Annotated in this window: 50 protein-coding genes (2 of these 50 only partly in view); 19 read left to right on the forward strand and 31 right to left on the reverse strand. The window is 49.7% G+C overall.

Annotated elements, in window-relative coordinates; translation table 11 throughout:
- Both L1278_RS12685 and L1278_RS12690 read left to right on the forward strand, forming a co-directional pair.
- Window positions 1–1,219: the 3' portion of an ABC transporter permease gene (locus L1278_RS12685; protein ID WP_253404897.1), read on the forward strand. Its footprint begins 29 nt before the window's first position; only the last 1,219 of its 1,248 coding nucleotides appear in the window; its start codon lies off the left edge, out of view; its stop codon occupies window positions 1,217–1,219.
- Between the two features lie 3 nt (window positions 1,220–1,222).
- The gene (locus L1278_RS12690; protein WP_253404899.1) at window positions 1,223–1,609 is read left to right on the forward strand and encodes a DUF6678 family protein; all 387 of its coding nucleotides are present in this window, start codon (window positions 1,223–1,225) and stop codon (window positions 1,607–1,609) included.
- Between the two features lie 64 nt (window positions 1,610–1,673).
- Here the strand turns inward: L1278_RS12690 and L1278_RS12695 are convergent, their stop codons facing one another.
- The 3 genes from L1278_RS12695 to L1278_RS19670 form a co-directional block, all read right to left on the reverse strand.
- Window positions 1,674–2,315 carry an OmpH family outer membrane protein gene (locus L1278_RS12695; RefSeq protein ID WP_253404901.1) on the reverse strand — a complete coding sequence of 214 codons (642 nt, stop codon included), beginning with the start codon at window positions 2,313–2,315 and terminating at the stop codon, window positions 1,674–1,676.
- 73 nt (window positions 2,316–2,388) lie between these two features.
- A complete protein-coding gene (gene mtaB, locus L1278_RS12700; protein WP_253404903.1) occupies window positions 2,389–3,708 on the reverse strand; it encodes a tRNA (N(6)-L-threonylcarbamoyladenosine(37)-C(2))-methylthiotransferase MtaB in 1,320 nt (439 codons plus the stop codon).
- Window positions 3,709–3,848: 140 nt separating this feature from the next.
- Window positions 3,849–5,687, reverse strand: coding sequence for a sulfatase-like hydrolase/transferase (locus tag L1278_RS19670; RefSeq protein WP_253404905.1), 1,839 nt, complete (start codon window positions 5,685–5,687; stop codon window positions 3,849–3,851).
- Window positions 5,688–5,952: 265 nt separating this feature from the next.
- On the opposite strand from L1278_RS19670, the gene L1278_RS12710 reads away from it, so the two are divergent.
- Window positions 5,953–8,145: a glutamine synthetase III gene (locus L1278_RS12710; RefSeq protein WP_253404913.1), complete on the forward strand. Its 2,193-nt coding sequence runs from the start codon at window positions 5,953–5,955 to the stop codon at window positions 8,143–8,145.
- Window positions 8,146–8,195: 50 nt separating this feature from the next.
- Here the strand turns inward: L1278_RS12710 and L1278_RS12715 are convergent, their stop codons facing one another.
- Complete coding sequence (locus L1278_RS12715; protein ID WP_253404915.1) at window positions 8,196–8,558, reverse strand: hypothetical protein; 363 nt, start codon at window positions 8,556–8,558, stop codon at window positions 8,196–8,198.
- A gap of 302 nt (window positions 8,559–8,860) precedes the next feature.
- On the opposite strand from L1278_RS12715, the gene ispG reads away from it, so the two are divergent.
- The 4 genes from ispG (at window position 8,861) to L1278_RS12735 (ending at window position 12,238) form a co-directional block, all read left to right on the forward strand.
- Window positions 8,861–10,834, forward strand: coding sequence for a (E)-4-hydroxy-3-methylbut-2-enyl-diphosphate synthase (gene ispG, locus L1278_RS12720; protein ID WP_253404917.1), 1,974 nt, complete (start codon window positions 8,861–8,863; stop codon window positions 10,832–10,834).
- Window positions 10,835–10,940: 106 nt separating this feature from the next.
- Window positions 10,941–11,105 (forward strand): DUF6728 family protein, encoded by a 165-nt coding sequence (locus L1278_RS12725; protein ID WP_018477848.1) that lies wholly within the window; start codon window positions 10,941–10,943, stop codon window positions 11,103–11,105.
- A gap of 13 nt (window positions 11,106–11,118) precedes the next feature.
- On the forward strand, window positions 11,119–11,463 hold the full coding sequence (locus L1278_RS12730; RefSeq protein WP_253404925.1) for an MmcQ/YjbR family DNA-binding protein: 345 nt from the start codon (window positions 11,119–11,121) through the stop codon (window positions 11,461–11,463).
- Between the two features lie 268 nt (window positions 11,464–11,731).
- Window positions 11,732–12,238 (forward strand): MarR family winged helix-turn-helix transcriptional regulator, encoded by a 507-nt coding sequence (locus L1278_RS12735; protein ID WP_253404927.1) that lies wholly within the window; start codon window positions 11,732–11,734, stop codon window positions 12,236–12,238.
- A gap of 128 nt (window positions 12,239–12,366) precedes the next feature.
- Here the strand turns inward: L1278_RS12735 and L1278_RS12740 are convergent, their stop codons facing one another.
- Window positions 12,367–15,300, reverse strand: a complete 2,934-nt coding sequence (locus L1278_RS12740; protein WP_253404929.1) for a leucine--tRNA ligase — start codon at window positions 15,298–15,300, stop codon at window positions 12,367–12,369.
- A 371-nt stretch (window positions 15,301–15,671) separates the two neighbouring features.
- Between L1278_RS12740 and L1278_RS12745 the strand changes: the two genes are divergently transcribed.
- Both L1278_RS12745 and L1278_RS12750 read left to right on the forward strand, forming a co-directional pair.
- The gene (locus L1278_RS12745; RefSeq protein ID WP_253404931.1) at window positions 15,672–16,322 is read left to right on the forward strand and encodes a DsbA family protein; all 651 of its coding nucleotides are present in this window, start codon (window positions 15,672–15,674) and stop codon (window positions 16,320–16,322) included.
- Window positions 16,319–17,014, forward strand: a complete 696-nt coding sequence (locus L1278_RS12750; RefSeq protein WP_253404933.1) for a DUF1003 domain-containing protein — start codon at window positions 16,319–16,321, stop codon at window positions 17,012–17,014. Before L1278_RS12745 ends, L1278_RS12750 begins: the two co-directional genes overlap by 4 nt.
- Before the next feature lie 2 nt (window positions 17,015–17,016).
- Here the strand turns inward: L1278_RS12750 and L1278_RS12755 are convergent, their stop codons facing one another.
- Both L1278_RS12755 and L1278_RS12760 read right to left on the reverse strand, forming a co-directional pair.
- Window positions 17,017–17,757, reverse strand: coding sequence for a spheroidene monooxygenase (locus tag L1278_RS12755; RefSeq protein WP_253404935.1), 741 nt, complete (start codon window positions 17,755–17,757; stop codon window positions 17,017–17,019).
- 116 nt (window positions 17,758–17,873) lie between these two features.
- The gene (locus L1278_RS12760; protein ID WP_253404937.1) at window positions 17,874–18,368 is read right to left on the reverse strand and encodes a pyridoxamine 5'-phosphate oxidase family protein; all 495 of its coding nucleotides are present in this window, start codon (window positions 18,366–18,368) and stop codon (window positions 17,874–17,876) included.
- Window positions 18,369–18,503: 135 nt separating this feature from the next.
- Here L1278_RS12760 and L1278_RS12765 point away from each other — a divergent pair, with 135 nt between their 5' ends.
- On the forward strand, window positions 18,504–19,091 hold the full coding sequence (locus L1278_RS12765; RefSeq protein WP_253404939.1) for an ACP phosphodiesterase: 588 nt from the start codon (window positions 18,504–18,506) through the stop codon (window positions 19,089–19,091).
- A 238-nt stretch (window positions 19,092–19,329) separates the two neighbouring features.
- On the opposite strand, the gene L1278_RS12770 is transcribed toward L1278_RS12765, so the two are convergent.
- From L1278_RS12770 to L1278_RS12780, 3 genes are all read right to left on the reverse strand, one after another.
- Window positions 19,330–19,845 carry a peptidylprolyl isomerase gene (locus L1278_RS12770; protein ID WP_253404941.1) on the reverse strand — a complete coding sequence of 172 codons (516 nt, stop codon included), beginning with the start codon at window positions 19,843–19,845 and terminating at the stop codon, window positions 19,330–19,332.
- 123 nt (window positions 19,846–19,968) lie between these two features.
- Window positions 19,969–21,909: an AAA domain-containing protein gene (locus L1278_RS12775; protein ID WP_253404944.1), complete on the reverse strand. Its 1,941-nt coding sequence runs from the start codon at window positions 21,907–21,909 to the stop codon at window positions 19,969–19,971.
- Between the two features lie 162 nt (window positions 21,910–22,071).
- Window positions 22,072–22,656 carry a hypothetical protein gene (locus tag L1278_RS12780; protein WP_253404946.1) on the reverse strand — a complete coding sequence of 195 codons (585 nt, stop codon included), beginning with the start codon at window positions 22,654–22,656 and terminating at the stop codon, window positions 22,072–22,074.
- A gap of 307 nt (window positions 22,657–22,963) precedes the next feature.
- Here L1278_RS12780 and L1278_RS12785 point away from each other — a divergent pair, with 307 nt between their 5' ends.
- Window positions 22,964–23,230 carry a hypothetical protein gene (locus L1278_RS12785; protein WP_253404948.1) on the forward strand — a complete coding sequence of 89 codons (267 nt, stop codon included), beginning with the start codon at window positions 22,964–22,966 and terminating at the stop codon, window positions 23,228–23,230.
- 263 nt (window positions 23,231–23,493) lie between these two features.
- Here the strand turns inward: L1278_RS12785 and L1278_RS12790 are convergent, their stop codons facing one another.
- Window positions 23,494–24,873, reverse strand: coding sequence for a DEAD/DEAH box helicase (locus tag L1278_RS12790; RefSeq protein ID WP_253404955.1), 1,380 nt, complete (start codon window positions 24,871–24,873; stop codon window positions 23,494–23,496).
- Window positions 24,874–25,549: 676 nt separating this feature from the next.
- Here L1278_RS12790 and L1278_RS12795 point away from each other — a divergent pair.
- Entirely contained in the window at window positions 25,550–26,119 is a 570-nt protein-coding gene (locus L1278_RS12795) for a DUF2062 domain-containing protein (RefSeq protein WP_253404979.1), read from the forward strand.
- Window positions 26,120–26,204: 85 nt separating this feature from the next.
- Here the strand turns inward: L1278_RS12795 and L1278_RS12800 are convergent, their stop codons facing one another.
- The 3 genes from L1278_RS12800 to L1278_RS12810 all read right to left on the reverse strand — a co-directional run bounded on the left by L1278_RS12800 (window position 26,205) and on the right by L1278_RS12810 (window position 28,624).
- Window positions 26,205–27,062 carry an OmpA family protein gene (locus L1278_RS12800; RefSeq protein WP_253404987.1) on the reverse strand — a complete coding sequence of 286 codons (858 nt, stop codon included), beginning with the start codon at window positions 27,060–27,062 and terminating at the stop codon, window positions 26,205–26,207.
- A gap of 43 nt (window positions 27,063–27,105) precedes the next feature.
- Window positions 27,106–27,825 carry a tetratricopeptide repeat protein gene (locus tag L1278_RS12805; protein ID WP_253404989.1) on the reverse strand — a complete coding sequence of 240 codons (720 nt, stop codon included), beginning with the start codon at window positions 27,823–27,825 and terminating at the stop codon, window positions 27,106–27,108.
- Between the two features lie 85 nt (window positions 27,826–27,910).
- Window positions 27,911–28,624, reverse strand: coding sequence for a hypothetical protein (locus tag L1278_RS12810; RefSeq protein WP_253404991.1), 714 nt, complete (start codon window positions 28,622–28,624; stop codon window positions 27,911–27,913).
- A gap of 234 nt (window positions 28,625–28,858) precedes the next feature.
- Between L1278_RS12810 and L1278_RS12815 the strand changes: the two genes are divergently transcribed.
- Window positions 28,859–29,287, forward strand: coding sequence for an antitoxin Xre/MbcA/ParS toxin-binding domain-containing protein (locus L1278_RS12815; protein ID WP_253404993.1), 429 nt, complete (start codon window positions 28,859–28,861; stop codon window positions 29,285–29,287).
- The gene (locus tag L1278_RS12820; protein WP_253404995.1) at window positions 29,284–29,745 is read left to right on the forward strand and encodes an RES family NAD+ phosphorylase; all 462 of its coding nucleotides are present in this window, start codon (window positions 29,284–29,286) and stop codon (window positions 29,743–29,745) included. Before L1278_RS12815 ends, L1278_RS12820 begins: the two co-directional genes overlap by 4 nt.
- Window positions 29,746–29,751: 6 nt before the next feature.
- Here the strand turns inward: L1278_RS12820 and L1278_RS12825 are convergent, their stop codons facing one another.
- On the reverse strand, window positions 29,752–31,131 hold the full coding sequence (locus L1278_RS12825) for an MBL fold metallo-hydrolase RNA specificity domain-containing protein (protein WP_253405002.1): 1,380 nt from the start codon (window positions 31,129–31,131) through the stop codon (window positions 29,752–29,754).
- Between the two features lie 170 nt (window positions 31,132–31,301).
- Here L1278_RS12825 and L1278_RS12830 point away from each other — a divergent pair, with 170 nt between their 5' ends.
- Complete coding sequence (locus L1278_RS12830) at window positions 31,302–32,561, forward strand: ectonucleotide pyrophosphatase/phosphodiesterase (protein WP_253405004.1); 1,260 nt, start codon at window positions 31,302–31,304, stop codon at window positions 32,559–32,561.
- A gap of 71 nt (window positions 32,562–32,632) precedes the next feature.
- On the opposite strand, the gene L1278_RS12835 is transcribed toward L1278_RS12830, so the two are convergent.
- From L1278_RS12835 to L1278_RS12870, 8 genes are all read right to left on the reverse strand, one after another.
- Window positions 32,633–33,238: a hypothetical protein gene (locus L1278_RS12835; protein WP_253405006.1), complete on the reverse strand. Its 606-nt coding sequence runs from the start codon at window positions 33,236–33,238 to the stop codon at window positions 32,633–32,635.
- 392 nt (window positions 33,239–33,630) lie between these two features.
- A complete protein-coding gene (locus L1278_RS12840; protein ID WP_371927356.1) occupies window positions 33,631–34,716 on the reverse strand; it encodes an N-acetylmuramoyl-L-alanine amidase in 1,086 nt (361 codons plus the stop codon).
- A gap of 177 nt (window positions 34,717–34,893) precedes the next feature.
- The gene (locus L1278_RS12845; RefSeq protein WP_253405010.1) at window positions 34,894–35,511 is read right to left on the reverse strand and encodes a hypothetical protein; all 618 of its coding nucleotides are present in this window, start codon (window positions 35,509–35,511) and stop codon (window positions 34,894–34,896) included.
- 89 nt (window positions 35,512–35,600) lie between these two features.
- The gene (locus L1278_RS19675; RefSeq protein WP_253405011.1) at window positions 35,601–38,501 is read right to left on the reverse strand and encodes a PD-(D/E)XK nuclease family protein; all 2,901 of its coding nucleotides are present in this window, start codon (window positions 38,499–38,501) and stop codon (window positions 35,601–35,603) included.
- A gap of 286 nt (window positions 38,502–38,787) precedes the next feature.
- The gene (locus L1278_RS12855; protein ID WP_253405013.1) at window positions 38,788–39,210 is read right to left on the reverse strand and encodes a VOC family protein; all 423 of its coding nucleotides are present in this window, start codon (window positions 39,208–39,210) and stop codon (window positions 38,788–38,790) included.
- Window positions 39,211–39,279: 69 nt separating this feature from the next.
- A complete protein-coding gene (locus tag L1278_RS12860) occupies window positions 39,280–39,834 on the reverse strand; it encodes a DUF4287 domain-containing protein (RefSeq protein WP_253405015.1) in 555 nt (184 codons plus the stop codon).
- A 31-nt stretch (window positions 39,835–39,865) separates the two neighbouring features.
- Window positions 39,866–43,264: an exodeoxyribonuclease V subunit beta gene (locus L1278_RS12865; protein WP_253405016.1), complete on the reverse strand. Its 3,399-nt coding sequence runs from the start codon at window positions 43,262–43,264 to the stop codon at window positions 39,866–39,868.
- Between the two features lie 174 nt (window positions 43,265–43,438).
- Window positions 43,439–43,975, reverse strand: coding sequence for a hypothetical protein (locus L1278_RS12870; protein ID WP_253405018.1), 537 nt, complete (start codon window positions 43,973–43,975; stop codon window positions 43,439–43,441).
- Window positions 43,976–44,634: 659 nt separating this feature from the next.
- On the opposite strand from L1278_RS12870, the gene L1278_RS12875 reads away from it, so the two are divergent.
- Entirely contained in the window at window positions 44,635–46,506 is a 1,872-nt protein-coding gene (locus tag L1278_RS12875; RefSeq protein ID WP_253405019.1) for a DEAD/DEAH box helicase, read from the forward strand.
- A 347-nt stretch (window positions 46,507–46,853) separates the two neighbouring features.
- On the opposite strand, the gene L1278_RS12880 is transcribed toward L1278_RS12875, so the two are convergent.
- From L1278_RS12880 to L1278_RS12890, 3 genes are all read right to left on the reverse strand, one after another.
- Window positions 46,854–47,297, reverse strand: a complete 444-nt coding sequence (locus tag L1278_RS12880) for a PA2169 family four-helix-bundle protein (RefSeq protein WP_253405021.1) — start codon at window positions 47,295–47,297, stop codon at window positions 46,854–46,856.
- 80 nt (window positions 47,298–47,377) lie between these two features.
- Window positions 47,378–48,607: an NAD(P)/FAD-dependent oxidoreductase gene (locus L1278_RS12885; RefSeq protein ID WP_253405023.1), complete on the reverse strand. Its 1,230-nt coding sequence runs from the start codon at window positions 48,605–48,607 to the stop codon at window positions 47,378–47,380.
- A gap of 28 nt (window positions 48,608–48,635) precedes the next feature.
- Window positions 48,636–49,463, reverse strand: coding sequence for an SDR family oxidoreductase (locus L1278_RS12890; RefSeq protein WP_253405030.1), 828 nt, complete (start codon window positions 49,461–49,463; stop codon window positions 48,636–48,638).
- A gap of 81 nt (window positions 49,464–49,544) precedes the next feature.
- On the opposite strand from L1278_RS12890, the gene L1278_RS12895 reads away from it, so the two are divergent.
- Window positions 49,545–50,999 carry an NAD(P)/FAD-dependent oxidoreductase gene (locus L1278_RS12895; protein WP_253405032.1) on the forward strand — a complete coding sequence of 485 codons (1,455 nt, stop codon included), beginning with the start codon at window positions 49,545–49,547 and terminating at the stop codon, window positions 50,997–50,999.
- A 311-nt stretch (window positions 51,000–51,310) separates the two neighbouring features.
- Window positions 51,311–52,039 (forward strand): DNA/RNA non-specific endonuclease, encoded by a 729-nt coding sequence (locus tag L1278_RS12900; protein WP_253405034.1) that lies wholly within the window; start codon window positions 51,311–51,313, stop codon window positions 52,037–52,039.
- 67 nt (window positions 52,040–52,106) lie between these two features.
- Here L1278_RS12900 and L1278_RS12905 read toward each other — a convergent pair whose 3' ends face one another.
- Window positions 52,107–52,511 carry a nuclease A inhibitor family protein gene (locus tag L1278_RS12905; protein WP_253405036.1) on the reverse strand — a complete coding sequence of 135 codons (405 nt, stop codon included), beginning with the start codon at window positions 52,509–52,511 and terminating at the stop codon, window positions 52,107–52,109.
- Window positions 52,512–52,634: 123 nt separating this feature from the next.
- Between L1278_RS12905 and L1278_RS12910 the strand changes: the two genes are divergently transcribed.
- Window positions 52,635–53,504, forward strand: a complete 870-nt coding sequence (locus tag L1278_RS12910) for an SDR family oxidoreductase (RefSeq protein WP_253405038.1) — start codon at window positions 52,635–52,637, stop codon at window positions 53,502–53,504.
- Window positions 53,505–54,065: 561 nt separating this feature from the next.
- Here the strand turns inward: L1278_RS12910 and L1278_RS12915 are convergent.
- From L1278_RS12915 to gnd, 4 genes are all read right to left on the reverse strand, one after another.
- The gene (locus L1278_RS12915) at window positions 54,066–54,725 is read right to left on the reverse strand and encodes an SCO family protein (RefSeq protein WP_253405040.1); all 660 of its coding nucleotides are present in this window, start codon (window positions 54,723–54,725) and stop codon (window positions 54,066–54,068) included.
- A 10-nt stretch (window positions 54,726–54,735) separates the two neighbouring features.
- Window positions 54,736–55,539: a formylglycine-generating enzyme family protein gene (locus L1278_RS12920; RefSeq protein ID WP_253405042.1), complete on the reverse strand. Its 804-nt coding sequence runs from the start codon at window positions 55,537–55,539 to the stop codon at window positions 54,736–54,738.
- Window positions 55,540–55,558: 19 nt separating this feature from the next.
- Window positions 55,559–57,037 carry a copper-containing nitrite reductase gene (nirK, locus tag L1278_RS12925; RefSeq protein ID WP_253405044.1) on the reverse strand — a complete coding sequence of 493 codons (1,479 nt, stop codon included), beginning with the start codon at window positions 57,035–57,037 and terminating at the stop codon, window positions 55,559–55,561.
- Between the two features lie 150 nt (window positions 57,038–57,187).
- On the reverse strand, window positions 57,188–57,671 hold the end of the coding sequence (gnd, locus tag L1278_RS12930; RefSeq protein WP_253405046.1) for a decarboxylating NADP(+)-dependent phosphogluconate dehydrogenase. It continues 1,412 nt past the right edge of the window; the window shows 484 of its 1,896 coding nt (coding positions 1,413–1,896); its start codon lies off the right edge, out of view; its stop codon occupies window positions 57,188–57,190.

Raw genomic sequence — 57,671 nt, forward strand, 5'->3', positions numbered from 1 at the left:
TATTCGAGCCATCAAAAACAATCTGCTCCGCACCATCCTGACGGGCTTGATCATTTCGATCGGCATTATGTCGCTGGTAGGTATACTCACGGCAGTAGATGGCATGAAGCACTCACTGAACCAGACCTTTTCGAGCCTGGGGGCCAACTCCTTTGATATCCGGAAAAAGTTCAACAGCGGCAATGGAAACAGCGGACAGAGCAGAACGGAAAAGGTATATCCGAATATCACATACGATCAGGCTATTAAGTATAAAGAACTAATGGGAGAGAAGGCGCAGGTAAGCCTTTCAGCGAATGTCTCGGGTGCTACCGTTGTGAAAAGTGCTACTGACAAGACGAACCCGAATATTAACGTGATAGCCGGAGACGAATTCTACCTGGCAGGTCAGAACCTGAACCTCGAGCGCGGACGTTCATTTTCGACTTATGAATTGGAGCTAGGAACAAACGTTGCCATTATCGGTAAAGAGATTTCTGCCAAGCTCTTCCCGAAAACAGACCCTATCAACCAATACATCACCTTTCTGGGACGCCGTTTCAAAATTGTGGGTGAACTGGAGAAACGCGGCAGCAGCATGGGAGGCAGCGGCGGGGACCGCATGATCCTGATTCCGCTCGAAACTGGCCGCCAGATTCCGCAGGCAGGTACAGGCACTCTGACCTATAATATTAAGACCTCCATCTCCAGACCCGAAGAACTCACCTATGTGATGGGCGAAGCGACAGGGGTGATGCGCAATGTGCGTCAGGACCGGTTAGGTCAGGAAGAGTCCTTTGAGATCAGAAGAAGCGACTCCCTGATCCAGAGTCTGAACGAGATTTCCGGGTACCTGAAAGTAGGAGGATTTGTTATCGGGTTCATCACCTTGCTGGGTGCCTCTGTCGGGCTGATGAACATCATGATGGTGTCAGTAAACGAGCGTACGCGTGAGATTGGTGTTCGCAAGGCGCTGGGAGCAACCGCTAAACAGATACAGCAGCAATTTCTGATAGAAGCCATAGTGATCTGTATCCTGGGTGGTATAGTTGGTATTTTCCTGGGTATACTGATGGGCAATGGCATTGCTTCTCTGATTGGAGAGGGCGGCTTTATAGTTCCGTGGATTTGGGTGTTTGTTGGTCTTTCAATCTGTGTGCTGGTGGGGGTGCTTTCAGGATTTTACCCAGCACGTCGTGCTTCCAAACTCGACCCGATTGAATCGCTCCGCTACGAATAACCTATGGCCGAACCAGTAGATGTATTGTCCCGTCTCTTAGAAGAGAAACGCTTGGTGCCAATTCTGAATCAAACGAAGTGGCGTGAGCAGATCGGAGCAATGTGCGAGCTGTCACTGATCGATCTGAATGTCCGCATGAAGTATTTGCAGGACGATAAGGAGCCAGTTGGGTATGCACCCATTTGGTGGAATCAGCTGGAGCAGACGGGTCTGAACAACATTGAGTGGCTGGAGATAAAAGCTTTGAAAGAAATTGGTGCGGGGCTGCTAGCGCCTACACTGCAGGAAGACTATACGGATCTGGTTCAAAAGGTGCTGGACAGGTATAGCATCCCCTATATAGTGGAGGGAGAAGTATTCCGGATAACGGGGTATCAGCAATTGCAGTAACTGACTAAAATAAAAAAGGCGGGTATAAAACCCGCCTTTTCTTTTGCTATACCTGTCTGTCAGGTTATTTCTTTTTGGTAGCAGCCGTGTCGGTAGTCTTTGCCGCTGCCTTCTCCTGGTCGTACTCGTTGTTCAAGCCAGTCAGTACTTCTTCTGTTATATCCAGGGAGTTATCGCCGTACAAAATAGCGCTCTGGCCTCTGGAGTAGGTCAGTACCATTTTGTAACCTCTTTCCTGGCTCAGCTTCTGCAGGTACGCCTCAACGCGGTCGTAGATTTTTTTCATTTCTTCTGCCTCTTCCGTAGCAAGCTGGTTGCCGGTAGTCTGGCTCTGCTGTTGCAACTGCTGCTGGCGCTGTGCCAGTTTCTGCTCTGTAGAAGCACGCTGCTCCACGGTCATGCCGCCGCCGTTACGCTGGTAGTTCTGCACGTCTTTCTCGAAAGCAGATGCCTTGGACTGTAAATCTTTCTCGGCCTTCTGCGTTTTGGACTGGAAACGCGTACGAGCGTCTTTGAAATACTCATACTTGGTCAGCAGCGAGTCTGAGTTGATGTACACAATGTCAGTTGTGCCAGTAGTAGCCAGGCTGTCTGTGCTGGTTGCCGAAGTAGTGGCAGTGCCCGTTGCCTGAGGTTTTTGATCTGTGTTACAAGCAGTTACTAGAGCGCCCAAAGCAACTCCCAAAACGATTCTAGATAGGTTCACAAGTAGTTAATTAAACTGTTATTGATTGTTTCAGACTGAAAATATAGGGCTAATTTTTAAAAATTCAGAATTTTTAATGTTTCAGTACCTCTATATATGTTTCTTCGGCCTCCATTAGGCCCTGCTCGTTGATACCGGTCAGCCGTACGTGCTTTGTTTCGTTGACCAGCACAGGATCGTATTTGGCCGCTACACGCACATAGTTTTCAGTCCAACCCTCCATAACGCCGTCTTTCACATCGTCCTCAAACAGCACTGTAAACTCACGGCCAACATTCTGCTCATAGAAATAGCGCTTTTTCTTTTCGGAAAGGATGCGCAGCATATCAGCCCGGCGGTTGCGGTCTTTGATACTCACTTTGCCCGGCATATCGGGTGCCATGGTGTTTTCGCGCTCCGAGTAAGGGAACACGTGCAGGTAACTCACATCAAGCCCATTGATGAAGTTATAGGTCTCCAGGAAATCTTCTTCTGTCTCGCCAGGAAAACCTACGATCACATCTACACCAATGCAGCAGTGCGGCATCAGGTTTTTAATGGTAGCGACACGGTCCGTGTATAATTCGCGCAGGTAGCGGCGGCGCATCAGCTTCAGTATCTTATTGGAACCTGACTGTAGCGGTATATGGAAGTGCGGCATAAAGCGCTTGCTCTGGCTCACAAATTCAATGATCTCATCCTTGAGTAAGTTTGGCTCGATCGAAGATATCCTGAAACGGTCTATACCTTCCACCTTATCCAGTTCCTGTACCAGTCCGAAGAAAGACTCCAAGCGCTCACCATTCTGCAAACCAAAGTCGCCGGTGTTCACGCCTGTCAGCACAATCTCTTTCACGCCTGACTCGGCTATTTCATTAGCAGAGCGCACCACGTTAGCGATGCTGTCGGAGCGGCTATTGCCACGCGCCAGGGGAATGGTACAGAATGTACATGAGTAGTCGCAGCCATCCTGCACCTTCAGGAAAGTGCGGGTGCGGTCGCCGAAGGAGTAGGAGTTATGGAACGTGTTGGCCTCGCTGATAGCGCTGGCGTATACCTGCGGCTGTTCTTTCTTTTCGAAGGTCTCCAGGATGTCTACCAACTGAAACTTCTCAGCGGCACCTAGCACGGCATCAACACCCGGAATCTCGCTGATCTCTTTTGGTTTGAGCTGGGCATAGCAGCCCACAATGGTTATAAATGCGTTAGGGGAGTACTTTTGCGCCTCCTTTACGATCTTGCGACATTTCTTATCTGCATTGTCGGTGACAGAGCAGGTATTGATCACGTAAATATCGGGCGTATCGGTAAACTCCACCTTTTCAAAACCACGCTCCTGGAATATTCTACCGATGGTGCTAGTTTCAGAGTAGTTGAGCTTACAACCCAGTGTATAAAATGCTACCTTTTTCATAATAAGGGTGCAAAGATAAGAATTAAAACTTTCAAAGCGTGAACGCGCCGCGATGTAATTAAGCTATTGTCAGCCAATACTATACCTTATACCTGGCCGCACGCTTTTAACGCCCTATACCTGATATCGCTGCCTGCCATCTACTTTCTTACAAAATCCTCGAAGGAGTATTGCATATAGGCTTTTCCCAACTCAACCTGCTCGGGTGTTACCCCCTTGCCTTTGATGATTGGTTTTTCGGACACGTTGTCGAAGGAGAGCACATTACCCGGCGTGATGAAAGTGAAGCCATCCCGGAAAACATAAAACGCAAAAGGGTAGGAGGTTGGTGCCAACAGGTTGCGACTCCACTTAAAGTCCTGGTAAGGCAAGCCCAACTGGTAGAGCAGAGTAGTGGCAACGTCGGTCTGACTGCCAATGGTAGAAATCGTTTGACCTTTTGTAGCCACTGCGCCACCGGTTAATATAAAAGGGATGCGGAATTTGGTGCTGCGGTAATTCGGGTCGTCGTATGGCAATGGGTGACCGTGGTCTGCTACCAGCACAATCAGCGTAGAATCCCACCACGTTTGTTGACGCGCCAGCTCGATAAACTGACCCAGTGCCCAATCGGTATAGTATATCGAATTTTTGAACTTGTCGCTTACTTTATCTCCCTTGAATTTGGCAGGTATAGGAATCTCGAATGGCTCGTGGCTGCTTAAGGTATAGACGGTGCTGAAGAATGGTTCTTTTTCGCTGGCAAGGTCCTTTAGTACACGCTCAAACAGCACATGGTCATGTGCTCCCCATTTGGAGTTATAGCTCTTGGCCGGAAAATCATGCTTGTCGATCAGGCGGTCGTACTTACCGTTTTGCAGGTATGAGCGGATGTTAGCAAACTCCAGTTCACCTCCATAATAAAAGGACGTACCATACCCGGCCTGCTTAAATACCTGGCTGAGGTAGGGGAGTTTCTCCGTTTTCTTCGGATTTTTGATGATGGAGGTGGTGGTCTGCACCGGATAGCCGCTCAAAAGCGCCACCATACCTTTTTCGCTGCGGTCGCCGCTCGAGTAGAGCTTAGTGAAGCTGATCCCTTCTTTGGCCAGCTTGTCCAGATTGGGCGTCACGCCCTGCATTCCGCCCAGATGCTCCACATACTTGGCCGTATAGCTTTCCAGAATGATAAAGAGCACATTCGGTCGTTCTACGCGAAGGATTTTCTCAGAAAAGTCCGCAGTGGCGGCATATAGTGCAGCCACTTTTGCAGCGGCGGCCTCATGGTCCATGTACTGATAGGGGTTGCGCGTCTCCTCGTTATACTTCAGCATGGTATCCATCAGGTTCCAGGGCATGTTGAGGCCCGCATGGTTGGCATAAGGGTTCTCAGAGAAATACACCACACTCTGGTTGATGGGAATTTGCTGCCAGCCTCCCCGCATAGGCAAAATCAGCAGCGCGGTGAACAACAGGGCTATACCTGCATACCGTAGCTTCGAGAAGTTGAGGTGGTAATTCCTGTAATCGAAGGTGAAACGGAAAAGCAGGGCAAACACCAGACTGGTGGCCAGCGCAATGATGCTCAGCAGCAGGATGGGTGCCGCCGCTGCAGAGGCCGCCATCTCACCCGGCGTGTTCAGGTATAGCATGGGAGTGGAGTCGAGCCGGAAACCCCAGTAGGTATAGAGCTCCAGGTCTACGGCCATCAACACCGACAGCAACACTAATATAGTATAGGTATAGTAGCGGATAAACTTACGCACCCGCAGTCCGGGGAACAAGGCAGCGGCCAGGATAGTCAGAAAAGGGATGGCACTCACATAAGAACTGAAGGAAAGATCGAGTCGCAATCCCTTTGCAAAGATGGTCCAAAGGTCAGATTGCGACAATTCCTGTGTGCGGTTATCATGGTAAAGCAGGAATATGGCCCTTGCTGCAACAAAGTAGAGCACCCAGAATAGAAAATAGAGTGGCTGATATAAAAGGCTTCGTTTCACGGCTGCAAATATACAACTTATGCGTCCTCTCTTAAACGCAGCTTCTTCAATTATAATTCAGGACGATAATATTGTAGCTACCTATACCTCTATTTGTGTTTTTAGGTGATATTTTTAATAACACCCCTGAATTAAATAGGGGGCTCTGGAAACATTCTGCTAAAAAACTTGGTTGACCCCCTAAAAAAACACACCCTATCAGATACAACTTATTAATCTGGTTTTTACCTTTGGTCAGATTTTATACCCTAACCTCTTTCTCCCCATGGCAATTCTTCGTTTCAAGGCGCTCGAACTGGTAAGTCAGCGCAAACCGGCAGAGTTAGTGCTGCCTTCCAGTAAAATTTCAGAGTATTATGGAGAAAACGTGCTCGGCTATTCGGCTCTCCGTGCCACCATGTCTACCGAGAATTTCAGACGCCTATGTGCTGCCATTGATGCCGGTGAAAAAGTGGATCGTGTTCTGGCCGATGCTGTGGCTGCTGCCATGAAGACATGGGCCATGAGCAAGGGGGCCACACACTATACGCACTGGTTCCAGCCGCTAACTGGCTCCACAGCCGAAAAGCACGATTCTTTCTTCGACCTGACCAGTGAGGGCGATCCGATCGAGAGCTTCAAGGGAAGTGCCCTGGTGCAGCAGGAGCCAGACGCTTCCTCGTTCCCGAGTGGCGGTATACGCAATACCTTTGAGGCACGTGGCTACACTGCCTGGGACCCGTCCTCGCCAGCCTTCCTTATCGAGAACCATGGCACCCGCACACTGTGTATTCCTACAATTTTCGTTTCCTACACCGGTGAGGCGCTGGACTATAAAACCCCACTGCTAAAATCGTTAAACCTGCTCAACCAGGCCGCTGTGCCGGTTTGTCAGTATTTCGATAAGGAGGTAATGAAAGTGAACACTACACTGGGTATAGAGCAGGAGTATTTCCTGGTGGACCGCGCCTTGTACGAAGCGCGCCCTGACCTGGCGATGACGGGCCGTACCTTGTTTGGTCATGCGCCGGCAAAAGGCCAGCAGCTCGAAGACCATTATTTTGGTTCTATACCTAGCCGCGTACACTCGTTCATGGTAGATTTCGAGAAGTCGGCTCTGAAGTTGGGTATACCATTGCGCACCCGCCACAATGAGGTGGCACCAAACCAGTTTGAGTGTGCCCCAACCTTTGAGGACGCCAACCTGGCCGTTGATCACAACCAGCTGTTGATGGACATTATGGACCGTGTAGCCGAGCGTCATGGGTTTAAAGTATTACTTCACGAAAAGCCTTATAAAGGTGTAAACGGCAGTGGAAAACACAATAACTGGGCAATGAGCACCGACACAGGTGTGAACCTGCTTTCACCTGGCAAAAAGCCAAAGGAAAACCTGCAGTTCCTGACGTTCTTTGTGAACACGGTGATGGCCGTGCACAAGCACGCCGACCTGCTGCGTGCCAGCATCGCCTCTGCCAGCAACGACCACCGTCTGGGTGCCAACGAAGCGCCCCCGGCTATCATGTCGGTATTTGTGGGCCAGCAATTGACAGCAGTGTTAGAGGAACTGGAGCGTACTGCCAAAGTTCCGATGGAGAAGGGCGACAATATGTACCTGAAACTAGGTATAGACAAGATACCGGAGATCCTGCGCGATAACACAGACCGTAACCGTACGTCGCCTTTTGCCTTCACGGGAAATAAGTTTGAGTTCCGTGCCGTAGGCTCTTCTGCCAACAGTTCTTCCTCTATAACTGTGCTGAACACCATCGTAGCCGATCAGCTGATCGACTTCCGGATAGCGGTGGACGATCTGATCGATAACAAGGGCATGAAGAAGGAGCTGGCCATCATTCAGGTGCTGCGCGAGTATGTGGCAGCTTCGAAAGCGATTCGTTTTGAGGGCAACGGCTACTCTAAAGAATGGGAGGATGAAGCTGCCAAACGTGGTTTGTCCAACATCAAATCCACGCCTCGTGCATTGGATGTATACAGCAGTGAAGAAGTGCAGGACCTGTTCGCGCGCCACAACATCCTTTCCAGAAAAGAGCTGCACGCCCGCCACGAGATCCTGCTGGAAGATTACATCAAGAAAATCCAGATTGAGTCACGCGTTATGGGCGACCTCGCCTTCAACCACGTAATTCCGACGGCTGTTGCCTATCAGAACAAGCTGATCCAGAACATTCGCGGCCTGAAGGACCTGGGGCTGGAAGATGAATTCACCGAATCCACGCTAGACTCAATCAAGCGTATATCCCGCCATATCAAAACGATCCAGACCAATGCCGTTGATATGATCCAGCATCGTAAGGTGGCTAATAAGATTGAAAATGTACGCGAGAAGGCGATTTTCTACAACGAGGAAGTAATGCCTTATTTTGAGGCCATCCGTACGAGTGTAGATAAACTAGAGCTGATGGTGGACGACGAGGATTGGCCACTGGTAAAATACCGCGAGCTGATGTTCAGACGCTAAACCAATATCCTGTAAATAAAAAGAGCGCCTGCATTAGGCGCTCTTTTTATTTAGCTTCTGTTCCTGATCCAGCCGACGACTTCACCTGTTACTTTGGCCAGTATGATAGGCAAAAGTACTATTACAAGGGCAGTAGCAATGACCGGCCTGAGCCCCATCCGCATGATCAGTTTCCTGACGGCCTTGCTGCGTAGTTCGTCTAATACATACCTGCCGGCCCGGGTCATCGGTTTCCCTTTCAGCACTTCTAGTACACCACGCCAGTTGCCATGTTCAATTTGTCGTTTCAAAAAGCCCAGTACGGTATCTTTGGTGATCAGGAAGGCTTCACCCAGCTGCTCCTGCCGCAGTTTGCCCCAATGCAGGAGGGAACGGAACTTGACATCTGCGTTTTTAGGTATATAGGCACTCATATGTATCATTTTGTTTTACCTCTTAAGTTGATTATCCTGTTCAGGTTCACTATGTTATAAATAGCTTAAACGTTAGATTAGGCGTTTTATACAACAATATACTGATAATTTCTATACCCGGCTATACCTGAGCAGAGGTTAGAGACTGACAGGTTATGCGAAACTGCCACAAAACTTGCGATGCTTACCTCTCTTTAAAATAATGATGCTAAATTTACGCTGCATGCCTGTTGAACAAAGCAGGTCTGAAATAAGTTAAGAGAACGAAGCTTTAGCGAAGGCCTGGAAGGCCTCATGTATATATGAACAAGATCTATTGTCCCAGCCTGACAGAGTATAAACGCAGAGAAACCATCGAAGTACAGATTGGCGAGGTGCCGATGGGCGCCCATCACCCGATCAGGGTGCAATCCATGACGACCGTGGACACCATGGACACACTGGGTTCCGTGGAGCAGTGTATCCGGATGATCGAGGCGGGCTGTGAATACATCCGCATTACGGCGCCAAGCATCAAGGAGGCCGAAAACTTGCGTCTCATCAAAGCCGAATTGCGCCGCCGTGGGTATAATACCCCCTTGGTAGCCGACATTCACTTTACACCAAATGCCGCTGAGGTGGCTGCCCGTATCGTGGAGAAGGTGCGCATCAACCCGGGCAACTATGCCGATAAGAAGAAGTTTGAGGTAATTGAGTACAACGACCAAACCTATCAGGCTGAGTTGGACCGCATACGCGAGCGCTTTGTGCCGCTGGTGCGCATTTGCAAAGAACACGGCACGGCTATGCGCATCGGTACAAACCATGGCTCTCTTTCCGACCGCATCCTAAGCCGCTATGGCGATACGCCACTAGGTATGGTGGAGAGCGCACTGGAGTTTTTGCGCATCTGTGAAGACGAGCAGTATTATAATATCGTCATCTCGATGAAAGCTTCGAACACGCAGGTGATGGTGCAGGCCTACCGCCTGCTGGTGCAGAAGCTGGAAGAGGAGGGACTGAAGCCCTACCCATTGCACCTGGGTGTAACAGAAGCCGGAGAGGCTGAAGATGGCCGAATTAAGTCGGCAGTAGGTATAGGCACCTTGCTGGAGGACGGACTGGGTGACACCGTGCGCGTGTCCCTGACAGAAGCGCCGGAAGCCGAGGCCCCGGTGGCCAAAGCACTCATCGACCGCTATACCTACCGGGCTGAAAAAGCTAAGCCGATCAAGCCACTCTGCAATATCCCGATCGACCCGTTTCAATACCATCGCCGGGAAACGGCGGAAGTAGAGAATGTGGGACATCAGAATGTGCCGCGTGTGCTGGCTGACCTAAGCCAGTTGCGCGATGTACAATACGCTGACCTGAAAAGTGTCGGGCACTTATACTCGATGCTGCTCGACAAATTCAATATGAACGATCTGGGAGCCGACTTCATCTATACCGGCGACCACCCGATCAACTTCATGCTGCCGAACGGTCTGAAGGAAATCATCAACTATGTGCCCTGGCAATTAGTGGAAGACCAGGAGCATCGGCATCCTTTGCTCACGGTAAAGCAATACCTGGAGGCTACCCAACTTCATCCGGAGCTGAATTTCATAGAAGCCGATATCAACGGTATTTCTGATGATTTGATGGAGCGGTTGAAAACTGACCATACGGCTGTGCTCGTGGTGTGTACCAACAATGAGCACGCCATGCCGGAACTACGCAAATGTTTCTTCCGCCTGATGAACAACGGTGTCAGCACGCCGGCCATCATCAAGCGTTCCTACGGTGCCTTAACGACGGATGAAGTACAACTGTACGCTTCCACAGATGTTGGTGGCTTGCTGATCGATGGACTCGGGGATGGCATCATGCTGGGCACAGAACTATTGCCAGCACAAGAGAAAGGCGCTTGGTTAAGCACAATTGAGAAACTGAACAACCTGAGCTTCGGTATTCTGCAGGCTGCCCGTACCCGCATGAGCAAAACCGAGTACATCAGTTGCCCAAGCTGCGGCCGTACTCTGTTCGACTTGCAGGAAACCACTGCCATGATCCGCAAAAGAACCGATCACCTGAAAGGTGTGAAGATCGGAATCATGGGCTGCATTGTTAACGGTCCGGGTGAGATGGCCGACGCGGATTATGGCTATGTGGGTGTCGGGAAAGACAAGATTGCGCTGTATCGCGGACAAACTGTTGTCAAGAAATCTGTACCTGCCGACAGGGCGGTAGATGAATTGATCGAGTTGATCCGGGAGGATGAGAAGTGGATTGAACCTGTGCAGTTGGAAGCGTAGTGGTATAGCTAATGCTACCATACAGGTCAACAGATTGATTTAAAGTAATGTAAGTGGTTGTAGGTATAGTAGCCCGCCATGTTTTTAAAATATTAATTACCGCACAATGAAAGGATTATTTGACTTTACAGAGGTGGCTACCTACTTCTTTCGAAAAAAAGACCCGAATCGGAAGACTAATTTCAACCTCCGGGCCATGCACACCATCAACAAGATCTCGATTCTGATGTTTTTGGCGGCCATGGTTTACTTCGTTATCAAGCACTGGTAATCAGCTTTCCGTCGTGAACATCGAAGACTTAAGGGATTACTGTCTGGCAAAACCGGGAACCACCGAGGAGATGCCTTTTGACCAAGACACACTTGTATTTAAAGTAAGCGGTAAAATGTTTGCTCTTTGTAGCCTGTCTGAGTATGAGAAAGGTATAGCCTTGAAATGTGATCCGGAGCAGGCCGTTCTTTTGCGGGAGCAGTATAGCCAGATCCTGCCCGGCTACCATATGAGTAAGAAGCACTGGAACACTGTAATTCCTGAAGCAGGCTTGCCACTGGAGTTTATCAAATCATTGATCGACCTGTCTTATACCTTGGTCGTGGCCAAATTACCTAGAGCGCAGAAGCCTGCCTAGATAATAAAGTCAAGAAATATCGTTACAACAATAATTTTTCTTGCTCCAGAATCTGCCTCAAAAAATATGAATCCCGCATAAACCAGCATTGTATTATAACATAAGATGCACCCAGCTGCCTGTTTTTGAGTGTTTTGTCTGAAAAAGTCTCTGAAAGAATTTAAATGAAGATTTTAGTGTAAAATAGTTGATGTGAAGATTGTAACATATACAAAAGTTTATATGTATATTAAGATCATTTTCGCAACTATTCACCCTAAATCTCACTATGCACTCTCAACAAGGAGTAGGCGTTTTTGCCTACAGAAACGAATGGCAACATGCTAGTCTACACATTATCCTAACAAACAGTTTGCTGCTTAACAGTTACGAAGAGTTTTTTAGAAAGCATGACGTAACAGGCCAGCAATACAACATTCTTCGCATCTTACGCGAGCACTATCCTAAGCCAGTTTCCACTTCGGTTTTGCGCAATAATATGCTCGACAAGATGTCAGACACTTCCCGACTGGTTGGCCGCCTCAAAACCAAAGGACTGGTGGAAGTAGAGCGTAACAGCACTGATAAGCGTCTGGTGAACATCGTAATCTCCGACAAGGGCTTCAGGCTGTTGGATCATATCGGAAATAACCTGTATAAGCTTGATAACCTGCTACAGGGACTGACCGAGGAAGAGGCAACCACACTGTCCAGCCTGCTGGCTAAAGCACGGGAGTCGATCTCTAGTGCAGAGGTACGTCTTTCCGCTGCTCTACAGTTGAATGAAGTAGTGTAAAAAAACATCTCACCACATGACAAGGATAGCTCAACAGGCTATCCTTTTTTTTTGCTACTAAAAACCAAAAGCCGCCAGATTTGGGGTCTTAGCGGCTTTTGGAAAAGTTAGTGGTAAGATGGAACTCCTTATACCACCACGTTGATGATTTTGTTAGGGACGATAATCACTTTCTTTGGTGTTTTTCCTTCCAAAAACTTTACAATCTGCTCATCCGCCAGCACCGCCTGCTCCATCTCTTCACGTGGTGCATCAATGGCAAAGGCTAACTTTCCGCGAGTCTTGCCGTTCACGGATACCGGGTACTCAAACGTATTCTCTACCAAATGCTTTTCATCCCAGGCCGGGAACGGAGCGAACGTGATACTTTCGGTGTGCCCCAGTTTTTCCCAAAGCTCCTCCGCGATATGCGGGGCATAAGGCGCCAGCGCAATGGTCAACGGCTCCAGAATGGCCCGCTTGTTCGTCTTGAGGGGTGTTAACTCATTTACACAAATCATGAACGTGGCAACGGAGGTATTGAACGAGAAGCGCTCAATGTCTTCCTCCACCTTCTTCACGGTTTTGTGTAGAGATTTTAACTCTGCAGCTGTTGGTTCGTCGTCTGACACGGCAAAATTGCCTTCGTTATCATGGAAGAGCTTCCAGAACCGTTTCAGGAATTTGGTGACACCGTCCATGCCATGTGTATTCCAGGGCTTGAACTGCTCCAGCGGCCCCAGGAACATCTCGTACATACGCAGGGTGTCAGCCCCGTTGCGCTCCACCAGTATATCCGGGTTCACCACGTTGTACTTCGACTTCGACATCTTCTCGATCTCGACTCCACAGATGTACTTGCCGTCTTCGAGTATAAACTCAGCTTCGGAATTCTCTGGTCTCCACGCTTTGAAAGCTTCCAAGTCCAGTTCATCATTCTCCACGATGTTCACATCCACGTGAAGTTGAGATATCTTCGAACCTTTTAGATCATATGCTCTTAGTGAGCTATCATTGATAAGACTCTTATACTTATCTGATATTTTAGAAATCACACTCGAAAAGTATTCTTTATCGTGATCACTAAGTTGACCTTTTTCATATTTCGAAGCTATATTTTGTGAGACGTAAATAGGTGGTAGATTAATCTCCTTGTTAGGATCATCTACATTCCACAAAATGTTTAATCTATACACAAAATTTGACCGACCCTGGATCATACCCTGGTTGATCAGCTTTTTGAACGGCTCCTGTTCTACTACCAACCCCAGATCGAACATGAACTTGTTCCAGAAGCGGGAGTAGAGGAGGTGACCGGTCGCGTGCTCGGCACCACCCATGTATAGATCCACATTTCGCCAATACTCAACTTTGGCCTTGTCGGCGAAGGCCTGGTCATTTTGCGGGTCCATGTAGCGGTACCAGTACCAGCTCGAACCAGCCCAACCCGGCATAGTGCTCAGTTCATATTCATACTGGTCCTTGTATTTCCAATCAACCGCGCGGCCGAGTGGCGGCTCTCCTGTTTCAGTTGGCAGGTAGGCGTCGATCTTCGGCAACTCAAGTGGCAGCTCGTTTTCGTCCAGCAAGTGCGGTATACCGTCTTTAAAGTAAACGGGTACCGGTTCCCCCCAGTAGCGCTGCCGGCTAAACACAGCATCGCGCATACGGTATTGCGTTCTTCCTTTACCAACGCCCAGTTCTTCGGCTTTGGCTATACCTGCGGAAATGGCTTCTTTCACGTTCAGCCCGTCCAGGAAACCGGAGTTGATGATCTTTCCTTCTTTAGCAGCATAGGCTTCTTCTTCCAGATTGCCACCGGCTACAACTTCCCTGATCGGCAATTTAAAATGTTTGGCAAAAGCATAGTCGCGCGAGTCGTGCCCTGGAACGGCCATCACGGCACCGGTGCCGTACCCAGCCAGCACATAATCCGCGATCCAGATCGGCACACGCTCTTCAGAGATAGGGTTGATGGAATAGGCTCCTGTAAACACACCGCTTACGGTTTTCACATCCGTCATACGCTCGCGCTCCGAACGGTTTTTGGCTACGTTTACATAGCGCTCCACTTCAGCACGCTGGGCTTCGGTCGTAATTTCATTTACCAGTTCGTGCTCCGGAGCAAGTACTACAAAGGTGGCACCGTAGATCGTATCGATACGGGTCGTGAATACCTTGATCTTCTCGGAAGCACCTCCCTCTATGGCGAAGTCCAGCTCGGCACCTACGGACTTACCGATCCAGTTGCGTTGCATTTCCTTCACGGGTTCCGGCCAGTCTATACCTTCCAGGCCCTGCAACAGGCGTTCGGCGTAGGCAGTGATGCGCATCATCCACTGGCGCATCAGTTTGCGCTCCACCGGATAACCACCGCGCTCCGATACGCCGCCCACTACTTCGTCGTTGGCCAGCACCGTTCCCAGGGCAGGGCACCAGTTGACCACAGCATCGGCTACGTAGGTCAGCCTGTACTTCAGGAGCATCTGCGCTTTCTCCTGCCCGTTCATGGCGTTCCATTCTTCAGCTGTGAAAGCCGGAGTGTCCTCGTCGCAGGCGGCATTTATACCTGCGTTTCCATTTGCTTCGAACGATGCGATCAGCTTGTCGATGGACTCTGCTTTGTCAGCCGCGTAATTATAGTAGCTGTTGAAGAGCTGCATGAAGATCCATTGCGTCCATTTGTAATAGCTCGGATCAGAGGTGCGAACTTCGCGCTCCCACTCGTAAGAGAAGCCAATATTCTTCAGCTGTTCGATGTAACGGCCAATGTTCTGCTCGGTCGTGATGGCCGGGTGCTGCCCGGTCTGGATGGCATATTGCTCGGCTGGCAGACCAAAGTCGTCGAAGCCCATGGGGTGCAGCACGTTAAACCCTTTGGCGCGTTTGTAGCGGCTCACAATGTCAGAGGCGATGTAGCCGAGTGGGTGCCCTACATGCAGGCCCGCACCAGAAGGGTAGGGGAACATATCCAGCACATAGTACTTCGGTTTGTCGGTGTTTTCTGTGGCTTTAAACGTCTGATTCTCTTCCCAGTAGCGCTGCCACTTTTTCTCAATCTGATTGAAATTATACTCTGACATAGTTTCTCGTGTATTCGCTTGATCAAAACAAGCTGCTAAGATACGTTAAATGGCTAAATTGTTAAATGGTTGAATTGTTTATTGTTGAATTGCTGAATTGTTAGGGGTTGCTGGTTATGCGACAGGTATAGGCTTAGGGCAACTTCCTGGCTGTTTAAACAGGTAGTAAAGAGGTAACAGGTATCCCCAGGATTGTTCGTTCGAATTGTAATGGAGAAGATATTATCAGTTTACAGAAATACAAATTATCAAAAATCAGAACGCTTGCACAATATCCAAACAATTAGCTATCTAACAATTCAACCATTTAACAATTTAGCCATTTAACAATCAAAAAAGTACCTTTGCAATCTGAAGCAAAACAGAAAAAAATGGAAAAATACGACTTGCTGGATGTGCCGCACCTGATCTATGTGATGGACCCGATGTGCTCCTGGTGCTACGGATTTGCACCGGTGCTGCATCAGCTCAAAAAAGAACAGGAAGGCAAGCTGAACTTCAAGCTGGTGCTCGGCGGTTTGCGTCCGGGCACGACGGAGCCAATGGGTGATGAGATGAAAGCGGCGGTGCAGCAACACTGGCAGGAAGTGGGGAAGGCCACCGGACAGCCTTTCGATTTAGATTTTTTTGAGCGCGACACTTTTGTTTACGACACAGAACCCGCTTGCCGGGCCGTAGTGACCATGCGCTACCTGCAGCCGGAGAAAGAATTGGAGATGGCCGAAGAAGTGCAGCGCGCTTTTTATGCCCGCAACAACGACGTGACCAAAGCCGAGGTGCTGGCTGAGATCGCGCTGGGACTGGGTATAGCGGAAGACACTTTCCTGGAGAAGTTTCACTCCAATGAAATGAAAGAGAAGGCTCAACAGGATTTCCTGATCGCCCGTCACCTGCAGGCCAATGCCTTTCCGAGCGTATACCTGCTCGTTGGCCACAACTTGAGTCTGCTGAGTCGTGGCTATCGCCTGTACGATGCTATGATAGCCAAGCTGGAAGAAGCGCTCAAAGCAAGCAGGGCATGAAAACCGCCGTCTGTCACCTCACCAAAAAGCAACTCCCTTTAAATCAACTGGCGCTGGGAGCTACCATCCGGCGGCCGATTTTTCAGCTGATTCAGGCCGACTACCCGGACTTTACTGACGGGTCGTATGTGGCGATAGGCAATATGAACTTGTACCGCAAAAAGTACATGGAGCAAATGCTGGAAAAAGAACTCGGTGAGATTTCAGAGCTTGAAAAGGAGGTGCTCGACAGCATTCAGGAAAACGAACTCTTATCAAACAACATCGAGGAGGAACTACGGGAAAATCTATCGGTTGGAGACCGGATGGCCGATCGGATTGCGACGTTTGGTGGTAGCTGGACCTTCATTATGGCTTTTTTCGGGTTCATTCTGGTCTGGATGCTGGTGAACGCATACCTGCTTGCCACGCGCTCTTTTGACCCATACCCCTTTATATTACTCAACCTGATCCTGTCTTGTCTGGCGGCCATTCAGGCGCCCATCATCATGATGAGTCAGAACCGCAAAGAGGCAAAAGACCGGCAGCGCTCTGAGTATGACTACAAAGTAAACCTGAAAGCGGAGTTGGAGATACGCCTGCTGCATGAAAAGATCGACCACCTGATCGTGCACCAGAACCAGCGCTTACTCGAAATTCAGGAGATTCAAATAGACCTGATGGAGGATATCCTGAACCGGTCCAGAAAATAGGCTTAACGTAAGGTATTGCTGATTACTTTGGCTAGTGGGTCAGCCCCGTTCCACAAGCCTTGGGTTTCGACAGGTATAAAACGGGCAAAAAGCTCTTCGCTATACCAATTCTCAGCGCGTGTGCGTTTGATCACCTCTTTGTGTAGCGCGCTTTGGTAGGCGTAGGCTTTCATGGCTTCCATCGACTCCCACACACTGAACGTAGCCTGCCGGATAAGCGGAATCTCACCCAGCCCAATTGAACAGATCAGCCCCTTTGCTTCTTCCAATGACTTGCTCACTTTAGGGGTGAAGCGCCAGAACTGTGGCAAGGCCCGCCAGTTAATAGAAGCCCGGGTGAGCACCGCAACCGGACCATCGTGCTGTTTTTCTGACAACTGCGGCGTAAAGGGTTGTACCCCATCCCAGAGTCCGTGCGCCTGTGTCGGCAGCAGTTTCACGGTCCAGATCTCGGAGGCGTGCAAACGGTACTCCAGTATTAACTCGGAGCGCTCCAAAAATTCGTCGGCTGCCTCTTCACTTTCCCAAGTGCACATCAGTCCATACCTTCTGAAGTTAGGCTTTATGCTGAAGCCTTTGCCTTGGCCGCTGCCAAGCAATTTGTGAAATAATAAACCGGGAACATGATTTAGTTCGGCTCCTTTGGTGCCCATTTGGGCCAAACCCCAACGGATATGGCCTTTCCGAAAACCGAAAAGCGTCAGTGTGGTAAGTCTGTCAGACTGTGTTGTAACTCGTCGCAAGGGGTTCGGTATTAAATAGTAAGTACAAATGCAATCTACAAAAGGAATAAATCAAAAACACCTGCCTAACGGAAATGTTTGGCAGGTGTTTCCTTTATTTTAACCTGGCGCTATGCCTATAGGTTGATCTTCTTATTCTCGCCCGGATCGTAGCTTTCGCCAGACAATGTTGCCTTCACGAAACCGATCAGGTGGGTAACAGCACTATTGGGAGAGTCCCAGTATTCAGCCTTTTCAATGTCTACTCTGATCAGACCGATGTTCGGGTCATCTTTCCCGCCCTTGAACCAGGCCTTCAATTCCGGTGACCAAAGCTCTTCTATCTTGGCTCTGTCCTTGCTTAGCTTCGCCTTTCCTGAAATAGAAACATAGACATTGTCCGATGGCTTTGAATAGCTCAGATTGACGTGGGAGTCGTGCACGATTTCCTGGGACTTGCCTGATTCATAACCTGTAAAAAACCATATCACCCCATCTTCACTTATTTTTTGAGTGCTCATGGGGCGGCTTCTCAGACTTCCATCGTCATCAATAGTCGTCATCATGGTATAATCAATGTCCTTAACCAAGTCTATCAGCTTATTCAGATTCTCTTTTTGTTCGTTATTCATAGTGATATGTTGTAAATTGGATTTGTATTTGAGTACGGGTGCTTTCGCCAAAGAGTTTGTTAGCCTCTGCCAAATTTCCTACAACCAGGCATCGAGCAAGATGTTTAAATAAATACGTAATCACGCCGAACTGATTTGAACTACCTGGCCCATATTTTTCTCTCCGGCGACGACGAAGCGCTCATGATAGGTAATTTTATTGCAGATGCCGTGAAGGGGAAACAGCTGGAGCTATACCCGGAAGGTATAGCCCGGGGTATCCGACTGCACCGCCTGATAGATACCTATACCGACACACACCCGGTCGTGAGTGAGACCAAAGCCCGCCTGCGCCCGCACTTCCGCAAATACGCTCCGGTGGTGGCCGATCTGTACTTCGACCACTTCCTGGCCAGGCGATTTGCTGAATTTTCTGCTGAACCTTTGGAAGCTTATACCTCCCGCGTCTATACCTTAATCAACCAGCAATTGCCAAATTTACCGGAGCGGGTACAGTACTTTTTCCCTTACATGATGCGGCAGAACTGGCTTCTTTCGTATGCCGAAGTTACAGGTATAGCACAAGCCCTTGGTGGATTGAGCCGTCGCACTTCCTTTGAGTCAGGTATGGAAAGGGCAGGAGAGGAGTTGCTGGAAAACTATACCTTGTACGATGCAGATTTTTCGCTCTTTTTCCCGGAGCTGATCGCCTATGTAGAGGAGGTGCTGCCGGAGTTAAGGTGATTATTTTGACAAAGGATTTTGTGACAGAGGGCAAAGGACTTTCCGGAAGGGCTTGAATCTACTTAGGAAAGTATAAGAACAGAGTTCAGTTCATCTCATTCAAGGTTGTACCTGCCATACCTTTAAAACGAAAAAGAGCCGCTATACCTGCGGCTCTTTTTTGTGTTTAGCAATTCAGCTTTTGACAAAGTCCCTTGTCCAATAGTCCTTTGTCGAAAAAATCTTTTATCAAATAGGATTAATGGTGATGCACACCGCCTTCGCCGTGCACGTGTCCGTGGTCCAGCTCTTCAGTAGTTGCTTCGCGCACTTTTTCTACTTTGCCTTTGAAGTAAAGCTCTTTGCCGGCCAGCGGATGGTTAAAATCCATCAGAATGGCGTTTTCTTTTACTTCGGCTACACGGCCCTGCAGCTGGTTGCCCTCGCTGTCCGCCATCGGAATGAAGTTACCTACTTCCAGCATGTTCTCCGGAATACCGCCTTCTACTTCAAATACACTCATTGGCAATTCAACTACTGCGTTCTGGTCGAACTCACCGTAACCTGCTTCTGAGTCCAGTTTAAATTCGAAATCGTCACCTGCACTTTTGCCGTCCAGGTTTTCTTCGAACTGTTCTGGCAGGCCGCTCAAGCCGTATATGAACACCATTGGATTTTCTGTATTAGCAGTTTCAACGAGGGTTTGCTGACCGCCTTCGCTCTGAATATGAAGCTCGTAAGTAAGCGTCACCACTCTGTTTTTTTCAATTTTCATTATGTTGTGTTTTGGTTTGGTATCAGAAAGGTAAAAAGATTTACCGGAGAAGCATAACCCCTGCGGCTTAACTTGCTTGACCTTCTGACGATGAATAAATTAAAATCTAAACTTATACCTACGCTAAGGAAGGCTCTCAGTTAACTCCCAGGCACTTTTATAGGCTCCAATGCTTTCGACATAAGCGATCAAGCTAGCGAAAAACGGGTTAGTTGAAAGCGTAGCACTATCGCCTACAATGATCAGCTTGCGACGGGCGCGGGTCATGCCCACGTTCATGCGCCTTTCGTCCGCCAAAAAGCCGATTTCACCCCGCTCGTTGCTGCGCACCAGGCTCATGCAAATGATATCGCGCTCCTGCCCCTGAAAGCTGTCCACGGTGCCAATGCTCAGCTGGCGTTTCTGGTGCAAATCGTGCAGACGTGGAGTATGCTCCACTTTGTCCTGTAGGTAGTTGATCTGGGCACGGTAAGGCGCAATTACCCCAATCTTCAGCGGAGCTACTTCAGCCTCCTCGTCGTAGTCCTTCAACAGATTCGATAGGTGGTTGATCAAAAGGTCTCCCTCTTCTGGGTTGGCAGAACTCATGGTGTCGGGCATCTCCGCTTCGTTATACCCGCAACCTGCTGTGTCGATAAACTCCACGGCCATGTCAGGTGCGAAGATCGGGCTATACCCGTGCAGCTCGGCACTGTGCACGCTTTCGTGTGCCACCAGTTCGCCACCGTAAAATTGCTGGTTCGAGAACTGCATGATGTGGTGGTGCATGCGGTACTGCGTCTTCAGCATCACTGATACCTCCGGTTGCCGGTTGATGCACTTCTCAAACAGGGTCACGCTCAGTCCACCTCTTTCCGCATCCAGTGACTTGATAGTAGGAGGCAACTGGCAGTGGTCACCAGCCAGCACGACACGGTTGGTGCGGCTGATCGGAATCCAGCAGGCCGGCTCCAGAGCCTGTGCCGCCTCGTCAATGAATACAGTGTCGTAGGTGAGGTGACGGATGGCTTTGTTGGCCGCGCCCACTAATGTACAGGTGATGACCTGCACATTGTCCAGCAGATCGTCGGTGATGTAGTGTTCCACATTGTCGGCTTCCTCGAGCAGGCGGTGGCTTTCGTTTTTATAAAGCTGGCGCTGCGCGCGCTCCTGGTGGCCGAATTTGCGTTTGAACTGGTAAGCCATGCGCTTGTACTCTTCAGCCGTCTTCCGCAGATTTTTGAGATCTTTGTAAGCCCGGTGCGCCATCACCTGCGCATCCAGGGTATGCTCCAGCAGTACATCCGACACACGAGACGGATTGCCAATGCGGATCACGTTCACGCCTTCAATGGCGAGCTTCTCGGTCAAAAGGTCAACGGCTGTGTTGGAAGGAGCAGTCACCAGCAGTCGTTTCTGCGATTTCAGGGTATGGAGGATGGCCTGCACCAGCGTGGTAGTCTTGCCTGTGCCCGGAGGTCCGTGAATGATAGCCACATCTTTGGCCTGCGCAATTTTCTGCACAGCTTCATTCTGAGACTCGTTCAGGGCCTGGATCTCCTCCAGCTTCTCATCAGTGAAAGTAGCGGGCTTTATACCTAGCATGATGTCGCGGAGCTCGGCCAGACGTGTACCCTTCGCTTCCTGCACCTTCTTCATGGCGATCTCCATCTCGCGGTAGCTGATCTCATCAAAAGTCAGCTCGATGCCCAAGCGACCGGCATCCACCCAATCAGGAAGGTCTTCTTTGTTGGTGGCCAGGATAACCTTGTTGCGTTTGACGCCCAGCACCACGCCGCTCAGGCTGGCTTTTTCACCACCGTTCGTAAAAAGAGAAGCTGTTTTGCCGGGCTGGAAAAGGTGCAGCTGATCGCGGTCGGAGGTTCGCTCCAGTTCAATCACCACCTTGTTGCCGAAACCAATCTCCTCTTTAGAGATTACAACCGGATACCAGCAAAGGCCCATTTGTTTGCGCTCCGTTATGGAGCTTTTCAGTGCCTTCAGTTTGTACTGCTGCCGGTCTTCTTCCTGTTCAATTTTCAGCAGGTCCTGTACCTGCCGCAGTTCTTCAAAAATGTCGATCATGCTTATCTAAAAAAGAAAGGCTGGGTACGAAGCGCCAGCCTTTTCCGTAGCTTTTGTCTTGTTCTTCCATACCTGAAAAGGTATCGTTTTATAACAAAAAGCGTGAGCCAAATAATTCCGCTGTAACAGGCTGTTTCTTATACCTGTGGCAGCTATACGACTTTAGGCCTTCTTACGTTTTTTAGGTGCCTTCTTGGTGCTCAACCTAACCTGCAAGAAGACTGCGTATAGGAAAAAGAGGAGCGCAGCACCACCCAGAATAGCAATTACACGGTCTTTACCATAACGTACCTCGTCGGTTGCTTTCAATTGCTCTTTCAGGTCCAAAATAACACGCTCGCGTTTCTTGGCCTGACTCTCGAGCGTGCTGATCTGCCCTTTCAGGTCGGTGATCTGGTTATTGATCAGGCGCTCGTCCTGTTGGATCATTTTACCTGCCCGCTGGCTCTCCACAGTGCTTTCGGCAATTCTACGCACACTGGCCTCCTTTACAGCCGAGATCAGTTCAGAATCTTTGCGGATGATCTCTTTGAGGGTATCGATGATGTTGAGGAGGTCTTTTTTGGATTGCTTGCCCCAGAAATTGCTGTTTTGCCCGCTGTAATACTGGTATTCCAGAATAAGCTGTTCACGCTCACCCATCAGACGGCTGAGTTTGTCTTCCTGCGGTGTTGTTTGTTCCTGTGCCTGCGCGCCCACAAACCAAAGGCAGCAAATAAAAATAGCCAGTAGTTTCTTCATCATCATAAAAAAGGGAAATGCTTTAATCTATCACGCAAATATGGCCATCCTTATTGGATTAGGCACAAATTATTTTTTGTTTAATCCCTAGAAACAGAGAAGGAGTAAAGGCAAAAGCTCAAGGTCACTCACCATAGTCTGTGTCAGGGATAATTTCGCGACAAATGGTTCTCACGGGTAGGTAAATAGCTGGTTCTGTGGCGGAAGAGCTTAAAAAGTGATGTGAGTCATTTTGTCAATTCGGTTAGAGGTGTATATTTACTGTACAGTTTAAGTTTAGTATGCTGTTAACCTTATTGATTGACCCACTGATATGAAGAAACTCTTTTTAGCCCTGGCACTGGCAGGATTTGTTGGTGCCGGAATGGCCACACCAGCCCTCGCCTGCGAAGGCGGCAAATGCAAAATGGAACATGCCGGCAAAGATGGCAAAACCAAAAAAGGCGAGAAAGCCGGGTCCTGCCATATGATGGAAGCTTCCGCCACAGCCAAAGAAGACGGCAAATCTACGGCTTCGTGCTGTGCCAAAAAGGATGCGCCCAAGGCTGAAGATGCTAAAGAAATAAAGAACCAGCGTTAGACATGGTAGAGATTTAGAAGAGGACTTGCTGATATTTCAGTAAGTCCTCTTTTCATTTCAGGTATACCGGTCATGATTCGGAAGGTTTGTGACCTAATGCCATTAAGTTTTAGAATAATGGACTCTTCTGACATCTCGAAAGAATTGAGAGGGCTGAATTATTTTGGGATACCTGTTAGGCTTCAGATTTCTCCCAAAGGTCGAAATGACAAAAAACTCTTAATTTGACAGAATTGGGCTGCGATATTTCCCGACAATCTTTCTCACTTCACCAAACCAACCCGAAACTTCCTACCCTTGATCTTGCCAGTCGTTAGCGCCTCCACAATCTCCTGAGCCCTATCTGCAGGTATAGCCACATAGCTGGCTTTATCCTGCACTTCAATGCGACCGATCTGGTCGGCCTTCAGACCAGCTGCTGCGATCAGGGCACCCACTATATCGCGGGGACTCAGCTTGTCTTTCCGGCCGGCATTAATGTGGAGTGTAGCAAAGGCTTCTGTGGATTCCGGTTCAGCTTTCTCAACACGTGCAGCCAGTTCAGCGGTATTCAGCCATTCATCCATTCGTACCAGTCCCCAATCTCGCAGCTTTTGCTCGTCGCGTGTTGTGGCGAAGGTATAGACCTCGCCGCCTCGTCCAGCGCGACCGGTGCGTCCGCTTCGGTGCAGGTAGGCGGCTTCGTCGTCTGGCAATTCGTAATGGATGATGTTTTTGAGAGCGGCAATATCTAGTCCGCGGGCGGCCAGATCCGTAGCGACCAGCACCTGCGTGGTGCCGTTGCGGAAGAGCGTCATGGCTTTGTCGCGGTCCTGCTGTTCCATACCGCCGTGCAGGGAGCGGGCCCCAAAGCCGTGCTTGGCCAGCATCGCCGCCACATCGTCGGAGGCGCCACGGGTATTGCAGAACACGACCGTTCCGGCAGGGTTTATGCTTTGCAAAAGATGGAGCAAGGCCTGCTGCTTATCTGGTTGCGCCACTTTTATACCTGTAAGTCGCACCTGATCAGGTATAGCGTTGGGCGAAACCTGCACAAACTGCGGATTTTTAAGCGAATCAGAGATCAGCTGCTTCACTTCGTCGGGCATGGTGGCTGAGAAGAGCACCGCCTGCCGCTTCTTAGGTATAGCCTCAAGAATCTGGTCAATTTCATCGGCAAATCCCATTTCGAGTAGCTTGTCAGCTTCGTCTAACACGAGCATGCGCACCTGACCAAAGTCAACGGTCTGGCGGTAAAGGTGATCGGTTAAACGTCCAGGTGTGCCTACGAGCACCTGTGGCGGAAAAGCCAGCGAGGCGCGCTCCTGTGAAAAAGAGTGTCCGCCGTAAAAAGCGCTGATTTTGAGGTTGTCGATCTTCTGGGCGAGTTGCTTTATTTCGTGACGTACCTGCACGGCCAGCTCGCGTGTAGGTACCAGTACCAGTGCCTGTATAACCTGTTTGTTAGTGTCAATCTGTTGCAGAAGCGGCAAACCAAAGGCAGCTGTTTTTCCGCTGCCCGTCTCGGCTTGTCCGGCTATATCCTGCCCTTTGAGGAGTGGAGGTATAGCGGAAAACTGAATAGGAGTAGGGGTGTGAAAATCTAGCTCAGCGAGGCGCTCCAACAGCGCAGGGGAGAGTCCCAGTTGATCAAAAGAAGCCATAGGCATGCGTACGTGAAGCGCAAAGGTACGGATTCCCATATATCCCCTTCGCTATTTTTTTCTGTATGAAGGATTTGGCAGATAACAGTAAAAACAGTAAACAGGATTAAAAGCTTACTTACTAACTATTTGTTCCGGTAATTCCTTTCCACTATACCTTAGTGGTGCAGGAAGATCTGCCAAAAGTCCTTGACGCGCTGTTGCGCTTTCTGAAGAAGGCATTAGCTGAAAATAACATCTTTATACCCAACATTACAGGGTGTTGCGTCAACATTTATCCACTCATTACCTCTCTCGGCAATATGGTAGGAGCAGTCTGCGGCGCCGGGCATGGTTGTGGCGGTTTCCGTTCCGGGCATTTTTAAAATATACTTTCTCCTTCTCCCGATCTGTAGCCCTATTTTAATCTGGGCAAGTAGTGTACACACTCACACTTAAGAAAGTCTTTCGTTCTGTTCCATTCAGGAAATTTAAAACATGATGTGGAATGCTTTTTGAGCTAATTAAAATAACCTAAACATTACTATTGCTGACAGGTTACTTTGGTGGATTCCCGGCATTAACCCAAAAGAGGCAGCCCGTCATTATTTAAGCTGGAGTACATGCAACTCTTTTAAGTTTTAAGGCGTCTTCTCTATAGTCCTGTCACTCAACAAAATTAAATTTAGCCAACGGATTGTCTACCTCCATCATTACCATATTTTTCAAGCGCCGCATCGTACACCCTGTGCTCAATTTGCTTCGGCAGGGCATGACACCGCACAAGCTTGCCGTTACGGTTGCGCTGGGCACGGTGGTGGGTATACTGCCTGCTCTGGGCGTCACCACGGTGATGGGAACCGCGCTGGCTGCCCGTTTCCGGCTGAACATCGCAGCCACGGTGCTGGTCAGCTACCTGGTGCATCCGCTGCAACTACTGCTGATCATTCCTTTTATCAAGGCGGGTATCTTCATGTTTGGGCTCGATGAGCTCAAGCTGTCCCTGGACGAAATGATCGCTATGTTCAGACTGGACTGGCTGGCTGCACTCAACAAGCTTTGGGTGGCCAACCTGGCTGCTGTTTCGGCCTGGGCCATATTGGCTATACCTGTTGGCGCGCTGCTATACGTTGCGCTACTTCCAATTTTAAAGCGGGTTTTGCCGAAACCGGCATCAGTTGCCGGTACTATACCTGCCAATTCTATAGCTGAGCTAAATATACCGGTTATACCTATACCTGAAACCGAAGTGCAGCCTCAAGTCTGAGGAATTACATCTTATACCTTAGACCTGTAAAACAAGAAAGCCAGCTCCTTGACGAAGCTGGCTTTCTTGTTATGCTTTAGGCTGATCAGGCTGACTCCAGGATCTGGAACAGTTCGTCCAGTTTAGGCGTCAGGATGATCTCGGTACGACGGTTTTTCTGACGTGCCTCTTTTGTTTTGGCATTGTCGAGTGGTACGTAAAGGCTGCGTCCGGAAGGCGTTACACGGTCAGGCTGCACGCCGGCTTGTGTTATGATGCGGGTAATTTCTGTAGCACGAAGCACGCTCAGGTCCCAGTTGTCTTGCATACCTACAGTACCGCGGGCAATCGGCACATCATCCGTATGGCCTTCCACTACCACGTTCACATCCTGCTGCTCTTTCAGTACGGCGGCCAGCTTTTTCAGGGCTTCAACACCTTTTGGATCCACTTTGGTAGAGCCGGAGTTGAACAGCAATTGCTCTGCCAGCGACACGTATACCTTGCCATTGCGAATATTCACCGTCAGGTCTTTGTCGTTGAAGCCAAGCAGGGCGTTGCTCACTTTTGAGCGGAGGGCATTTACGGCTTTGTCTTTCTCGTCGAGGATGCGCTGCAGTTCGGCCAGACGCTGTTCGCGAGCTTTAAGGTCGGCGTTCAGCTTGTCGATCTGCGACTTGCTCATGTTGAGGTTATCTCCCAGTGCTTTACCTTCTTTCAGGGCTTGCTGCAGACTTTGCTGATACTCTGTCTTTTGGCGCTCCAGTTCGGCACGCTCTTGCTCCAACTGGGCTTTCTCTTTTTCCAGGGATGACTTTTGCTGCTCTAGGTCAGATTTATCCAGTTCCAGGGCGTTTTTGCGGGTCATCAGGTCATCGTATTTCTTTTTGGAAACAACGCAGGATGATAGCGAAAGACTCCCGATAAAAAGGAAGAGGGAAGCTCTGTAGAAATTCTTTTTCATATCAATCGTTAAGGTTGGATGGTACGTAAGTGTTGTCCTTTTTTTAGTTGGCTGGTGCGGGCGCCTCAGTTTCGAGACGGAACATGCCTTTCGGGTCGGGCATGCGGGTCATGAGTTCTGTTAGGAAATTATAATCCAGCGACATGATGTTGAGGTCACGACCACGGTGTAGGTAATCCCAGGCTTCGGCGTATTTCTTGTTGTGAAAGTGCACCTGCGCTAAATTCGACATGGCAAAGGCATTGTTCGGATCTGCCTTTAAGGAGCGGTCGAGGAGGGCGGCGGCTTGTTTCAGGTTCTTCTTCTTTTTGTCTGCGATATATTGCTGCAGATAAGCAGAGCCCACATCAGAGAGCAGCAAAGAATTATTAGGCTGGTATTTCAAGGCGCGGTCAAACATACCGATCGCATCGCTTACATTGCCTCTGTTGTATTCAGCCACCCCGAAAGCCCAGTAAGTGTTAAAATTGTCCGGATTAAGCAGCCAGGCCAGGTTAAAGCGGTACATAGCGGTGTCTACCTGCCCTTCGTTCATAAACTCCCAGCCGCGCTCCATGAAAAAGTTGCTGGCCTCCGTGCGGCTTTCAAAGCTCTTGTCGCAACTTGTCAGGAATTTTTCATCGGCTTTCTGTTCAGCGTCTGTTTTAGCTACCTGCCCAAACATCGGGCGTACTTTAGGGGATAATTCAGGCTGCTGCTCCTGCGCAAAGGACATGGAGGCGCTCAGTATAATGGTGGCTGCAGCCAGGAAAATTCTTTTCATGTGATGGTATCAGCTAGGTATGGTAATGCTTGCTGGTTTTAAATTTACACCACCTGTCTTGAAATTACAAATGCCGTCCTGTCATTTACTGGTATTTCCCGGCCGGGTCCTGTTGCTTTTCCAGCAGGGCGGCAATGAAGGCAGCGTCTGCTATACCTTTGTCTTTGCTAATACTTTTGTGAAGGTAACTCCATGCCTTTGCGTACTCCTGCAAGTAATAGTGGCTGATGGCTAATTTGTAATAGGCATCCGCAGCGTCGGGGGAGTAGCGCACGGCGCTTTCGAGCAGTTTACGACTCTGCATCAGGTCTTCTGGGTTGCTTTCGGCATAAAACCGGCCGAGGTGGCTGGTGGCCAGATCGGTGAGCAGTCGAGGATTGTGCTGGTCTTTTTCAAGCGCATGGTAAAGCAAAAAGAGGGCTTTATCAAACGCCTTCTGCTGCCCGTACACAAGTCCGTAGCCCCAGTATACCTCGTTGTTGGTGCTATCCATCAGCCAGGCGCGCCCGAAAAAGTAGTTCGCGGAGTCCAGCTTCTCTTCATTGAAAGTGCGCTTTGCCTGAAAGGCATAGTAGCCCGAGGCGGCTTTGAGGTTCTTGAACCGTTTGGCATCCTTGTCCAGCATTTTCTTTTGCTGCTGTTTTTCCTGCAGGGTCAGTGCTTGTTTGGCCGGAATGACATCGGCCATCGTGAGTTCTGGACGGGGTGCCTCTCTGTTTTCGGTGATGGCGTTTTGGGAGGTGCAGGCGACCATCGAGCCTGCTATGATTAATCTAAAAGCGATGAGGTGGCTTCGCATGCGTAAAGCGGGTTGATTCTGGCTTCAAACGAGCCCGTCTCCGAAATAGTGCCTCCTTTGTCATTATCCGTTTGATAATGGTCTAATAGTCCATCTCCACAAAGGTATAGCCCAATTGTTTTTCCGGACGCCACCTATTAAGTTATGGATAGCGAAAGTCTAAGTAAAATTTAAATTGGCAACTTGTCGGATTATTTACGACAATGTTCGTATATTTGATAAAAGGAAATGATTATGGGAAAGGCACTAAAAGTGAATGCTGGAATTAACTTCAGTCTGCTGGATGACAGGGACGTGTTTATGCTAATCACCACTGTACGCGAAGGTATAAAGTACGCCACTTTTCAGAACATCGCCAACAAGATTCCTTTTAGCCTGGGCGAGTGGTCTGATTTTCTGCATTTGTCAGAGCGTACGTTTCAGCGCTACAAAAAAGAGCAGCGCAAATTTGATCCGCTGCACTCAGAAAAGATACTCGAAATCACGCTCGTGTATAATAAAGGGGTAGAGGTGTTCGGCGAAAAAGAAGACTTCGATGCCTGGCTGGAAGCCAAAAACGTGGCCCTGGGAGGTATACGCCCCAAAGAACTGCTCGACAGCACGTTTGGCATTGGTCTGTTGCGCGACGAACTGACCCGCATCGAACATGGAGTGCTCGCATGATCGTATACCGCCTCAGCAGAAAACTGTATTGCAATGACCTGTCCGGTAAAGGAGCTGAACTGGCAGGAGGCAGATGGAACAGCAAAGGAACCGCTGTGCTCTATACCAGCGAATCCATCGCCCTGTGTACAGTAGAGATAGCCGTGCACATGCCGTTGGGTATCGTACCCAAAGATTACTACCTGGTTACAATAGATATTCCGGATGACGCTCCAATCGGGGAGATACATGAAAAGGACCTCGCTGCTTCCTGGAAATCATTTCCGCATAGCAGCGTCACCCAAAAGGTCGGGGACAGTTACGTCCGGGATGGGGTATACCTTATCTTAAAAGTACCATCAGCCACCGTGCAGGGCACATTCAATTATCTCGTAAATCCACACCATCCTGAATTTCACAAGGTCCGCATACTCAAAACAGAGCCTTTTGTATTCGATAAGCGCCTGTTTATCAAATAAAGGGCGCTAGTGTAGTTCGTATGTGGTACCCATTTCAGCAATGGTACAGCCCCAGCCCAGTGAGTCAGTTATCTTCAATCGCAGCGCTTCCAGTGCCTGTGCTTCACCGTGGTTCAGAAAAACCTGTAGCGGCGCCTTTTTAAAATGACTGAGCCACCAAAGCAGATCTGCCTGGTCGCCGTGCGCTGACAATGAGGAAATTTGCTGTATTTCGGCATTCACTGGGTAGTAATTGCCCTGCATTTTTATCTCGGTCGCACCGCTCAGGAGCAAACTGCCCCTTGTACCAGGCGCCTGAAAACCTACCAACAACACGGTGTTATTCGAGTCGTGGATCAGGCGTTGCAGGTAGTAAAGTACTCTTCCTCCAGTCACCATACCGCTTCCCGCAATCACGATCTTTGGTCCAGGTTTATCAAGTACGCGCAGTGTCTGCTCAAATTCACGGATCACCTGCACGTTGTTCATCATAGTGCGGCATTCGGCATCGCTCAGACTGTGCCAATCACGGTGATGCAGGTATAGCTTCGTCACATCAATACCCATGGGCGTATCGAGGTAGATCGGTATGTTGGGTATGCTTCGCTCTTCACGCAGGGTGTTGAGTATGAGCAGCAGTTCCTGCGCCCGCTCCACGGCAAAACTTGGTATCACCAGCACCCCGCCTTTGTCTATGGTATGTTTCACATAGGCTTGTAGCTCGTTGTAAGCCGAGGCCTGTTCATGCAGTCTGTCGCCGTAAGTAGACTCCAGTACCAGGTAGTCGGCCTCTCTTATAAAAGCAGGCGGTTCCATGAGCAGTGGTTTGCGCCGACCGATATCACCTGAAAACACGATAGTGCGGCCTTTGCATCTCAGTTCCACAAAAGCAGAACCTAAAATATGACCACTTTTCCGGAAGCAGAATTTCATATCCTCATTGATGATCACCCATTCGTTGTCCAGGTGTGTATCAAAGAGCGGCATGGTCAGGTCCACATCTTCGGAGGTATAAAGCGGCTTGGCCGGGTGATGCTTGCTGTAGCCTCCATGGTTAGCTTTGGCGGCGTCTTCCTCCTGTATTTTGGCGCTGTCGCGCAGAATGATTTCGGTTACGTCCCGAGTTGGAGTAGTGGCATAAATGGGACCGTTATAACCATTCTGGGTAAGCACGGGCAGGTAGCCGCAATGATCCAGGTGACCGTGCGTCAGGATTACCGCATCCAGTTCTTCGACATTCAACGGGAGTTTTTGCCAGTTGAGCAGGCGCAGTTGCTTTAATCCCTGGAACAAACCACAGTCGATCAGCACCTGGTGCTTATCTGTTTTGAGCAATATTTTAGAACCGGTCACGGTGCCGGCACCGCCCAGAAAAGTCAGTGTGAAAGGAGGAGTATAGTCTAGCATCTGTTCTAAGGATAGTGGGTATAGGCAAGATAAACAATCCTGGTATGTTGTATAATGATAAATATTAATTTTTCATCTATTCGTTAATTCATTCGTCTCCTGCCCACGCTTAACAGTAATTTAAAACAAGCAGACTGGTAGCTACGCAGCATTTGCCGTATCTTCGCTCCATGAAACAGATCTTCGTTTTGCTGGTTTGCCTGCTCTGGCAAGGACTGGCATTCGCACAAGTAGACACAGTGCAGCGCGTTATCCAGGATAGGTATAACAGCCCGTCGCAACAGCAGAAATCTTATGTGATCCTGATCTCGGCAGACGGTTTTCGCTATGATTATGCCGATAAGTATGACGCTACCTTTCTGAAGTCCATGCGGGCTCAGGGAGTACAAGCAGAGTCGATGCTGCCGGCTTTTCCGTCCAAGACGTTCCCGAATCATTATTCTATTGTGACGGGGCTATACCCTGCCAGCCACGGCCTGATCAACAATTACTTTTACGACCCGCAACGCAAGGAACACTACAGCATGCGCGACCGCAGCAAAGTGGAAGATGGCACCTGGTATGGCGGCACACCACTTTGGGTGCTGGCAGAACAGCAGCAAATGGTAGCGGCCAGTTTTTTCTGGGTTGGCTCAGAAGCACCCGTGCAAGGTATACTGCCTACTTATCATTACCAGTACAGCGAGGTATTGCCGATTGAGCGTCGCATCCAGACAGTAGTTGACTGGTTGAATTTGCCTGCCGAAAAGCGGCCGCATCTGATCACTTTTTACCTACCCGAGGTAGACCACGCCGGTCACCGCTATGGCCCGGATGCGCCACAAACTAAGGAGGCTGTATTAGAACTAGACAAGCACTTGCAAATGCTGACCGAAGCTGTTGCCAAAACAGGCTTGCCTGTCAATTACGTGTTTGTGTCGGATCATGGAATGCTGGAGGTAGATACAAAGAACACACTTCCCATGCCTGCTGCCATCGATACGGCCAAGTTTATGGTATCCGGAGGAGGGATGGTTGTGGAACTGCATGCCAAAGACAAAAAAGCCATAAAGCCCACTTATCGCAAACTGAAGAAGGAAGCCAGGGACTACCAGGTATACAGGAAAAACAAAATGCCCAAACACCTGCACTACGGAGCCAAAGATGATAAGTACGGCCGCGTAGGTGACATCCTGCTGCTGTCGGATGCCCCAAAGGTATTTCATTTTTCATCACGTCCGCCATCTCCCGGCCAGCACGGTTACGACGCCACCAAAGTAAAGGAGATGCACGCTACCTTTTATGCTTGGGGACCCGCTTTTAAACAGAACACAAAAGTAGAAACTTTCGAAAATGTGGATGTATACCCGCTGATCGCTGAGATTTTAGGCTTACCCTATACCCATAAAATTGATGGCAGCAGACATTTGATCGAGAAAGTACTACCGTAACGTATAAGACGAGACATAAAAAGCCCGCCTCTGCTGAAGAGACGGGCTTTTTATTTAGAGTGTAGCGTGTTCTACATAGTACCGCGACCTGGCAGGTAAATCTGAAAACCGACACCGACCGAAAGACCGGAAGTGCTGGTATCGACTGAAACATCGGCACTGGTGCGGGTATAGTTTAGTGTGGCTTCAATGGCAACGTTGCGGGCAACAAAATGCGCATAGCCTGCCCGTAAGCCCAGCACGGAACTGAAAATGCGGTCGCCATCACTGTCTTTTAGCGAACTGCCGGCAAAACCAGCCAACGCTTCGCCAAACCAGCGGCTGCTAGGGGAGGCACCTTCCGGAAAATAATAGCGTGCAAAAGGAGTCAGTCCATAACTGAAGTTTTCACCGCCGTCATAAAGCATGAGGCCGATCTGGGCCTGCACACCAAGTACGGCATTGTCGCTTATAAAATAGCCAGCTCTCGGCTCGAGTATTAGCTGGAATGTTTCGGATTTGAAATTGTAACCGATTGAGCCAATACTGGCACCTACTAGCCAGTTACCTTGCTGAATAGATTCGTTAGCCACCGCAGCCGATGTCTGGGGCTTTTCAATATTTAAAGTGTCCTGCGCCAGAAGCGAGCCTGTTGTAAAAAAAGCGCATAATGTAAATAGAAGGTAAATTCTTTTCATAGGTATAGCATTAGGAGTTTACAATAATTTGTATTTGAATAATCATAGTCTAAACATTAACAATAACGCAGGCCATATCGTTTTGTTCTGAATAGCTCAGAATCAAGCAATTACATTTTAATGTCCTTTCCGATTGACTTCTTGTAAACTGAAATAGAATTGAAGAAATCTGCCCTTGAAGAAGAGATGCGTTTGATGACGGAACTGATTAATAGAGGTATTTCCCTGGGTAGGATGTTTATCTAAGAGCGTCGTCAAAAAAGATCAAACAAAAAGAAGAGAAGGTGAGATGTATTAGCCGGTTCAGGTATAGGCAGTCTTACCTGCTTGGATAGTTAGGAAGAATTTTAAAGCAAAAGGCCGGACACTATTTGTAGTGCCCGGCCTGCTTTTTATTCAGATGTGTAATCGGAGAGTAGCCCTTCGTAAATCCAGTTGGCCAATGCCTGCCGGTTATCAGCTATTACGAAGCGGCGCTGGTCCTTTACGTTGCGAATATTGCCGAGCTCGATAAATACGGTGGGCGGATGACTGTACTTAATGACGTAAAGGCTGCTGCGTTGCGTTACATTTCCTGAGTAGTCGCGGTTGGGTTGGTAGCGCCTGTACTTGTTCGTGAACTTCTGGTGAATATTTTTGGCCAGCTGCTCGCCGTCCTTGCTGTTTTCGTGGTGGTAGAAGAAGACATCGATGTTCTGGCTTTCGCTACGACTATCGACGTGGATGGCCAACATGCGCTGGTAGGCGCCCTTATGTTTAAGGTATAGACCATTTACGGCCTCTGTGCGCTGGCGCAGGCGGGCACTGTGGTTTAGCGGAATTTTCTTGTTGGGGTATACGATTTCATCACGGTCCATCTTCAGCACCCCCTCATCACGAATGCCATCGTCAGCGTCCTGCACGATCATATACACTGTGGCCCCTTGTTCCATCAGTACCCGTGCCAAACGGATAGTCACATCGTAAGCATACTCATCCTCGGCCAAGTCATTGCTGCCATATTTGCCCACAGCGCCCGGGTCGGGTCCGCCATGGCCGGAACTGAGGTAGTATACCGCGCCCTGCAGCTTTGTACTTTTCACCTCCACTTTGGAATACTTCTCGCCAAACAGCGGCGTTTCAAGCACTCGGGCAGAAATCTTGGCAGGTTCAGCAGTCAGATCAGTACGTGTTTTACTGTCCACAGCGGCTACCCGGGTATTGTCGCTAGCCACGGTGGTGTTGTCGGTTGAAGTGACGCTTTCAGGTAAGGTATAGGTTTTCCCGACAATCAGGCCATGGTCTTTGCCGAAACGGTCTTTGTTGATCTCCACGAATTTTTGAAGATGCTCCGAAGGATTGAGTCCGTGACGGCGCAACAAGGTATAGATACCGTCACCGGGCATCGCAACAGCCTCCAGGATAGTGCTCTGACCGTAAACGGCAATTGATGACAGTACAAGAAAAAGGGTGATAATAGAGGTACGCAATGCAATCAGGTTTATCGAGAAATATTAAGAATCCGATATTACAAAAAATGTATGAAGTATGAAAGATGATCTGTTCTATCAACGCAGAATACCGGAAGCTCTATATAAACGATACCTGATTTTTTGGAGCTAATATCAAAAAATCAGGTATACCATTTCAGAAAACAGGTATAGCCATCCTGCCATTTACTGCACGCGGTAGCTTACCAATTCATAGCGCCGCATCAGTTTTTCCGAGTCAGCATAGTACCAATCTGTCCGGATCATCCCAATTTCGGGCGTCACGTATTCGTTCATCCAGGTAGTACTTAGTGAAGAAGATGCTTTTTGTTCGGTTTGCCTTTCAAAGCTGAACTCATAGGCTTGGTTAGCATGGGGCGAATCAGGTATAGTGACCAAGTCCTTTGCTCTTCTGTGGTAGATCCACAAGGTATAGTTAGGATACTGATACCCATAAGCAATGCCTGACATTTCCGGACTAGGGTAGGTGATATAGTGCTCTCTGGCATCTTTTCTATAGTACACATAACCGTCCTTGTCATTGCGGACGATCATGCCGTTGTTCAGAACGTACCAGGTGGTTTTATTGATCAGGGTGTCTTTCATCACTTGCCGTCTAAACGAGCTTTTTGATAGCACATCTCCATCGGTATTGTATTCTATCTGGTCGTACACCCATTCATTGCCGACCTGCAGGGGCATGATGACTTCAATCGGCTCTGATATTTCTTCTTTCTCACACGAAAAGAGGAACAGTGATAAACAGAAGAGGATAATGTGTCTGAATAGCATCAATCGTTTCATAGGCTTTCTTTTTAAGGTATGATACCCATAATTGCCAGAACGTTGCATGCTCAGCTAAAACAATATTGTGAAAATCTGATACTTTCTGATTATCGCGCGCAAATCCCCCGATAAGGGCAGTACTGACAGATTTCCAGCTCCTTCGTTTTCCGGATCACTTCATTCGGGTCGAGCAATTCCTGCACAAAGCGCGTGAGTAAAGCTTCGGATGCTGAAATAAAATCCTGACCTGTTGCCTGTTCAAAAGGAAAATCTGCTGTCAGGACGCCGGCGTCGAGATTACGGAACGATAGTATACCTGATTTCGGCACAATCCGTGCAGGGTCCATGTGAGCTGCATTACGGAGCAGTAGTTCCGGCTTCTGCTGTAGGTTACGCTGCAGGATGTACTCATAGAGCCACAGCTGTCGCGCTTTATCATACTTAGGCGAGGTGATAAAATGCAGGTCCACATCATCCGGCTTCACACTCACCTGGTTGCGTTCTACTTTACCGGTTTTGTAGTCGATTACGCGCAGCTCTGCACCTTTCAGGTCGATGCGGTCGGCTTTACCAGCCACTTTTACAGGTATAAGTTCGTCGCCGACCTGAACCTGCAGGGTGGTTTCCAGTTGCTCTTCAAGGCGCAGGACATAGAGCGGCAGTTCGTCGTCCGATTTGAGCAGACTCTCCAGGTACTTTTCGAGCACCTGCACGGCTACTTTGAAAAGCAGGAAATTCATGCCGCGTTCTGGCGTAGCACCGCGTGTTACTTTCTTAAATTCAGCTTCTACCTTGGCTGGCAGCTCCTGTAGCATCTGCTCCACATGCGGCTTCTCGATAGGTTTGCCATTCTGCTCAAAAGGACGGAAAAAATCCTCCAGCACCTGGTGCACGATGGTACCAAACTGGTCGGCACCGAGTTGTTCTTCTACCTCGTCAATTTCCCTGATCTTGGCAATGCGACTAAAGTAATACTGTAGCGAACAGTTGATGTACATGTTCAGGTGCGAGGGGTAGAGACCACGCTTCAGTTCCTGCCGCAGTTGCTCCAGTGTCTGAGCATCTTTATGAATGACAATATCCTCGTCATATTTCTTCTGATCGCGCAGCTCCACCGTGGCCGTCAGGTCGCGAAATTTGATCTTCGGGTTGCGTAGCGCTAGGTCGTTTTGAAGCTGCAGAATGAAACGGCTTTTCTCGCCCGAGCCATAGGTATCGGAAGGCAATACATAGAGCAGGTTCACAGTTTTGGCGCGCTGCAACAGGCGGTAAAAGTTATAGGCCATAGCACCTTCCGTTTCAGCGTAGGTAGGAAGTCCGAATTGCTTCAGCACATCAAAGGGCATCAGCGACTCGTGCCGTTTCGGAGCCGGCAGCGTGTTTTCGTTCACCGACAGGATGATCAGGTTCTCAAAATCGAGCGCACGGGTTTCAAGCATACCCATGATCTGCAGATCCGAGATAGGCTCTCCGCTGAAAGGTAAACGCTGACGCCCAATCAGTTCGTTGAGGAACTTGCGGAAACTGCGCACTGAAATCTTTTGCTCACGACAGTCGAAAATCGTATCGAGTCGCTTGACAATGGTATAGAAAATATAGAGGTATTCGGTTTCAATGGTGCTGGGCTGGTGACTGTACATTTTATGCAGCAGATCGATCAGCTGGTAAAGCGAGGCAATGATGTCGTCGCAGTCGCGCCAGGACTTGAACAGCACTTCAAAGAGCGGCTCGTGCTTGCCCATTTTCAGCAAGTCGTTGGCCGTGATGAGCACGCGGTTGTCCTGCACGATCTGGTCGAGCACTTGCTGTACAAAGCCGTGAAGTTGCTGCTTGTCGGGTTGCTCGTTCAGGTATAGCTCATACCTGCGGATGAAAGGGTGGGAGAGCAGCTTGGTCACCGTCAGGTGATGGTACTGGTATACCTTGTAACCCGACTCCTGCAGCTGCGTCACGCCCGTCAGGTGCACATCAAAAAGCAGATCGATCAGGTTGTAGAGCGGCGTACCTTTGAAGCTAAGTCCCATCGTTACGTTATAATTCGGCACCTCTTCAGGTATAGAGTGCAGCACCGGAAGCAGCAGTGTTTCGTCAGGCATTACCACTGCTACCTGCGCGTGTTTGTCACGTTGGCGGATTTCCTGGATCAGCTGCCCGGCCAGTTTGCCCTGCATGCTCGCATTGGCCACCCCGATTACGTTAATCTCTTTCTCGTCGGTAAGCAGTAAATTCTGTTGCCAGCGCCATTCCGGCAGATTCCAGGTACTCTTATACCTGCGCAGGAAACTGCCCGCCCGGTTTGGGGTACCATCTTCCATGTAAAAGTCATCGGAATCAAACAGTACTTCACCCTTGTTGTGCTTCAGTAGCGTGCGGATGATCTTCTCCTCTGAATTAGTAAGCGCATTAAGGCCAATGAAAAGGTACTGGGCACATTCCGGTGACTTGGCCAGCTGCTCTATGTTATCGGAAACGATCTTGAAAGCCATACCTGTGTAGGCCTGCTTGCGCTCCTCCAGGTGGTTTTTCAGGTTATGGTAGGTCTTCTCGATGTTATTCCAGAGACTGAAGTATTTTTTGACAGCAGGCGTCAGTTCTTTACCCAGGTTCGCAGGGTCCCAGCGCTCCAACGCTTTGGCCTCACTCACATACTCAAATAGCTTAGAAGTATCTACCAGGTTTTGGTCAATGCGGCTGAAATCGTCGAGCAGCGTGCCACCCCAGGTGATGAACTGGTCGAAGTCGAGGTTTGGGTCCTGCTCCCGCATCAGGTCGTAGAGCTCCAGCTGCAGATTGATCGGCTCCAGCACATCCACCTTAGCCAGCTTGGTAATGAAATCCTCCATACCTGACACCTCCGGCGACCAGATAGGTTCAGGAGCAGCCTGCGCCAAGGCGTTCTTGAAAAAGAAACTCGCACGACGCGACGGCAGCACAATGCACAGTTCGCTGATGTTCTCTTTATACTTCTCGTATACGTATTTTGCCGCTAGCTCAAGAAAGGTCTGCACTTTGTTATTGTGTGATTTAGTGAATGAGTGATGGAGTGAATTGTTAAATTTTGTTGAAGGTTAAATTGTTAGTGCACGATACGGCCAGACTGTGACCCGACACCTTCATAGTAAGTATCTTTTGTCATTTCGACCTGGGGTAGGGGCCCTCGCTTGGGGAGAAATCTGAAGTATTGTAAGCCTAAAATAATCCAAATCTCTCAATCCTTTCGAGATGACAATTCCCGCTCCTTGTTCCTAAAGTTGACATTGGTTTAAGACCTGTCCTCATAGGTAATCGAACTTTTTAACTCCCAACGTTTCCCTTTTCATCCATCGTCATGAAGGGGTTATAGGCTATTTCCCAGAGGTTATCATCCGGGTCGGCGATGTAGCTGCTGTAGCCTCCCCAGAATACTTTTTCCGGTTGCTTGAGCACCCGGACACCCTTGCCGGCAAGTTCTGCCACCAGTTCATCCACTTCTTTTTCGGAGTGCACATTATAAGCCAGCGAGAAACTTTTAAAACCCTTGCCGTCAGCTTCCAAGCCCGCATCATCTGCCAGCGACTCTTGCGGGAACAGTGCCAGTTGCAGGCCATTCAGCTGAAAGAAGATAATGCTTTCTGTGCTGGTTTCGAGAGGCTGCCAGCCAAAGATGTTCTGGTAAAACTCTCTTGAACGCTGCAAATTCCTGACGCCTAATGTGATTAGTGTAATTCTCTGTTCCATTTTTTCCCTTTGATCGCTTACTTGATTACTGTTAACCTAACTGCTATACCTATACCTTGCAGCTATACCCTACCTGGCTTCATCATAGGCCGCTTTCAGCCAGCCAATCAGCTCGGCATCTACTTCATCTGCGTGTTGCAGCTTTACACGATGCGAACACATGGCATTAAAACTGCCTGACTTTTCCAGCCTGCCTTCCGGTTCCCGGCCTTTCAGGTTGATACCAACGTCTAACCTGGTTTTGGTAGAAGGCTGGATCAGGGCAAACTGCTTTTTGCCGCGCACACTCACATAGGCAGTTTTGGGAGCCAGTTCTATATCAGCACCAAATTGTTTTAGCTGCGCAGTCAGTGCCTCATAAACAGGCAGGAGCTGCTCTTTTCCTTTGTATTGCTTTTCTATCAGATCTTCCGGTTTTTCTGCCGATCCGGCATCCGTTCCTTTCGTTTTAAGCGCGACCAAATTGGCAAAGCCATGTGTGAATCCGTGGTCAGATTTCAGATATTTTATAATCTCACCGTGTTTCTGAAGGCCTGTGCCCTGCACCACGCCAATCCATTCTCCAAGAGATTTCCCGGTGTTCTTTTCCAGGTTATCGATCATGGTTTGAGCTGCTTTGTCCATTTTATGATTGGTTGTTAATGTCAGGTAAGTGTTATAATGCCAGGCCTATTTGCTGGCTTTTGCCGCCATAAGACCATTCATACAGTTCTTCGGTATCAAAGTAATAAAGCAGGCATTTTACTTTATCGTAGCCCAGTTGCTTGAAGCGCACAGCGTAATGATCGAGTTTATTGCGGTGCTCTTCCAGCGGAGGCGGCAATTTGAACTCCAGCAACACCACCTGGTCCCCATCAAACACCACCCGATCGGGCTTGTAGAGGTAGGCGCGGGCGTCGAGCAGCTCTTTTTCGTGCTCCACAATAACATCACCCGAAAAGTATTGACTGATCTGCGGATGATTGACCACCTGGAGCAAGCGTTCTTTCAATACAGGCTTTTCCCGGTCACTGATAATGCCTTGGTATACCATCTGGCGCAGCACGTCATCAAGTTGTGCCGCGGTCAGAATGCGGGAGAGGGCATAGTGCAGCTTTTTGTTCAGAATGCGCTGCTCGGTCTGCGTCTCAAAGTCGAACACGTTGTTGGCGTGCTGCTTGAGCTGAAGTCGCTGTGCCCAATCATTGGTTTGGAGGTAATCCAAGGTATAGACAGGCCCGATTTCACGGCTGCCACTATCCTGTTTCGTTTTCTGACCCGCGTATACTTGGTAGCAAAGCTTGCCGGGTTCCCAAAGCCCCTCTGCCACCAGGTAGCGGTAGAGCAGGTGACTCACATTTTTGGCTGTTCCTTCCAGTGCCTTCTGTGCCTTATGCTCCTCCAGCAGGTCCTTTCCGTTGCCGATCAGGTATAGCCTGTCCTTGGGGCGGGTGAGGGCCACGTAGAGCATGTTCAGGTTTTCAATAAAGGTCTTCTCGATCTCGGTATTGTATTGTTCGGCCAGTTCGGTATGCTCCAGTCTGGAACTGATGTTCACGGCCACACTGCGCAATTTGCCCATCACTTTGTTTTCATCAGAAAGACGGCTCCACATCAATGCCCTGGTCTGCGGCTCGGTGCTCCAGTCCGCAAACGGAATGATAACAATCGGGTAGGCGAGCCCCTTGGCCTTATGAATGCTGGTGATCGTGATGGCGTTTCGGTCTTTGGGCGTGTTGATGCTGAGTTTTTCTTTCTGCACATCCCAATAAGCCAGGAAATTATTGAGGTTATTACTGTTCTTGAGACTATACTCCAGCACCAGATCCAGGAAACGGAACAGGTACTCGCATTCGTTGTTGTGCCCCAGCAAATTGAAAATGCGGATCAGCTGCTCGGTAAGTTCATAGAGCGACAAATTGCCCGTCTCACGTTCCTTCACATCAAAACCTACTTTGCGCAGGTAGTTGAAGAACAGTTGCGGATCCGTCTGGTTGGAAATGCGGGCGATTGTTTGGGCCAGTTCTGTGGTAGGCACTTTACCCTGCGTAACAGTATAGATCAGGTATAGCGCCTCTGATTTGGCGAGCGTGTCGTTCGGGCGGTTGAATACCCGGAACATGGCAATGATCAGATTGATCACTTCGGCAAACTGCAGCGAAAGCGAATCCTGCGAGATGATATCGTACTGCTTTTCCTTCAGGAAATTGGCAATCAGCTTGCTCTTGGCATTGGTGCGACAGAGTATCGCCATGTCCTTTAAGGTATAGCCATCGTTCAGTCCCTGCCGCACGAGTTCGATCACCATATTCAGCGTACTGGCATCATAGCTGAGTTCCTGTTCATGGGTATAGTCATCGTAAAATATTTCTGTGCGCACGCAGCTGCTCAGGTCGTACTTATAATTCAGATCATCAGGGTAAGTGAACATGATCTGCACATGCCCGCCGGCCTTCCCTGTTATGGGTGCTTCCTGCACAAACTTGTCATCGTAGATGGAGGTGAAGGTGCCGTATACCTTGTGTTGCTCACTAAAGAAAGTAAAGAGCTTGTTGTTGAACTCGATGATCTCGCGGCGGCTACGGAAATTCTGTTGCAGCACATCAGGAGCTAGGTTTTCACGCACAGATTCGTAGCGCTCCCGGATCATGTTGCCATGGCGACGGTTTTCGTAGAGCAGGTGCGTGTTGTTTTTGTAAAGGTGCAGGATTTGTTCCATCTCCCCGCCGCGCCAGCGGTAAATTGCCTGCTTGGCATCCCCCACCACCATGCTAAAGTGCCCGGAAGCCAGGGCGTTGTCGACAAGCGGCAGCAGGTTGTTCCACTGCAGTACCGAAGTGTCCTGAAACTCATCGATCAGGATGTGGTTATACTTCTCACCGAGTCGTTCATATATAAAGGGCACAGGCTCCTTGAGCACAATGTCGATGATGCGCTTGTTGAATTCCGAAATATGCACCGTGTTACGGTCGAGCTTAATTTCCTGCAGGCATTTCTCCAGCTCGTTCAGCACCGACACCTTATATAAATGCGGCACCACCGCCGAGATCAGAGTAAATGTACCGGCATACTGCTCTTTTATCGACTCAATATTATAATAGAGATCCGTGAGCAGCTGGCGTATACTGTCGATCTGGTTTTTGGTAGCCGTGGAGGCCTTGCCAGCGTACCATTTATCATCTTCCACCGTCTGGCGGGCGTAATTGTTGCCATAAGTAAGGTCTGCTTCGCGGTTAAATTTGCTGAAGTAGCCGTAAAGTCCCCGGTTGCCCTGGAAAAAGTCGGAAGGGGAGAGGCCCGCCTGCTCAATAGCCTGTAGCGCCTTCCCGGCATCTTCCTGCAGGGCGGCCAGTATACCTTCCTGCAAAGTTTTCAGTTGTTTCCGGATCTCCCTGAAATCCTCCAGCGTGAGTCCCTGCAGATCTGTTACCGCTTCGTATACCTGTTCGTTCAACAAATTTTTGGCAAAGTCAGCCAGGTCATCGGCCAGGGTATTCCAACTGCGTCCTTCGCGGGCTTTTTCCAGCGCATAGTGTTCCAGCGTTTCCGAGAGCAGATCGTCTTTCCGGTTGCTCACCTTGTCCAGTAGCAGTTGCACAGCAGAGCTCACCAGCGTCTGCGAGTCGAGGTCAACTTCAAAATTGTAGGGTATGTTCAGCTCCTTCGTAAAGGCCTGCACGATCTTGTTGACAAAGCTGTCGATGGTGCTGACAGAGAAGTCGCTGTAATTGTACAGGATTTGCGTAAAAAGGCGACCGGCTCGCTGGCGGATTTGCTCTTTGTCAAAGCTTTCTTCCGGGTAGCGAACCTGCAATTCAGCTGTGATCTTGTCCAATAAGTCTTCACTCTTCAGCAGTTCCCCTCCACTCAGGTTGGGGTCGTTAAAATTGCGCAGTGCCCCCAGGATGCGCTCCTTCATCTCTGCGGCGGCATCGTTGGTAAACGTGATTGCCAGGATGGAACGGTAATAATCCGGGTCAGTGCTATGGAGCGCAAGTTTCAGGTATTCTTTGGTCAGGGTATAGGTTTTACCGGAACCTGCTGAGGAGGAGAGTATCTTGAAGTTTGGCGACATAGCGGGCAGCTTTAAACGGGATTCTAAAGATACATTTCCTGTGGGGCTTATGCCAGCGCCAGGGTTTAAAATAATGAGTGCTCAAAGCAAGTGTTTGTCCGTCAAGGTATAAAATACAAAAAGCTCCCCCGCTTGCGCGAAGGAGCCTGTTGCCTTTCTATATATAGTAAAGGGTTATGCGTATACGATCTGCCCTTTCTTTTCTTCTTTCTCCTTGGCAGGAGCATGGTCGTTTACGCAAACATTTCGCACAATACGAGCCATCGAGATAGAGTAATCTGCTATGATGCAGTGCTGCTGCTCAGTGCTCATCAGCGCTTTACCACCACCCAGGGTCAGTTTGTTCAGTTCAATCACTTCATCAAAATTCTGACGCAGCATTTTCAGCGCCTTGAAAGAGGGCTCGTTGTAATACATTGGAATCACCTGGCATACGGCATAACTGCCTTTTGCGCGTTCCTTGGCAATCATGTTACACAAGCTGGAAGCATTCATTTTGTCCAGGTCCGAGATGATCACAAAGAACACTTTAGCCTCACTTTTATCGGTCTTGATAACTGCATTGTTTGGCAGCAGATTGCGTGAGACCTTGGCTCCCTTCATGAAGTCTTCGTCTTTCAGGATCTTGTTATGGATCTTAAAGGCCAGTGCGCCAGAGGCGATCAAATGAAAGTCCCTGCTTTTAGCTGTAATTTTGGAGAAGTGTAACATAATTAGAAAGGATTAAAGGGTTAAAGTTCTACGGTATTTTTAAATAGTGAAATTTCATTTTTATAGTTCAGGCTTCAAATTTTGCTTTCAGGCAAAGGGAAGGGGGCGGAGACAACAACTAGATACCAAAACCGGATAAATCGCCTATATAAATCACGCTAGCTTGGCACAATTTAAAATTGAACTGATTTTGATCCTGTTATATACTAAACTACGAGCTTCTTATTGGATATACCAATGAAAAACTTTAATAATAGTTAATGGCTTGATTTCTAGTGTGAATGTAGTCCATTTACGGGCAAACAAAATCGCAGTTTCTTATTTCAATAATTTTTTGGAGTATTTTGACGCAAAATAAAAAATAATTTGAAATAAATATAATAGTTCACCATTTAATCAGAACAATTTTTTAATCGAATAATACCTATTGTTTTGCACTGGTCTGTTAAAGAATAAATTAGGTCATATGACGACGGTTTCATTTATTCTGCGTATCTTTGCAGCCGATTTGGAATCAGTCTGATTTAAGTATAACTGGCTACACCGCTTTTTTTGAGCATAACCTGGTTGATTTTTTTTCTTGTCGGACTTCTTTTTCGTAAAGAAGGGTTTATGGACAGGCTGTCTCCAGATGAAGTGTAAAAAGTTATTATAACAGAATGAACAAAATCAGATTTGACGAGCTTCCGCTTTCGCCGGAAGTCCAGCGAGCTATCGCTGACATGGGCTTCGAAGAAGCATCTCCCATCCAAACAGAAGCAATCCCGGTAGTTTTAGCAGGACGCGACATTATTGGCCAGGCCCAGACGGGTACGGGCAAGACGGCCGCATTCGGTATACCTACCATTGAGAGCATCGACGAGAACGACCGCAGTGTACAGGCCCTTATCCTGTGCCCAACGCGCGAACTGGCTATTCAAGTAGCCGGAGAAATCCAGAAACTTATTAAGTACAAGCCAGGCATCAGCATTGTGCCTATCTACGGTGGACAGGCTTACGATCGTCAGCTGCGTGCCCTTAAGCAGGGTGTGCAGATCGTGATCGGTACGCCGGGCCGTGTGATGGACCACATCGAACGCGGTACCCTGAAACTGGACAAGATCAAAAAGATCATCCTGGACGAGGCAGACGAAATGCTCGACATGGGCTTCCGTGACGACATCGAGTTTGTGCTGAGCAAAATGCCGGAAGAGCGCCAGACGATCTTCTTCTCGGCTACGATGTCCAAGCCGATCATGGACCTGACCAAGCGCTACCAGACCGATCCGGTGGTCGTGAAAGTGGTGCACAAGGAACTGACGGTAACCAACATTGACCAGGTATACTTCGAGGTGCGTAACTCTATGAAGCAGGAAGTACTTTCCCGCATCCTGGACATGCACAACATGAAGTCGGTGATCATCTTCTGCAATACCAAGCGTATGGTGGATGAACTGGTTACTAACCTGCAGGCCCGTGGCTATTTCGCCGATGCCCTGCACGGTGACCTGAACCAAAACCAGCGCTCTAACGTGATGGGCAAGTTCCGTAACGCAACGCTGGAGATACTGGTAGCCACTGACGTAGCTGCCCGTGGTCTTGACGTGGATAACGTAGAGGCGGTATTCAACTACGACCTCCCGCAGGACGAAGAAGCCTACGTGCACCGTATCGGTCGTACAGGCCGTGCCGGAAAGTCTGGCCGTGCCTTCTCTTTCGTGTCTGGTCGCTCTGACATGTACAAGCTGAAGGATATCATGCGCTATACCAAAGCCAATATCCAGCTTCAGCAGGTACCTACTTACGATGACGTGAATGAGCTGCGTACCAGCGTATACCTGGAGAAGGTGCGTGAAGTACTGGAGAAGGGCAACCTGACCAAGCACATTGCCAAAATCGAAAGCCTGGTAAACGAAGAATATACTTCCCTTGAGATCGCTGCTGCTCTTTTGAAGATGTCTTTGAAAGAAGCCAAGACAAAAGAAGCTGGCAAAGAGGCAGAAAAAAGCATGGGTGGACCAAAAGCCGGTTTCGACCGTCTGTTCATCACCATCGGTAAAAAAGACCGTGTGCATCCTAAAGATCTGATCGACCTGTTGAGCCAGAACGCTGATATACCTGCTTCTAAAGTAGGCGACATCGACCTGTACGATAAGTTTAGCTTTGTAGAGGTGCCAACCGAATACACGGCTGACATTCTGCAGAAAGTGGGCCGCATCGAAGTGGACGGACGCACCGTGATCGTAGAAAAATCGCAGAAGAAAGAAGGCGAAGCTGGTGGCGGCAATAGAGAAGACTTCGGTTTCAGTGACCGGGGAGCCGATCGTGGTGGCAAGCGCTTCGGCGGTGGCGACCGTGGTGGTTTTGGTGATCGTGACCGCGGAGGCTATGGTGGCGAACGTGATCGTGGACCACGCAGAGAAGGCGGTGGCAGCGGATACGGAGGCGGTGGAAGCCGTTTCGGTGGCCGTGGCGACCGTGACTCTTTCAGAGGCGGTGACCGTCGCAGCAGCGGTGGTGATCGTGGCGGATTCCGCAAAAAAAGATTCTAATTGTCCGAACCTGCCAAAAGGTAGAATCGTATAAATAGGTATACAACGCTTGAAGTGTAAAAGCTTCGAATTGTTAGAAAAGGCTGACTTGAAACGTCAGCCTTTTTGTTTTAAAATATTTATCCAGAAGCTCGTAACCTTGGCTATACCTTTCCGTTAAAGAAGGTATCATAAAAAGGTTGGAAGATTATTCTACTGTTTTACGCAGTTAGAACTGATAAGCCTGACATCAGACGGATGTCAGGCTTATTACTTTTATACCCGCCCATACCTTCCGCAAAAGCCGGAGGCACAAAAAAAGGAGCTTTTGCAGCTCCTTTTTTATTTTATCTACCTTTTATAAGAAATCAGGCACTGTCACGAAGTGAACGAATGTGGTCGTGCGCGTTTTTCACATCCTGGTACTGCTGCGCTATGATTGGCTTCAGTTCACCTGGCAGGTCTTTCTGCATCGCTTCTTCGTACGCTTTCACGGCATAGTCTTCACCGCGCTCGCACTCTTCCAGTATGCGCTTTCTGTCTTTCGAAGAAAGGGCAGCTTTGATATCGATCCAGGCGCGGTGCAGGGTGCCTTCGATGGAGCTGGTCTCGTCATCCGTCTTTCCCATTTTGTGCAGCTGGTCCTGCAGCTCAGTGATCATGCTGTCGCGCTGCACAGCGTATTTACGGAACAGGTCTTTCAGGTCCTGGTCTTCAACGTCTTCGGCAGCAGTTTTATAGCCCTTTACACCATCTTTGCATCTTTCAATAAGATGGTGAACGGTTGAGTGAACTTCTTTATTAATTTCCATAGTAATATTTTTTTTAGTTTTTGTATGCTGATGTACTGCATTCCACCAGTTTTTGTTACCAAAATGGATATATCGCTATGCTAGTATATGGAAGCGGCCATGGCCCGGCCCGCCAGGTATCCGGTCGTCCAGGCGGACTGAAAATTAAAACCACCCGTAATGCCATCCACATCCAGCACTTCACCGGCAAAATACAGACCCGGGTGCAGACGGCTTTCCATCGTTTTCATATTGATCTGGCTCAGGTCCACACCACCGCAGGTCACGAACTCTTCTTTAAACGTGGTCTTACCGTCCACCTCGACGGGCATCCGGAGCAGGGCCTCCACCAGTTTGTTCGTGTTTTTAGCGGGCAGTTCGGCCCATTTCACTTCGTCACCTATACCGGCTATACCTGTCAGCGCTTTCCACAGTCGTTGCGGCAAACCGAAAAGCGGGTTGGTGGACACTACCTTCTTGGGGTGCGCCTTGCGGAAATTGTGCAGGTGCTCACGCAGGCTTTCCTCTGTCTGGTCATGCACCCAACTGACCATAGCCGTAAATCGATAGTCCATGCCGTAAAACAGGCGGGCGCCCCAGGCGGAAAGTTTGAGAACAGCCGGACCGCTGTAGCCCCAGTGGGTGATCAGCAACGGCCCTTCGTACTCCAGTTTCTGACCGGCTATGCGTACCCTGGCCTGCGGCACCGAGACCCCTTGCAACTCTTTGAGCGGTGAGCCCGGCACGTTGAAGGTAAAGAGGGAAGGGACCGGCTCCTGGATAGTATGCCCGAGCGCCCGCAGCCAATCATAACCCTGGCTTTTGGGGTTGCCTCCAGTGCTCACCAGCACCCGGTCGGCCTGCAGTTCACGGTTGTTGTTCAAGTATAAGGTATAGCCTCGGTTCTCAGCCCGTGGCTCGATGCGCTCCACGGCTATACCTGTTTTCACCTCCACACCGGTTTTAGCAGCTTCACGCTGCAGACAGTCTATGATGGTCTGTGAATTGTCAGTCACCGGAAACATGCGCCCGTCGGGCTCTGCCTTCAACTTCACGCCCCGGCTCTCGAACCATTCCACCGTTTCGGTTGCCCCAAAGGTCTTGAAAGCCTCCTTTAGCTGTTTGGCGCCTCGAGGGTAATGCTGCGCAAAAACCGTAGGTGTAAAACAGTGATGCGTCACGTTGCAGCGGCCGCCACCCGAAACCCTCACTTTCGATAAAAGCTTGTTGCTCTTCTCGAGGATGGTCACCTGTGCCTTAGGATTGGACTGCGCACAGGCGATGGCACCAAAATAGCCCGCCGCCCCGCCACCTATCACTACTATTTTCATGTTAACGAATTGCTAAATTGTTAAACGGCTAAAAGAAGGCCATTGGATCGGGGTAGGAGAAAACGTAGGACAGGTCGTCTTTCAATTTCTGGCTACTGATCAGCTTAAAATGGGTTTCTTCCATATCTTTGAAAGTCGGGGATTCCAGGTCAAGGGCTTTTGCGGCAGCTTCGTAGAAAGCTCTCCGGCTCGGATGCTCGTCTGCGCAGGCGTTGTATACCTGGCCCCATTTTTCCTGCGCGATAATGCGCTCCAGTATGTTCAGGCAGTCTTCGAGGTGGATCATATTGACAGGCGCATCGCCGTTTGGCAAATCATGCTTGCCTGCCAGGAAGCGACCCGGCTGCCTGTTGACTCCAACCAGTCCGCCAAAGCGTACCACCGTGCACACCCAGTTCTCACTGTCCTGGAACATCCGTTCAACCTTTAGGAGTGTATTGTTCGGGTCAAGTTCATCGGTAAAGCTGGTGTCTTCCTCCGTCACAATCCGGTTGAGCTCTGGGTATACCGAGGTCGAGGATACGAACAGCACGCGGCTAACGGGCGAAGCTAGCAGTGCCTTGCGCAATACAGTCATTTGTTGCAGGTAACTCTCACCGCCATCAGCACGAAGCTTAGGAGGGATGTTGAGCACCAGCACCTCCGCCTGCAGAAAATCTTCGAGTACCTGTTGGTCTAGTTGTGGATCAGAGAGGTTAACCTGGAAGGGATTTATACCTGCCTGGCGGAGTGTCTCCAGTTTTGGCTCGGAAGTAGTGGATCCGTTTACCCTGTGGCCGGAACGTACCAGGGCATCTGCCAGCGGAAGGCCGAGCCAGCCGCAACCCATGACACTGATGTCAGCTTTCTTTTGCATCGCTTTGGTGTTTTGTAGTTAACATTCCGTAAGCTCACTTGTTAACGTTTGCGACAAAGGTAAGCCTAAATTTATACATACATGCAGTACGATGTCATCCTGATCGGCTCTGGTTTTGGTTCGCTCACAGCCGCTGCCCTGCTTGCGAATAAAGGATTGAAAGTAGCTGTGCTGGAGCAGGCCAAGTACCCTGGTGGCTGCGCCTCTTCTTACAAACGCAAAGGCTACTGGTTTGAGACGGGGGCCACTACCCTGGTCGGGTTGGACGAGCACATGCCCTTGCGCTACCTGCTCGATCAGACAGGTATAGAACTCCCTTTGATTCAACTCCAAACTCCTATGCAGGTGCATCTGCCGGATGGGCAACTACTGACACGCTATGGCAATCTCGAAGCCTGGATTGAAGAAGCGGAGCGCGTGTTTGGACCGGAGGGTCAGCGGCCTTTCTGGGAGTACTGCTACCGCGTTAGCCAGCAGGTATGGCGCACTTCGCTGGAGCAACAATCATTTCCATTTTCGAATGTGCAGGACCTGTGGCAGGCTATGCGACAAGTGCGCCCGCATCAGCTTTCTCTGTTGCCGGGAGCTTTCAGAACCATGAAGGACTTGCTCAAACGGTATCGTCTGCTGGACAATAAACTTTTCACTGACTTCGTGAACGAGCAGCTGCTGATCACGGCACAAAACCACCTGGAGGAAGTGAATGAACTGTTCGGCGCAACTGCTCTATGCTATACCTTGTTTGGCAACTACTATGTGGAAGGTGGCATGATCGGGCTGGCCTGGGCACTTGAGCTATACCTGAACAAACAAGGCAGCACCATTTTGTACCGGCACCATGTAAACCAGATTGTGCCTCAGTCAGACGGTTACGAAGTCCGTTGTATGGCAGGTACCTACCGTTCCCGCTTTGTGATCAGTGGTATTCCGCTGAACGATACTTATCAGTTATTTCAAGACGAGAAGGTCAGGCAGAAATTAAGGCCTTACTTATTGCCTTCTGAGAAGCTGAATGGCGCCTTCACCATGGCCATCGCGCTCCGCCATGCACCTGCTATACCTGTGCTGCACCACCAGGTGCACGTGCCGGAGGGTCTGCCACTGATCGGCAGTAAGAGCTTCTTTGTCAGTTACAGTCACCCGGCTGACGAATTCAGAGCGAAGGCAGGGGAGCGGGTAGTAGCGATCAGCACGCACGTTCCCGACCCGGCTGCTCTTCGGATTTATGACAAAAGGCAATTGCAAGAAGCCATCATCACCAAAATGGAGGAATTAGGTATGCTGAAACGGGCAGACATCCTATACCTGGATTCGGCCACCCCCGGCGCCTGGATCTTCTGGACGCAAAGAGCCTACGGCATGGTGGGCGGCTATCCGCAGTACCGCGACATCAAGCCCTGGCAAATGAAAGACGCCCGGCTCGATCACAAAGGCGCCTATGTTTGCGGGGATACCGTCTATCCGGGGCAGGGGATCGTAGGCGTCTGCCTGAGCGGCATTATCGCGGCCAACAAGCTGCTACAAGATCATTTTTAGGTATAGCCGTTGCTAACTTGTTGTACAGATCCTGCCCGCCTCATTTAGTATCAATCTGAACCAATTATTTATAGATACTAGCAATTACATAGGGTCAATCAAGTGCTGTTCTACGTTTTTATATAAACTTTCGTGAATATGAAGTTCAGATACTGCGTGCTTCGAGTCAGAATGGCAATTTTACCGCCTCAATGAAAGTTTACAAAATGCTAAAGAGCTTTAAACGCATATCCTATTTCGCCTTTGTCGGATGGATGTTGGTATCGTGTTCGCAAGGAGACGAAGTGGTTCCCAAAGGTGACAACCTAGCTATGGGTAATCCGAGCGACGCAAACACGGGTTTTTCGAATTACTTTATCCAAAAGGAACAGTACGCCATGTCTTACAATTCTTACCGCGGCACGCCTAACTGGGTGAGCTGGCACCTGAGCAGCGCCTGGATGGGCAGTACACCGCGTCAGGATGACTTTCGGGGGGACAACACGCTGCCGGACAACTTTTACAGAGTGCTTCCATCAGACTACACGGGCAGTGGGTTCGATCGTGGACATAACACGCCGTCAGCGGATCGTACGCTTACGGTCACAGATAACTCGGACACCTTCCTGATGTCCAACATGATTCCGCAGGCACCGACAAACAACCAGCAGACCTGGGCCAATCTGGAGAACTATTGCCGCAAACTGGTAAGCCAGGGCAATGAACTCTATATTATCATGGGGCAATATGGCAAAGGCGGGACAGGTAGCGCAGGCTACAAGGAGACACTGGCGGGCGGCAAGGTAACGGTGCCGAACCGGATATGGAAAGTGATCATGGTGCTGCCGGAGGGCACAAATGATGTGGGTCGCGTGACAAACAGCACCCGTGTAATCGCGATCGACACCCCGAACTCCAACAGCATTAGCACCAGTTGGGCAACCTACCGCACAACTGTGGACGCAATCGAGAGCAAGACGGGTTATGATGTGCTCTCCAATGTGTCTGCTGCGGTTCAGGAAGTGATAGAGGCCCGGGTGGACAATGGTCCGACCTCCTGAGGTATAGCTACGTCATCTCTCTATAAAAAAATCCCCGGCTGCTCCAGTCGGGGATTTTTTCGTTTGATCAGGTTTCAACTACCAAGGTTTTGAGGCCGGCAATCTCGCCATCGGATGTGCGGCCCAGTATCAGCACCAGTTTCTGCGTTTCACCGACGCGGTATACCTTCACATCTTCTAAGAGCTCGTGCAGTTTCTTTTCCAGGTGCTGGAAGCGGTTTGCCTGCTGCATACCTTCTTCACCTGCCTCTGGTCTTGCTTGGGTCATGTTCCGGAAAAAATAACCTAATTCCAGTTCCTCGAAAGGATATTCGGCGGGCATGCCCGCCAGTCGTAGCACGGTCTCTTTATCCAGTTTCTCGTGCCGGAAGTTTTCGGCATGGTAGAATTCAAAAGGGGCGTCTGTTTCGCTCATCATGAGCAGTCCGTCGGTTGCCGCCTTCAGTTCTGCTTCAATAGTTTTTAGATCCATAGTTTTATATTGCTTCAGCAAAAGAATGCTTCTTTTACTCTTATTTTCGCCTTTGGTTCTTATCTTTAGCTAGTCAGCCCTGACAATTATACGTTAGCTTTTTAAAACAAACAAAATAAGACGATGAAGGCAGAACCTATGCTGAAAGAAGGCGCGCTGAAAGGCAAAACCATTGTGGTAACGGGTGGCGGCACCGGCCTGGGCCGCTCCATGACAAAATATTTTCTGGAGCTCGGTGCCAACGCCGTGATCTGCAGCCGCAAACAGGAAGTGCTCGAAAAAGCTGCCGAAGAGCTGATGCAGGAAACCGGTGGTCAGGTATTGGCCGTTGCCTGCGATGTGCGCAAGTACAACGAAATCGAAGCCATGCTGCAGGCCACGCTCGACAAATTCGGCAGGGTGGATGTGCTGGTCAACAATGCCGCAGGCAATTTCGTGAGCCCGACAGAGCGCCTCAGCCACAAAGCCTTCGACGTGATCACCGACATCGTCCTCAAGGGAAGCTACAACTGTACCCTGGCGCTGGGCAAACACTGGATTGAGCAGAAGCAGGAGGGAACCATCCTCAACATTGTAACCACCTACGCCTGGACCGGTTCCGGTTATGTAGTGCCTTCAGCCTGCGCCAAAGCCGGCGTGCTGGCCATGACGCGCTCCCTGGCTTCTGAGTGGGCTAAGTACGGCATCCGCTCCAACGCCATCGCTCCCGGACCTTTCCCTACCGAAGGCGCCTGGACCCGTCTCTTCCCGAAACAGCTTGCCGATAAACTCGACCCGGTGAAGCGTATACCTGTCGGCCGCTTCGGCGAGCACCAGGAACTGGCTAACCTGGCCGCCTATCTGGTGTCTGACTACGCCGCCTTTGTAAATGGGGAAGTGGTGACGATAGACGGTGGCGAGTGGCTCTACGGCGCCGGTGAATTCAATGCCTTCGACCAGATCCCGCAGGAAATGTGGGATGCAATGGAGAAGCAGATGCGAGGGAAGGGGTGATGGAGTGATGGAGTGATGGAGTGATGGAGTGATGGAGTGAATATGGAGTTACTGCAGGATTAGTTTTTTGTAGGGACAGGTCGCGACCTGTCCGAATCGTGCACCTGCAATACTGTTTTGCACAGTACACCTGATGCCGTCATTTTATCTAAACTTTACTGCGTCACTAAATTCCTAAACCGCAAAATAATTAACTTCTGATCCGGACTTACATAACCGAGTTTTTGTCTGCATGGGACATCCTTGTCCCCGTATACCTGCAGACGGGCTCACAGGCTCTTTTGGATCTATCAATCCGAAAGCATGCGGTAGGGGATTTCCTAATCCCCGTATACCTGCAAACCTAAGCACGGGGATGTGGACATTCCCAACAGTTGGGGGTAGGGGCCCTCTATAAAGCTTCTGGACATGGATGTCACCAAGAGCATTATCTCAAGTTGAGGGCATTGGCTGGTGGAAAGCTTCGTTAAAGTGTGATTTCTGATTAATTACTATACATGCAGAAGTCCCTGAACCGCATGCAAGTGCATCGTCCAGGGATTTTTCATTAAAGACTATACCTTAAATTTTCTGCAGCAGGCCTTTGATGGCATTAACGGTTTCATCGGGTTCTACGCCAAGTCCTTCGGCCTGGTGGATGATCTCGCCGTTTTCATTGAGCACCGTGATGATGTTGGAGTGGGAAATCTCGCCGTCAAGTTCTACTTTGTACTTCATGTTCAGCAGGGCGGCCAGCTCTCGGATGTTATCCTGCTCACTGGTCAGCAGTGTCCAGCGCTTCGGGTCCAGGTTGTTGGACTTGGCAAAATCCAGCAGCCGCTCCGGTGTGTCCCGGGCGGGGTCCATGGTCACGAGCACGATCCCTATGTCTTCCCGCTTGTATTGGTCCAGTCCCATCTCGATGCGCTTCAGGTCGGCAATGATGCGCGGACAGGCATACCCGCAATGGGTATAGACCATGGCCACCAGCTGCACTTTGCCCTGGAATTCCTGCAGCTTCAAGGCCTCAGCGTTTTGGTTCTGCCAGTCAGACTCGAGTTGGTAAAGCGACATATCAGTTAGCCCGGCAGTAGGTTTAGCCAGGTTGCCGGTGCCGTCGGGCAGTTCTTCAGCGGCCAGTGGTTTGGTGCAGCAACTGTCTTCTTCATGGGCCACTTCCTGCTGACAGGCTGTGAAACCAAGGGAGATCAACATGAACAGGTATAAGGTATAGCGTTTCATAACAATTAGATTATTTTTTGGCTGTGGTTAGTGCGGGAGCGTCCTGCGCGCATCTGAAGCCCAGGTTTGCCACTGTGTAGTTGGCTTTGAGGCTCGAGCGGAAGGCGTAGCGCATAAAGGCCACATAATTTTTTACATCACTGGCTCCAGCAGAACCGGCTCCGCAGAACAGTTGCCTGTCCATGCTGGCGTTTTGTCTGGACTCACCCACGATCAGGGCCGAGTTGAAATCAGAGGTCCATTCCCATACCAGTCCTATCATACCATAAAGACCGTAGTAGTTTTTAAAGGCGTCCTTCACAGGTGGCAGGTACTTAGGGTTTGGCTGGCTGTACCAATCGAGACTGCGCTGGTAAAAGCTGGGCTCGCTGGAAGCATCCTTTTTCGATTCGCTGGCCAGTGCGGCAAACTCCCATTCGTTTACAGTAGGCAGTCGCTTGCCCTGGCACTCGCAGTATGCCTTGGCGGCAAACCAAGACACGTTGATCACAGGACTGTCTTTGAGCTTGTCAGAAGCAGTACCCACGCCCAGCGGGCTGGCCCAGTGCTTCAGGTAGCCGGCATCTGCAAAAAGCGCCTTTACTTCTGACTTCTGCCATTTCGGGTATTTGCTTACAAAGGCCTCATACTGGGCATTGGTGACCGGGTACTTGTCCATCTGGAAGCCCTGCACCGTCACAGCCTGGTTGTTGCTGCCGTAAAGCGGCACAAAAATGCCTCCCTTCACATGAACCATGTCGGCAGGAGAGCCCTTTTGTGCTTGTGCTATACTACAGGCTCCGAGCATCAGCAAGATTGTCAGAAGTCGTCGCATGATTGATACTTGTTAAGGATTAGTGCTTGTACTTGGCTTTGGCTTTCTTCACCTGCTCCGGTGTGATCTCACCACCTTTGTTAGCCCAGCTGTTTACCACATAGGTCATCACGTTGGCGATCTCTTCGTCAGACAGTTTCAGCTTCGGCATGGTACTGTTGTATACCTCGCCGTTCACTTTGATCTGGCCTTCCAGACCGTGGGCTACTACCCCGATAGAGCGATCTACGTCGGCATTCAGGTAGTCAGACTTTGCAAGCGGAGGGAAGGCGCCTTTAATGCCCTGGCCTTCTGCCTGGTGACAGGCCTGGCAGTTCTGCGCGTAGAGGGTTTTGCCCAGTTCGAGGCGCATGTCCTTGTTAGAGGCGAAGGCAGCTTTCGGTGTGTTAGACTTCGGCATTTCCTGTACGGTAGAGCCTTCTGGCAGGTAGATCTTCTGCTCGGTCTGTCCGGAGAATACTGCCAGGTTGTCCGGTCCTTCTACTTTCAGCATACCCAGTGCGCCTTTGTTGAAGGTTCTGAAGATGGAGTGGTCTACCAGCACATAGTTGCCTGGCACGTCAGCCTTAAATTCTGTGATAGCGGAGCCACCAGCAGGCACCAGCGTGGTCTGCACGTTTTTGTTCACGGTTGAGCCACCCTCTACATACACATTGTCAAAGATCTCACCGATGACGTGGAAGCTGGATACCAGGTTAGGACCGCCATTGCCCACGAAGAGACGTACTTTGTCACCTACCTTGGCGGTGATGGCATTGTCGCCTGTCATAGAGCCCACAGAGCCGTTGAACACTACATAAGAGGGTCTTTCGTCCAGGGCTTTCTCCATGTCGAATGGCTGCAGGCCAGGCGCACCGAAACCTCCCTTGGTGTAAAAATCACCCTGCATCACGTAGTACTCCTTGTCAACAGGCGCCATACCTTCTTCCGGCTCCACCATGATCAGGCCATACATACCGTTGGCGATGTGCATACCTACCGGCGCTGTGGCGCAATGGTACACATACAGGCCAGGGTTGAGGGCTTTGAAGTTGAACACTGTTTCCTGGCCAGGGGCTGTGAAAGTGGCAGCAGCGCCACCGCCCGGGCCGGTCACGGCGTGCAAGTCAATATTGTGTGGGTTCTTGCTGTCGGGGTGGTTCATGAGGTGAAACTCCACCTCGTCGTTCTGGCGTACGCGGATGAACTTGCCTGGCACTGAGCCGCCGAAGGTCCAGAAGGTATAGTCTACGCCGTCAGCCAGTTTCTTCACTACTTCGGTCACCTCCAGGCGCACCACCACTTTGGCCGGGTGCTTGCGGGTGATAGGAGCCGGAACAAGTGGGGCATCCGTCAACTCCGCTTCGATCACGGGCATCTCAGTGGGAGCGGCCGTTTCGTTGAGGGAGCTTAAGATTTCAGCATTTGTGGTCTTGGTGCCACAGGAAGAGGCGATGCCGAGGCAGAAAATGCCCATCATGGCCAGCCGTATTGCTTTTGGTAAATGTGACCGTTTCATAAGAATAGCTGTTAGAGTGTCTTTATGTTCACAAAAGAACACCAGTAACTCTTCTATTCTTATGACGGTAGTCAGCGGCAGAAGTGACTTATATCACTTGTGATGTAATTTTAAAAAGATGTTTAAACACTATATTTATCCAGTATTTATTTAACCTTTCCAGTTAGTATGAAAGTACTCTCCGGTAGGTTTGTCCTTGCGCTGGTAAGTGTGCGCTCCAAAGTAATCCCGCTGCGCCTGTATCAGGTTGGCCGCTGAGTCAGCGGTACTATACCCTAAGAAATAATTTAAGGCAGCAGAGAGCACCGGCAGCGGTATACCGTACTGTAGCCCCAGCGCCACGACAGAAGCAAAACCCTGCCGCGCGTTTCGGATCCGATCAACGATAGGAGGGGCCATGAGCAGGCGCTGCTCCTGCTGGTAGATTTCTACCAGCTCTTCCATCAGCTCAGAGCGAATAATGCAGCCGTTGGTCCAAATGCGGGCAATTTCGCTTAAGTTCAGGTTCCAGTCCAGTTGCACAGACACTTCACGCATTAAGCTAAAGCCGATCTCGTGATTGATAATGCGGGTTACCTGGTAGGCCTGCTTCAGACTGTGAACAAAGCTGTTTTCATCGATCGTAACATTAGGG

The organism is Pontibacter sp. HSC-36F09 (assembly GCF_024171605.1).
GTDB lineage: Bacteria > Bacteroidota > Bacteroidia > Cytophagales > Hymenobacteraceae > Pontibacter.

What these genes read in the sequence shown, in the direction of transcription:
- L1278_RS12865 (WP_253405016.1), bottom strand. Translation starts at nt 43,264, where the DNA reads ATGTCGCCAAACTTCAAGATACTCTCCTCCTCAGCAGGTTCCGGTAAA.
- L1278_RS12915 (WP_253405040.1), bottom strand. Translation starts at nt 54,725, where the DNA reads ATGAAACGCTATACCTTATACCTGTTCATGTTGATCTCCCTTGGTTTC.
- L1278_RS12890 (WP_253405030.1), bottom strand. Translation starts at nt 49,463, where the DNA reads ATGCAAAAGAAAGCTGACATCAGTGTCATGGGTTGCGGCTGGCTCGGC.
- L1278_RS12835 (WP_253405006.1), bottom strand. Translation starts at nt 33,238, where the DNA reads ATGAAAAGAATTTACCTTCTATTTACATTATGCGCTTTTTTTACAACA.
- L1278_RS12715 (WP_253404915.1), bottom strand. Translation starts at nt 8,558, where the DNA reads ATGAGTGCCTATATACCTAAAAACGCAGATGTCAAGTTCCGTTCCCTC.
- L1278_RS12920 (WP_253405042.1), bottom strand. Translation starts at nt 55,539, where the DNA reads ATGCGACGACTTCTGACAATCTTGCTGATGCTCGGAGCCTGTAGTATA.
- L1278_RS12790 (WP_253404955.1), bottom strand. Translation starts at nt 24,873, where the DNA reads ATGGCTTCTTTTGATCAACTGGGACTCTCCCCTGCGCTGTTGGAGCGC.
- L1278_RS12825 (WP_253405002.1), bottom strand. Translation starts at nt 31,131, where the DNA reads ATGCTAGACTATACTCCTCCTTTCACACTGACTTTTCTGGGCGGTGCC.
- L1278_RS12855 (WP_253405013.1), bottom strand. Translation starts at nt 39,210, where the DNA reads ATGGAACAGAGAATTACACTAATCACATTAGGCGTCAGGAATTTGCAG.
- L1278_RS12895 (WP_253405032.1), top strand. Translation starts at nt 49,545, where the DNA reads ATGCAGTACGATGTCATCCTGATCGGCTCTGGTTTTGGTTCGCTCACA.
- L1278_RS12830 (WP_253405004.1), top strand. Translation starts at nt 31,302, where the DNA reads ATGAAACAGATCTTCGTTTTGCTGGTTTGCCTGCTCTGGCAAGGACTG.
- L1278_RS12770 (WP_253404941.1), bottom strand. Translation starts at nt 19,845, where the DNA reads ATGAAAATTGAAAAAAACAGAGTGGTGACGCTTACTTACGAGCTTCAT.
- L1278_RS12805 (WP_253404989.1), bottom strand. Translation starts at nt 27,825, where the DNA reads ATGAAAAGAATTTTCCTGGCTGCAGCCACCATTATACTGAGCGCCTCC.
- L1278_RS12870 (WP_253405018.1), bottom strand. Translation starts at nt 43,975, where the DNA reads ATGTTACACTTCTCCAAAATTACAGCTAAAAGCAGGGACTTTCATTTG.
- L1278_RS12800 (WP_253404987.1), bottom strand. Translation starts at nt 27,062, where the DNA reads ATGAAAAAGAATTTCTACAGAGCTTCCCTCTTCCTTTTTATCGGGAGT.
- L1278_RS12875 (WP_253405019.1), top strand. Translation starts at nt 44,635, where the DNA reads ATGAACAAAATCAGATTTGACGAGCTTCCGCTTTCGCCGGAAGTCCAG.
- L1278_RS12780 (WP_253404946.1), bottom strand. Translation starts at nt 22,656, where the DNA reads ATGATGATGAAGAAACTACTGGCTATTTTTATTTGCTGCCTTTGGTTT.
- L1278_RS12725 (WP_018477848.1), top strand. Translation starts at nt 10,941, where the DNA reads ATGAAAGGATTATTTGACTTTACAGAGGTGGCTACCTACTTCTTTCGA.
- ispG (WP_253404917.1), top strand. Translation starts at nt 8,861, where the DNA reads ATGAACAAGATCTATTGTCCCAGCCTGACAGAGTATAAACGCAGAGAA.
- L1278_RS12760 (WP_253404937.1), bottom strand. Translation starts at nt 18,368, where the DNA reads ATGAATAACGAACAAAAAGAGAATCTGAATAAGCTGATAGACTTGGTT.
- L1278_RS12810 (WP_253404991.1), bottom strand. Translation starts at nt 28,624, where the DNA reads ATGCGAAGCCACCTCATCGCTTTTAGATTAATCATAGCAGGCTCGATG.
- L1278_RS12885 (WP_253405023.1), bottom strand. Translation starts at nt 48,607, where the DNA reads ATGAAAATAGTAGTGATAGGTGGCGGGGCGGCGGGCTATTTTGGTGCC.
- L1278_RS12880 (WP_253405021.1), bottom strand. Translation starts at nt 47,297, where the DNA reads ATGGAAATTAATAAAGAAGTTCACTCAACCGTTCACCATCTTATTGAA.
- L1278_RS12845 (WP_253405010.1), bottom strand. Translation starts at nt 35,511, where the DNA reads ATGAAACGATTGATGCTATTCAGACACATTATCCTCTTCTGTTTATCA.
- mtaB (WP_253404903.1), bottom strand. Translation starts at nt 3,708, where the DNA reads ATGAAAAAGGTAGCATTTTATACACTGGGTTGTAAGCTCAACTACTCT.
- L1278_RS12905 (WP_253405036.1), bottom strand. Translation starts at nt 52,511, where the DNA reads ATGGATCTAAAAACTATTGAAGCAGAACTGAAGGCGGCAACCGACGGA.
- L1278_RS12910 (WP_253405038.1), top strand. Translation starts at nt 52,635, where the DNA reads ATGAAGGCAGAACCTATGCTGAAAGAAGGCGCGCTGAAAGGCAAAACC.
- L1278_RS12900 (WP_253405034.1), top strand. Translation starts at nt 51,311, where the DNA reads ATGGGTAATCCGAGCGACGCAAACACGGGTTTTTCGAATTACTTTATC.
- L1278_RS12815 (WP_253404993.1), top strand. Translation starts at nt 28,859, where the DNA reads ATGGGAAAGGCACTAAAAGTGAATGCTGGAATTAACTTCAGTCTGCTG.
- L1278_RS12745 (WP_253404931.1), top strand. Translation starts at nt 15,672, where the DNA reads ATGGAAAAATACGACTTGCTGGATGTGCCGCACCTGATCTATGTGATG.
- L1278_RS12860 (WP_253405015.1), bottom strand. Translation starts at nt 39,834, where the DNA reads ATGGACAAAGCAGCTCAAACCATGATCGATAACCTGGAAAAGAACACC.
- L1278_RS12710 (WP_253404913.1), top strand. Translation starts at nt 5,953, where the DNA reads ATGGCAATTCTTCGTTTCAAGGCGCTCGAACTGGTAAGTCAGCGCAAA.
- L1278_RS12820 (WP_253404995.1), top strand. Translation starts at nt 29,284, where the DNA reads ATGATCGTATACCGCCTCAGCAGAAAACTGTATTGCAATGACCTGTCC.
- L1278_RS12750 (WP_253404933.1), top strand. Translation starts at nt 16,319, where the DNA reads ATGAAAACCGCCGTCTGTCACCTCACCAAAAAGCAACTCCCTTTAAAT.
- L1278_RS12785 (WP_253404948.1), top strand. Translation starts at nt 22,964, where the DNA reads ATGAAGAAACTCTTTTTAGCCCTGGCACTGGCAGGATTTGTTGGTGCC.
- nirK (WP_253405044.1), bottom strand. Translation starts at nt 57,037, where the DNA reads ATGAAACGGTCACATTTACCAAAAGCAATACGGCTGGCCATGATGGGC.
- L1278_RS12735 (WP_253404927.1), top strand. Translation starts at nt 11,732, where the DNA reads ATGCACTCTCAACAAGGAGTAGGCGTTTTTGCCTACAGAAACGAATGG.
- L1278_RS12775 (WP_253404944.1), bottom strand. Translation starts at nt 21,909, where the DNA reads ATGATCGACATTTTTGAAGAACTGCGGCAGGTACAGGACCTGCTGAAA.
- L1278_RS12740 (WP_253404929.1), bottom strand. Translation starts at nt 15,300, where the DNA reads ATGTCAGAGTATAATTTCAATCAGATTGAGAAAAAGTGGCAGCGCTAC.
- L1278_RS12690 (WP_253404899.1), top strand. Translation starts at nt 1,223, where the DNA reads ATGGCCGAACCAGTAGATGTATTGTCCCGTCTCTTAGAAGAGAAACGC.